Consider the following 57671-nt stretch of genomic DNA (forward strand, 5'->3'; position numbering starts at 1 on the left):
TGAATTGTTGTCCAAATACGAATTCCCAGGCGACGACCTGCCTATCATTCAAGGTTCCGCCAAGTTGGCCCTCGAAGGCGACCAAGGTCCATTGGGCGAAGAAGCCATCATGAAACTGGCTGACGCTTTGGATACCTACATCCCAACACCAGAACGTGCTGTTGACGGCGCCTTCCTGTTGCCAGTAGAAGACGTATTCTCCATCTCCGGTCGCGGTACAGTTGTTACTGGCCGTATCGAACGCGGTATCGTCAAAGTAGGCGAAGAGATCGAAATCGTTGGTATCAAAGACACAGTCAAAACAACCTGCACCGGCGTTGAAATGTTCCGCAAACTGCTCGACCAAGGTCAGGCAGGCGACAACGTCGGCGTATTGCTGCGTGGTACCAAGCGTGAAGACATCCAGCGTGGTCAAGTGTTGGCAAAACCAGGCTCCATCAAGCCTCACGCCCACTTCACAGGCGAGATCTATGTATTGTCCAAAGATGAAGGTGGCCGTCATACACCATTCTTCAACAACTACCGTCCACAGTTCTACTTCCGTACAACGGACGTTACTGGTTCGATCGAGTTGCCGAAAGACAAAGAAATGGTCATGCCAGGTGATAACGTCTCTATCACAGTCAAACTGATCAACCCGATCGCGATGGAAGAAGGCTTGCGCTTCGCTATCCGTGAAGGCGGTCGTACTGTCGGTGCTGGCGTTGTTGCTAAAATCATCGAGTAATTCAGTAGTCAACTGAGTGAAAAACGGCGACCTGCTTTAAGGTCGCCGTAGTAGTTCAGGTAGTTTAAAGATGTAGGGGTGTAGCTCAATTGGCAGAGCGACGGTCTCCAAAACCGTAGGCTGGGGGTTCGATTCCCTCCGCCCCTGCCACCATCAAGGCCATAGGCACCGAAAGTAAATAAAGTATGTCTAATCATCCCGTTCAAACTGTTAGTACATCCAATGACAAGTACAAAGTCATCTTGGCGGTAGTAGCTGCAGTTGCCGGTGTTGCTGCTTTTTATATTCTCGCTGGACAAGCGACGTGGATACGCGCCGCCGCTTTGGTTTTGGGGTTGGTCATTGCAGCAGGTTTTGTTGCAACTTCAGAAATGGGTCGCGATTTCTTTGATTTTGCCAAGGAATCAGTTCGCGAAACCAAAAAAGTAGTTTGGCCAACAAGAAAAGAAGCCGGTCAGATCACTGCCGTGGTATTTGGCTTTGTGTTAGTGATGGCGCTTTTCCTGTGGGGCACTGATCAGTTGATCGGATTTTTGTTGTATGACGTAATCCTCGGATGGAAAAAATAATGAGCGATAACATTCAGGAAAACGAAGAAGGTACAGCACCAACGGTGTCTGTACCTAAAAGCGCTAAAAGATGGTACGCCGTGCATGCTTATTCCGGTATGGAAAAGAGCGTGCATCGTGCATTGGTTGAGCGCATAGAACGCGCAGAGATGCAGGACAAATTCGGTCAGATCCTGGTTCCTACCGAAGAAGTCATCGAAGTAAAAAACGGCAAGAAGGCAGTGACTGAACGTCGCCTGTTCCCTAGCTATGTATTCGTCGAGATGGAAATGACTGACGATACCTGGCATCTGGTAAAAAACACCAGCAAGGTAACTGGCTTTATCGGTGGCAAATCGAACAAGCCTTCACCGATACCGCAGCATGAAGTAGACAAGATTTTGCAGCAGATGCAGGACGGCGTAGAAAAACCAAGGCCAAAAGTCTTGTACGAAGTCGGCGAAGTAGTACGTATCAAGGATGGTCCTTTCACTGACTTTAACGGTAACGTCGAAGAAGTGAATTACGAAAAATCCAAAGTACGTGTCACTGTCACCATTTTCGGTCGTGCCACTCCAGTTGAACTGGAATTTGGTCAAGTCGAAAAAGTATAAAGAATTCACGTTGATCAGTACGTAACACAGCAATGTGTTGAAACTGATCAGGAAAATCCTTGTGGAATAGTAAGGGTTTTCCAGCAGGCAGAGGAGCCTGTTGGTGTGACTTAACATTAACAGGCGCTACTACTCATTTATCGAAGGAGCCAACATGGCAAAGAAAATCATTGGTTTTATCAAGCTGCAAGTGCCAGCTGGTAAAGCAAACCCATCCCCACCTATCGGTCCAGCTCTGGGTCAACGTGGTCTGAACATCATGGAATTCTGCAAAGCGTTCAACGCACAGACCCAAGGTTTCGAACCAGGTATGCCTATTCCTGTCGTGATCACAGCATTTGCTGACAAGTCTTTCACTTTCGTGATGAAGACTCCTCCAGCAACTTACCTGATCAAAAAGGCAGCTGCGATCACTAAAGGTTCTTCCAAACCGCATACTGACAAAGTGGGTAAAATCACTCGTCAGCAAGCTGAAGAAATCGCGACCGTTAAACGCGCTGATTTGACAGCCGCCGATATGGACGCAGCAGTGCGTACTATCGCTGGTTCTGCTCGTTCCATGGGCATCACGGTGGAGGGTCTGTAATGGCTAAGTTATCTAAAAAAGCAAAATTGCTGGCAACGAAAGTTGACCGTCTGAAAGTGTATCCATTTGACAATGCTATCGCTTTGATCAAAGAATGCGCTACGGCAAAATTCAACGAATCCATCGACGTATCCGTACAACTGGGCGTTGATCCTAAAAAATCTGACCAGGTTGTTCGTGGCGCCGTGGTATTGCCAGCTGGTACAGGCAAGACAGTACGCGTAGCCGTATTTGCACAAGGTGCAAAAGCGGAAGAAGCGAAAGCTGCCGGTGCTGATATCGTTGGTATGGAAGATTTGGCTGAACGCGTTAAAGCTGGCGACATGCCATTTGACGTTGTTATCGCTTCTCCAGACACTATGCGTATCGTCGGTACTCTGGGTCAGATCCTGGGCCCACGTGGCCTGATGCCTAATCCTAAAGTCGGTACAGTGACGCCTGACGTAGCCAATGCAGTTAAAAATGCAAAAGCGGGTCAAGTTCAGTATCGTACAGACAAAGCCGGTATCATCCACACAACAATCGGCCGCAAGTCGTTTGCTGATGGCGATCTGAAATCCAACCTGGTTGCGCTGATCGATGCTTTGAACAAAGCAAAACCAGCATCCAGCAAAGGTGTGTATCTGCGTAAAGTATCCATCTCATCCACTATGGGTGCAGGTGTACGTGTAGATCACGCCAATCTGGCAGGCTAAGCAAGAATTAAGTCCCTGCATCGATGATGCAGGGCGCATCTTTGGGCTGGATGTTTTGAACAAATATCCAGAGTGTCAAAGACCGTTGGGCCGAGTGTGTAAGAGTGGTAAAAAAACATGAGGTTAATATCTGAAGAGCAATCGACAGGTCCCAACGCAGATGGTGTACCCGAACAAGTTTTGTAGTGATTACTGGTCCCCCAGTGAAGCTCCTAACTTCGGACGCCGTGTTCGAAACGATATGAGGGAAGTGCATCATTCCGGTGTATGGACTGAGTATCATTAATGGAGGTTGACCGTGAGTCTCAATCTGAATGACAAAAAAGCCGTCGTCGCTGAAGTCTCTGCAAAAGTAGCAACTGCACAGACTATCGTCGTGGCTGAATATCGTGGCATCCAGGTCGGTCATTTGACGCAATTGCGTGCTAGCGCACGTGCTCAGGGCGTATACATGCGTGTGTTGAAAAACACATTGGCACGTCGCGCTGTTGAGGGAACTGCATTTGCCAGCCTCGCTTCTGAAATGACAGGTCCGTTGATTTATGCAATCTCGGACGATGCTGTTGCCGCTGCTAAAGTCGTTCAAGACTTTGCAAAAAGCAATGACAAACTGGTCGTTAAAGCAGGTAACTATGCAGGCAAATCGCTGGATAAAGCTGGCGTTGTCGCATTGGCAAGCATTCCTAGCCGTGAAGTTCTGTTGGCGCAAGTAGTTGGCATGATGCAGGCTCCTGTATCTGCTTTCGCACGCGCTCTGGCAGCCGTCGCAGCACAGAAAGAAGCAGGTTCTCCTGCAGCACCAGTAGCTGAAGAAGCTGCTGAAGCTGCCGCAGAATAAGTTTTTTTCCGTCAAATACCGTATCAATGTAATTAATTAATTGGAGTTTCAAATGGCACTTAGCAAAGACGATATCCTGGAAGCCGTAGGCGCGATGTCCGTAATGGACCTGAACGACCTGGTAAAAGCTTTCGAAGAAAAATTCGGCGTATCCGCAGCAGCAGTAGCAGGCCCAGCAGCAGCCGGTCCAGCAGCAGCAGTTGAAGAACAAACAGAATTCAACGTAATTCTGTCCGAAGTTGGCGCAAACAAAGTTGGCGTTATTAAAGCAGTTCGCGAAATCACTGGTCTGGGCTTGAAAGAAGCTAAAGATCTGGTTGATGGCGCACCAAAACCAGTTAAAGAAGCAGTTTCCAAAGCTGATGCTGATGCAGCTAAGAAAAAACTGGAAGATGCTGGCGCGAAAGCCGACATCAAGTAATTCAGGTACCATGGCAAGTCTTCGGATTTGCCCAAGTCAAAGACAGGAATCCTCTCGGAAGAGAGGGTTCCTCTTTGGCTTCTTTGTCGTTCAGGGTTGTTTAGCTGTTTATTAAGACCTAGGGTTGAGACTTGAGGTTGTTTTGTCACAGAGTTGCTGTGTTTTATTTTTGTGACAAGAATCCTGAATTCTCTATCCTTCCTTGCCGCTCACGGAGTGTCCATGCACTACTCATTTACTGAGAAGAAGCGTATTCGTAAATCTTTTGCGAAGCGCGCCAACGTCCACAACGTTCCGTTCTTACTGGCGACTCAAATCGAGTCATACCAGAGCTTTTTACAAGAAGACAGAACACCGTCAACTCGCAAAAATGAAGGCTTGCAGTCCGCCTTCACGTCGATTTTCCCTATTGTTTCGCACAATGGCTTTGCACGTCTGGAGTTCCTGTCCTACGTTTTAGGCGATCCTGCATTTGACGTCAAGGAATGTCAGTTGCGCGGTCTGACTTATGCATCACCTTTGCGTGCAAAAGTCCGCCTGGTTATCCTGGACAAGGAATCACCAACCAAACCGGTCGTCAAAGAAATGAAAGAACAGGAAGTCTACATGGGCGAATTGCCTTTGATGACAACTACTGGTTCTTTTGTCATCAACGGTACCGAGCGTGTCATTGTTTCCCAGTTGCATCGTTCCCCGGGCGTATTCTTTGAGCATGACCGCGGCAAGACACATTCTTCCGGTAAATTGCTGTTCTCGGCAAGGATCATTCCTTACCGTGGTTCCTGGCTCGATTTTGAATTCGATCCTAAAGATATCCTGTTCTTCCGTATTGACCGCCGTCGCAAGATGCCAGTCACGATCTTGTTGCGCGCCATAGGCATGAGCAATGAACAGATTCTGGCCAATTTCTTTGTCTTTGATAATTTCAATCTGCACAATGATGGCGCAGAAATGGAATTCGTCGCAGAACGTCTGCGTGGCGAAGTTGCCCGTTTTGACATCAGCGATAAAGATGGCAAAGTCATCGTCGCCAAAGACAAGCGTGTCAACGCAAAACACGTACGTGAAATCGAAGCCGGTGGCATCAAGCACATTTCCGTGCCTGAAGACTACCTGCTGGGCCGCGTACTGGCAAAAAACATCATTGATGCAGACACGGGTGAAGTGATCGCCAATGCCAATGATGAACTGACAGAAGAATTGCTGGGTCGCCTGCGCGATGCCAAAGTCACTGATATCCAGACCTTGTACACCAATGACCTGGATCAGGGTGCCTACATCTCGCAAACACTGCGTGCTGATGACACAGCGGACCAGATGGCCGCCCGCGTTGCCATCTACCGCATGATGCGTCCTGGCGAACCGCCAACAGAAGATTCTGTTGAAGCCCTGTTCAATGGCCTGTTCTACAGTGAAGAGCGTTACGATTTGTCCGCAGTCGGTCGCATGAAGTTCAACCGCCGTATCGGCCGTGATGAACTGACAGGTGCCATGACTTTGTCGAACGAAGACGTATTGGCCGTGATCAAGATTTTGGTTGAGCTGCGCAATGGCCGTGGCGAAGTCGATGATATCGATCACTTGGGTAATCGTCGCGTACGTTGCGTTGGTGAATTGGCTGAGAATCAGTTCCGTGCTGGCCTGGTACGTGTTGAACGTGCTGTCAAAGAGCGTCTGGGTCAGGCTGAAGCCGACAACCTGATGCCGCATGACCTGATCAACTCCAAACCTATCTCTGCTGCGATTCGTGAGTTCTTCGGTTCTTCCCAATTGTCCCAGTTTATGGATCAGACCAACCCATTGTCAGAAATTACGCACAAACGTCGTATTTCCGCCCTGGGACCTGGTGGTTTGACACGTGAACGCGCCGGCTTTGAAGTCCGCGACGTTCATCCAACCCACTATGGCCGCGTCTGCCCGATTGAAACACCAGAGGGACCAAACATTGGTCTGATCAACTCGCTGGCTTTGTATGCACGTCTGAACGAATACGGTTTCCTGGAAACCCCATACCGTAAAGTCGTAGACAGCAAAATCACCAGCCAGATCGATTACCTGTCTGCCATTGAAGAAGGTCGTTACATCATCGCTCAGGCGAATGCGACGATCGACGGCGAAGGCAAACTGATAGATGAACTGGTCTCAGCCCGTGAAGCTGGCGAAACGATCCTGGTATCCCCGGAACGTATCCAGTACATGGACGTGGCAACTGGCCAGGTGGTTTCTGTGGCGGCATCCCTGATCCCGTTCCTGGAACACGATGATGCGAACCGCGCGCTGATGGGTGCCAACATGCAACGTCAGGCTGTTCCTTGCTTGCGTCCAGAGAAAGCATTCGTTGGTACAGGTATTGAACGTACCGTGGCAGTTGACTCCGGTACCACAGTACAGGCACTGCGTGGCGGTAAGGTTGATTACATCGATGCGGGTCGTATCGTTATTCGCGTGAATGATGCTGAAGCACAGGCTGGTGAAGTCGGTGTGGATATCTACAACCTCATCAAGTACACCCGTTCCAACCAGAACACCAATATCAACCAGCGTCCTATCGTCAAGGTCGGCGACCTGGTTGCCAAGGATGACGTGCTGGCTGACGGCGCATCGACCGATCTGGGCGAATTGGCCCTGGGTCAGAACATGCTGGTCGCCTTCATGCCATGGAATGGTTATAACTTCGAAGATTCGATCCTGATCTCTGAAAAAGTTGTGGCTGATGACCGCTACACCTCGATTCATATCGAAGAATTGTCGGTTGTTGCCCGTGACACCAAGTTGGGTGCGGAAGAAATCACCCGCGATATCTCCAACCTGGCAGAAAACCAACTGGCTCGTCTGGATGAATCCGGTATCGTCTACATCGGCGCTGAAGTCACTGCTGGTGATACCCTGGTCGGTAAAGTGACACCAAAAGGTGAAACCCAACTGACACCAGAAGAAAAACTGCTGCGCGCCATCTTCGGTGAAAAAGCATCTGACGTGAAAGATACGTCCCTGCGCGTGCCTTCCGGCATGGTAGGTACCGTCATTGACGTACAAGTGTTCACCCGTGAAGGCATACAACGCGACAAACGTGCACAACAGATTATCGATGATGAATTGAAGCGTTATCGCCTCGATCTGAACGATCAGTTGCGTATCGTTGAAGGCGATGCGTTTGAACGTCTGGAACGTATGCTGGATGGCAAGATCGCTGATGGTGGTCCGGCTAAACTGGCTAAAGGTACCAAGATCACCAAGGAATACCTGGCCAGCGTGGATAAATACCACTGGTTCGATATTCGCCTGGCATCGGATGATGCAGCGAATGCGCTGGTAGCGATGAAAGATTCCATCGCGGAAAAACGTCATCAGTTCGATCTGGCTTTTGAAGAAAAACGTACCAAGCTGACGCAAGGCGATGAATTGCCGCCAGGCGTGCAAAAAATGGTCAAGGTCTACCTGGCTGTCAAACGTCGCCTGCAACCTGGCGACAAGATGGCGGGTCGTCACGGTAACAAGGGTGTGGTTTCCCGTATCGTGCCTATCGAAGACATGCCTTACATGGCTGACGGTACCCCGGCAGACATCGTGTTGAACCCATTGGGTGTTCCATCACGTATGAACGTCGGTCAGGTTCTGGAAGTGCATCTGGGTTGGGCAGCCAAAGGTCTGGGCTTGCGTATCGGCGAAATGCTGAAAGCCAAAGCCAAGATAGAAGAATTGCGTGATTTCCTGAAGAAGATTTATAACGAATCTGGCAAGAAGGAAGACATCGACGGCTTGTCCGACGCTGAGATCCTGGAATTGACCAACAACCTGAAACACGGTGTGCCATTTGCAACGCCAGTGTTTGACGGTGCACATGAAGATGAAATCCGTCGCATGCTGGATCTGGCCTTCCCTGACCATATCGCAGCACAACTGGGCATGACACCATCGAAGAACCAGGTCACCCTGTTCGATGGCCGTACCGGTGAAGCGTTTGAGCGTAAAGTCACACTGGGCTACATGCACGTTCTGAAATTGCATCATCTGGTTGATGACAAGATGCATGCACGTTCGACCGGTCCTTACTCTCTGGTCACGCAGCAACCACTGGGCGGTAAAGCACAGTTCGGTGGTCAGCGTTTCGGTGAGATGGAAGTCTGGGCACTGGAAGCCTACGGCGCGTCCTACGTCTTGCAAGAGATGTTGACAGTCAAGTCGGATGACGTGAATGGCCGTACCAAAGTGTATGAAAACCTGGTCAAAGGTGACCACGTGATCGACGCCGGCATGCCAGAGTCCTTCAACGTTCTGGTCAAGGAAATTCGCTCTTTGGGTATCGACATCGATCTCGAACGCAATTGATTGAAGTAAAGTTGTCGTAATTAGTAGTAAAACCATCGCCTGGATACCCTCCGGGCGGTGGTGTTATAAGAAGCTAGCTAGTAAGCAGTCTGGAAGCAGATAGTCGTTCCCGGTATCAGCGGAACCTGTGTCGCCAAGCGACCTGGCTCTCCCGCCGATGCGAACAGGGTCAGACGTCCTAAGTGCTTCCCTTGCAGCACCATTCAGCCACCAAGCGTTTTGCGCGCTTCACTGGAGTGATACACATGAAAGCCCTGCTCGATCTATTCAAGCAAGTCCAACCCAACGAACAATTCGACGCGATCAAAATTGGTCTGGCGTCTCCAGAAAAGATTCGTTCCTGGTCCTACGGCGAAGTTAAAAAGCCGGAAACCATCAACTATCGTACCTTCAAGCCTGAGCGCGATGGTCTGTTTTGCGCCAAGATTTTTGGCCCAATCAAAGATTATGAATGCCTGTGCGGCAAGTACAAACGCCTGAAACACCGTGGCGTGATCTGCGAAAAATGCGGCGTTGAAGTGACCCTGGCCAAAGTGCGTCGTGAACGCATGGGCCATATCGAGCTGGCTTCTCCAACTGCGCACATCTGGTTCCTGAAATCCCTGCCATCCCGTCTGGGTATGGTGCTGGACATGACTTTGCGCGATATCGAACGCGTGTTGTATTTTGAAGCATATGTGGTCACCGATCCTGGCATGACCCCGCTGAAAAAATGCCAGATCATGTCGGAAGACGACTACGCTGCCAAATACGAAGAACATGGCGATGAATTCACTGCATACATGGGTGCCGAAGGTATCCGTGAATTGCTGCGTTCCATCGACATCGACCGTGATGCAGAAACCCTGCGTACCGAGTTGAAAGAATCCAAATCTGAAGCCAAGATCAAGAAATACGCAAAACGCCTGAAAGTACTGGAAGCATTCCAGCGCTCCGGCATCAAGCCAGACTGGATGATCATGGAAGTGCTGCCGGTCCTGCCACCAGAACTGCGTCCATTGGTCCCGCTGGATGGTGGTCGTTTTGCGACTTCCGATCTGAACGATCTGTATCGCCGCGTCATCAACCGTAACAACCGTCTGAAGCGCCTGATGGAATTGCGCGCTCCTGAAATCATCACACGCAATGAAAAGCGTATGTTGCAGGAAGCCGTCGATTCCCTGCTGGATAACGGTCGTCGCGGCAAGGCCATGACCGGTGCCAACAAGCGTCCTCTGAAATCCCTGGCAGAAATGATCAAGGGTAAGGGCGGTCGTTTCCGTCAAAACTTGCTGGGTAAGCGCGTCGATTACTCTGGCCGTTCCGTTATCGTGGTGGGTCCACAACTGAAATTGCATCAGTGCGGCTTGCCAAAACTGATGGCGCTGGAACTGTTCAAGCCTTTCATTTTCAATAAACTGGAATTGATGGGTCTGGCAACTACCATCAAGGCAGCGAAAAAACTGGTGGAAATTCAAGAACCAGTGGTCTGGGATATCCTGGAAGAAGTCATTCGCGAACATCCGGTCATGCTGAATCGCGCACCGACCTTGCATCGTCTGGGTATCCAGGCGTTTGAGCCAGTCCTGATCGAAGGTAAAGCGATCCAGTTGCATCCACTCGTCTGCGCGGCCTTCAATGCCGACTTTGACGGTGACCAAATGGCGGTTCACGTTCCTCTGTCTATCGAAGCACAGATGGAAGCTCGTACATTGATGCTGGCATCCAACAATATTCTGTTCCCATCGAATGGTGAACCGTCTATCGTTCCTTCCCAGGATATCGTGTTGGGTCTGTACTACGCTTCCCGTGAAAAAATCAACGGCAAGGGCGAAGGCATGATGTTCCCTGACGTTTCAGAAGCGATCCGCGCCTGGGACAACAAGGAAGTCGAACTGGCTACCCGCGTGACAGTCCGTATTACCGAATATCCAAAAGATCCGGCAACTGGCGAATTCGTCAAAACCATCAAGCGTTATGAAACGACGGTTGGCCGTGCGATTTTGTCTGAAATCCTGCCTAAGGGTCTGCCATTTACGGTATTGAACCGTCCGCTGAAGAAAAAAGAAATTTCCAAGCTGATCGATACGTCTTTCCGTAAGTGCGGCCTGCGCGCAACCGTTGTGTTTGCTGATCAATTGATGCAATCCGGTTTCCGCCTGGCGACACGTGCCGGTATCTCCATCTGTATCGATGACATGCTGGTACCGCCGCAAAAAGTAACGCTGGTAGCGAATGCCGAGCACGAAGTCAAACAGATCGAACAGCAATATGCGTCCGGTCTGGTGACTGCCGGCGAGCGTTACAACAAAGTGGTCGATATCTGGGGCAAGACCGGTGATGAAGTCGGCAAGGCCATGATGGAACAACTGAAAGTTGAACCAGTCACCCGCCGCGACGGCTCTGTCGGTACACAAGAATCTTTCAACGCCATTTACATGATGGCCGACTCCGGTGCGCGTGGTTCTGCAGCCCAGATTCGTCAGTTGGCAGGTATGCGTGGTCTGATGGCGAAACCGGATGGTTCCATTATTGAAACACCGATCACCGCGAACTTCCGCGAAGGTCTGAACGTTTTACAGTACTTCATTTCCACGCATGGTGCGCGTAAAGGTCTGGCCGATACCGCGTTGAAGACAGCGAACTCCGGTTACCTGACACGTCGTCTGGTGGACGTTACCCAGGATCTGGTCGTGGTGGAAGATGACTGCGGCACCTCCAATGGTTCATCCATGAAGGCCATCGTTGAAGGCGGTGAAGTTAACGTGCCTTTGCGTGACCTGATTTTGGGCCGTGTTTGCGCCAACGACATCGTCAATCCTGAAACGCAGGAGACCCTGTACGAAGCCGGTTCCCTGCTCGACGAAACCATGGTAGAACGCATCGAAGCCCTGGGCATCGATGAAGTCAAAGTACGTACACCACTGACTTGCGATACACGCTACGGTCTGTGCGCGATGTGCTATGGCCGTGACCTGGGTCGCGGTAATCTGGTCAATTCTGGTGAAGCTGTCGGCGTTATCGCTGCGCAGTCCATCGGTGAACCAGGTACACAGTTGACGATGCGTACCTTCCACATCGGTGGTGCGGCATCCCGTGCAGCGGTGGCTTCTTCTGTTGAAGCCAAGTCCAACGGTACCATCCGTTTCACAGCGACCATGCGTTACGTCACCAATGGTAAAGGCGACCAGATCGTTATTTCCCGTTCTGGCGAAGTGCTGATCACTGATGACCACGGTCGTGAACGTGAACGTCATAAAGTACCGTACGGCGCGACCCTGATCGTCAAAGACGGCCTGGTGATCAAGGCTGGTACAGCACTGGCAACATGGGACCCGTTGACCCGTCCTATCATTACCGAATACACCGGTACGGTGAAATTCGAAAACGTCGAAGAAGGCGTGACAGTTGCCAAACAGGTCGATGATGTGACAGGTTTGTCCACTCTGGTGGCGATCGATGCGAAACGTCGTGGTAGCGCAGCGGGCAAGACACTGCGTCCACAGGTCAAACTGTTGAATGAACAGGGCGAAGAAGTCAAAATCGCCGGTACAGAACACGCAGTGACCATCGGCTTCCAGGTGGGCGCGCTGATTACCGTCAAAGACGGCCAGCAAGTTCACGTTGGTGAAGTACTGGCGCGTATCCCGACTGAATCACAAAAAACCCGTGATATTACCGGTGGTCTGCCACGCGTTGCCGAACTGTTCGAAGCCCGTTCACCAAAAGATGCCGGTATGCTGGCAGAAGTGACAGGTACGGTTGCGTTTGGTAAAGAAACCAAAGGCAAGCAACGTCTGGAAATCACAGACATGGATGGCGAGAAGCACGAATTCCTGATCACCAAAGACAAACAAGTCCTGGTGCATGACGGCCAGGTTGTGAACAAGGGTGAGATGATTGTTGACGGCCCGGCCGATCCACAAGACATCCTGCGTTTGCTGGGTATCGAAGCGCTGGCACGTTACATCGTTGACGAAGTGCAGGACGTGTACCGTTTGCAAGGCGTTAAGATCAATGACAAGCACATTGAAGTGATCGTGCGTCAGATGCTGCGTCGCGTTGTCGTGGTCAATCCGGGCGATGCCAACTACATCGTTGGTGAACAGGTTGAACGTTCCGAATTGCTGGATGAAAACGATCGCGTAGCCGCTGCGAATGGTATCTCTGCAACCTATGAAAATATTTTGCTGGGTATCACCAAGGCATCTCTGTCTACTGATTCCTTCATCTCTGCGGCGTCCTTCCAGGAAACCACACGTGTTCTGACCGAAGCTGCGATCATGGGCAAAAAAGACGGTCTGCGTGGTCTGAAAGAAAACGTCATCGTTGGTCGTCTGATACCAGCTGGTACCGGTCTGGCCTTCCATCGTGCCCGCAAGTTGAAAGAAACCTGGGAAGCCGATGAACGTACAGCCTTGCTGGAAGCAGAAAAAGCAGCATTTGCACCGTTGCCAGAAGTGGCCGCAACTGATGCGGTAGATGGCGAAGCGTAAGATTGAAATAAACGCTGAAACAAGCATTGAAATAAGCAGGAAATAAAAAACGGCACCGCTTTTGGGTGCCGTTTTTTTTAATACCTCAGCAATGTAAGCAGCCGCCAACATAGGGCAGGCAATCCAGAATTGAACATGCAAGCAAATACCTTATCGAATCAGAACTTACAACTGAATGCCGCAGAAATTGAAATGCGCTGCGATGGGCCGGCACGCCAGGTCGATATCGAAGTGATCGCCGAAACCGGTTCCACCAATGCCGACCTGATGGCCAGGCTGGCGCAATTGCAGCGCCCAGTCTTGCGCATTGCCGTGCACCAGACAGCGGGGCGTGGCCGCGCCGGACGCCCGTGGCTGAGCGTACCCGGCGGCATGCTGACTTTTTCGCTGGCCTGGCACCTGCCGCAGGCACCGCAGCATTTGCTGGGCTTGCCACTGGCAATTGGCGTCGCCCTGGCCGAAACCCTGAATACCCTGGGCCTGAGCGTACAACTCAAATGGCCGAATGACATTTTGCGCGATGGCAAAAAATTGGCCGGCATCTTGCTGGAATCGGCAGCCGCACAACATGGCGGTACCTGGATCGTCGCTGGCATAGGTCTGAATCTGCAGGTTTCCGACGCGCTGGAAGCCGAACTGGGGCGGGCCATCGCCGATGCCCCCTGGCTGGCCAGGATGGATAGAAATGCCCTGGTCGCCAGTTTGCTGAATGCATTGGCAATGACGCTGGAACAATTTGGCAATCAGGGATTTTCCGGTTTTTTACCGCGCTGGAACGCCTTGCATGCCCACGCCGGACAAACCGTCAACATACTCGATCACGGACAGACCCTGCATACAGGTGTTGCGCTGGGGGTAGACCTGCATGGCTGCCTGGTCTTGCAGACCGCACAGGGACAAGTTAATGTCATGGCGGGCGATGTGTCGCTGCGCCCTGCAGTGACATAAGCGACATGAACAACGTAGGCAACGTAGGTGACACAGGCGACCTGAACGACGTAGGCTGCATAGGTTGGATGACCATGCCGGGCAGCAGCATAACAAGGAAAGCAGATGCAATTATTGATTGATGCCGGCAATACCCGTATTAAATGGGCCGTGCCAGTCGCTGAGTTAGCGCTTGCCGGGCAGCCACCAGTGTGGCTGCACAGTGGCTCGGTCAGTCATGCCGAACTGGCCAGCTTTGACCAGGCCTGGCAGCACATACCGGTCAGCACAGTACTGATCTCGAATGTGGCAGGTGCCACGATCAAGGCTGAATTGACGGCCATCTTGCAGAAGCTGCAGCCTGCTGCGCTGGTAAGCTGGTTTGCCTCGCAAGAGCAGGTCGCCGGTATCCACAATACCTATCGCAACCCGGCACAACTGGGTTGTGACCGCTTGGCTTCCATGGTCGCCGCGCACTACCTGTTCCCGCAGCAGGATGTGGTGGTCGCCACCTGTGGAACTGCCACCACAGTCGATGCCGTAACCGCGCAAGGCCAATTTCAGGGCGGCATGATATTACCAGGCCTGAAACTGATGGCAGAATCCCTGGCACGCAATACTGCGCAATTGCCGCAAGTGGCTGAATCCATCCATCTTGCTGGTATTTTTGCCGACAATACCGACCAGGCCATCGTCAGCGGCTGCATCAGTGCCCAGGTCGGTGCCATTCGCCGTGCCGTCAGTGCGCTGGAAGAACAGCAAAAACAGGCAGTCACCTGCGTGATTTCTGGCGGTGCGGCCCCTTATTTGATCGCACATTTGGGTCTGCGCCACCAACATGTCGACAATCTGGTCTTGACGGGGCTGTTTGTCGTGGCACAATCAAGCCCGGACTGATTACTACTCAAATTACCATGCTGCGATTCTTCTTCTGGAGCCTGTTGTTATTAAATGCCTTCCTGCTGGCGTTTAATCTGGGCTATTTGGGACACTGGTCACTCGATACCCATGAGCCAGAACGTTTGAAGGCGCAATACCATGCCGATCAGCTTAAACCCCTGTCCGCGACCGAAGCCCTGACCCCCAGCGATGCCACCACAGATAAAACCTCGGACGTGATAGCCTGCCTGGAAGTTGGCAATTTCGTCCAGACTGACATCGACAAGATGGAAGAAAAACTGAAGACCCTGGGCTTGGGCGAAAGACAATCGCGCATCAACGTGGTGGATGTCGCTACGCATATGGTCTTTATTCCGTCACAGGGCAGTAAAGAAGGTGCTGATAAAAAAGCCAGTGAACTGCGGCGCCTGGGCATCAGCGATTTCTATATCGTGCAAGACCAAAGCAATATGCGCTGGGGTCTCTCGCTCGGCGTATTCAAAACCGAAGAAGCGGCAAAACTGCACCTGACTAATCTTACCAACAAAGGCGTGCGCTCAGCCCGCGTTGGCCCACGCACGGTCAGTACAAATAAATTCGCTTTCCAGTTAAGAGCCTTGACCGCAGAAGAAAAAACCAAATACGACACCATCAAGGCAGGTTTCCCGGCACAGGAAAACCGCAATTGCCAGACGACGGACGATAGCAAGATCTAAAACAGCAGGTAGGAAATTTTGCATGTTGTTCTCGTCATTCGGGAATTTATGCTTGATGTTTCCCGTCACAGTGCTAGCATGAAAGCTCCAGATTTTCATGTTTGCCCTTGCCCATGGCTTTCCCCCGCAAAACTGAATTACCCCAAAGCGAACGCGTCTTGCAGGTGCTGGCTTGCGTCGCCCGCCAGGGCCAGCCCTTGTCGGCGCGTGAATTGGTAGAGCAAACCGGTTTGCCATTAAGTACCCTGTATCGCCAACTGGCACCATTAAAAAAATGGGGGCTGGTACAGGAACATGCACAGACCGGCCTGTATGAGCCGGGCCCGCTGGCGGTACAACTGGCCCGTGGATTTGACCAGCATTCGTGGCTGATGTCTGCCGCACGTGAAGAAATGATCGAGCTGGTACATAAATCCGGTGAAAGTGTGGGCTTGCTTGCCTACGTGAATGGCCAGGTCATTTGCCTCGACATGCAGGAAACTCAGCAAGCCTTGCGCTGTTCCTTTGCCAAAGGGCGCGCCAGTTCCACGGTGCGCGGCGCATCGGCCAAGGCCCTGCTGGCGTTTTTGCCGCAGGCGGTACAAGACAGTTTGCTGGACCAGAACTTTCTGGAAAATCCGGATCATGCGCAGCAGCGACACGAGGATTTGCTGGCCCAACTGCAAGCCATCCGCAGCCAGCGCTATGCCACCAGCGAAAATGAAATCGACCTCGGCATCTGGGGTGTCAGCGCCCCCGTGTTTTCTGGCAAGGACAGGCTGGAAGCCAGTCTGTCCCTGATGGCACCGGTGCAGCGCATACAAAACCGCAAGGAAGAGCTTGTCAACATGACTCTGACGGCAGCTGACCGGCTCAGCCGCAAATTACAGTATCCCTGAAGCAGAACAAAGAACAGAGGACACAGGAAACATCATGACCGCGTATCATTTTCAACAGGGCAGCGTGCCCTTACTGATTTCCATGCCGCATGTCGGTACCAGCATACCGGACGACATCGCCGTACAAATGCTGCCAGTCGCGCATGAGAAAGCCGATACCGACTGGCATTTGCACCAGCTCTACCACATGGCGGCAGAGCTGGGTGCATCCACCCTCGCCGCTGAATATTCGCGCTATGTGATAGACCTGAACCGCTCGTCCGACAATGCCAACCTGTATCCTGGGCAAGACACGACAGGTTTGTGCCCGGTCGATACCTTTGCCAAGCAGCCTTTGTATGCAGTAGAAAAGCTGCCGACAGAAGCAGAAGTACAACGCCGTATCGCGACATACTGGCAGCCATATCATCAGCAATTGCAGCAAGAGCTGCAGCGCTTGTTGAACCTGCATGGCAGAGTCGTATTATGGGATGCGCATTCCATTGCTTCGACGGTGCCACGCTTTTTCGAAGGCAAATTACCTGACCTGAACTTTGGTACTGCCGATCAACATTCCTGTGACCCCGGCATGCAAACGGCCATCGCCAATTGTCTGCAACAATCCGTTCATGCGAAAGTCTATTCGCATATATTCAATGGTCGTTTCAAAGGCGGTTTTATCACCCGCAATTATGGCAAGCCTGCGCACAACATCCATGCAGTGCAACTGGAAATGAGCCAGTGCATCTACATGAACGAAGCCGCCCCCTATGCATACCGACCCGACCTGGCTGCGCAGGTACAGCCCTTGCTGCAGCAGTTGCTGCAAGCCTGCCTGGACTGGAATACGAGACAAGGTGGCATAGCATGACAAGTCTGTATGCCCATCATGCCTTGTTACCGCAGGGCTGGACCAGCAATGTCCGTTTGCACTGGGACGAGAATGGTGATCTGAGCCAGATTGAGCTTGACGCTGCTTTGCAGGCACATGAGCATGAATATGAGCAGCAAGCCCAATGGGTGCTGCCCGGCATGAGCAATCTGCATTCGCATGCCTTCCAGCGCGCCATGGCAGGCATGACAGAAATGGCAAGTGAAGGTAAATACAACGGCAAAGACAGTTTCTGGACCTGGCGTGATCTCATGTATCGCTATGCGCTGCATATCACGCCGGAACAAATCCAGGCCATCGCTGCGCAGTTGTATGCAGAATGCCTGCGCCATGGCTATACGTCAGTTTGCGAATTCCATTACCTGCACCGCAATCAGGACGGCGATTTTTATGCACGCCCGGCCGAGATGGCAGAGCGCGTGATAGCCGCCGCAGCCCAGACCGGCATGGGTATCAGCATGCTGCCCGTTTTGTACAGCTACGCCGATTTTGGTGAGCTGGCTTTGCGTCATGATCAACGTCGCTTTTCCAGCAATGTGGCAGAGATCATGCAGCTGATAGAAGCGCTGGAAGGCAAGCGCAGTGCCCAGGTTGAAGTCGGCGTCGCCCCACATTCCCTGCGGGCCGCCAGTATCAGTCAGATACGTGAACTGGTGGCGGCGCTTCCTGCTGAACGTCCCATCCATATTCATATCGCCGAACAGCAAAAAGAAGTCGATGCCTGTATCGCTTACGCTGGCAAACGCCCGGTAGAACTCTTACTGGACAGCGGCCTGGTGGATCAACGCTGGTGCCTGGTACACGCCACCCATTTGAACAAGGTCGAAGTGCAGGGCATCGCCGCCAGTGGTGCGGTGGCGGGCATTTGCACGACTACGGAAGGCAATCTCGGCGATGGTTTTTTTGACTTGCCTGATTACATCGCTGCCGGTGGCCGCTTTGGTATCGGCAGTGACAGCCATGTGTCACAAAGCCCGGTAGAAGAATTGCGCTGGCTCGAATATGGCCAGCGCCTGCGCCTGCAAGGCCGCAATATCGCCAGCCTGCCAGCGCAGCGCAAGGTTGGTGATTTCTTATATCAGGCTGCCCTGCAGGGCGGAGCCCAGGCCAGTGGCCGCAAGCTGGGGCAACTGACGGTCGGCTATCGTGCCGACATGGTGGTGCTCGATGAAGATCATCCAAACCTGGCAGGCATTCATAGCGCAGATGTACTCAATACCTGGATATTTGCAGGCAATGATAATCTGGTGCGGGATGTGTATGTGGGGGGGCGGCAGGTGGTGGCTAATGGCAGACATGGTCAGCAGACCGAAATTCAGGCGGCATACAAAAACTGCATGGAAAAATTGCGCTCACTGTAAGCAGGTATTCTGATGCATCAAGTTCATGACCGTCGCATCAGATAGGGCAATTACATTACGCAGCAGGTCGGAAACGACCGATACCCTGATTGTCGATGAGTTGGGTCAGACTACGTTTTGCAGCGCCGATGTTTTTTAATCTCCAGGACCATTTGGTTTGTGCTTTTTGCTCTTTCAGTTTATCCCGGACAAATCTTAGATAATGTAATTCGTCTTCGTTACGGGCAAGTTCAGTGTCAGATATCAAGATATCCAACACTTTCTCGTTATGCTCAAAAAACTCTGGTTTTTTGTTGAGCCATATATTTTGAAAAAGTGCTTCAATCAAGAGTCTTTTGCCAGCGTTCGGATCGTCACTCTGGTTTCCTGGGTAATTTTCCAGGCAGGATTGGGCGCGGAGAAAAAGTTTGTTTTCCTTCTTTCTTTGCCAAAAAAAGATGCAAATGGCGACAACGATCATTGTCGCGGTAAATATCGCGACACCTAAGAATATGAAGGCGCCAAGAAGGACTAATACAATCCCGATTAATTTGAATTTGGCAAAGTAAATTCTTGGTTGGTAACCGAGCTTATCCGCTACCGTGCCTGTGAGCAGGAACAGAGCGGCCAAACTTGCATATTTTCCCGGAAACTCCATGTTTGGCCAAACCATGGTGATCAGAAAATAAATACCACCGACGATCGCTCCGGCGATCATGCCTTCAATATTGATAATCAAGATAAGTTACTATTTGGTATTAGTTTCGCAATCTCGCCGCCGCATCCCGCAACATTTTCTCCGTCGTTCCCCAATCCACGCAGGCATCGGTGACTGAGCAGCCGTATTTGAGCTGTGACAAATCAGCCGGGATAGGCTGGTTGCCAGCGACGATGTTGGATTCAATCATGACGCCGACGATATCCTTGTTGCCGTTGGCAATCTGATTGATGACATCGGCCATGACCAGGGGTTGCAGTTCCGGTTTTTTGTAGCTGTTGGCATGTGAGCAATCGACCACGATATTCGGTGGCAGCTTGGCCTTGGCCAGCGCTTGCTGGGCCATCGCGACAGATACCGTGTCATAGTTGGGGCGGTCACCGCCGCCGCGCAACACCACGTGGCCATATTGATTGCCGCTGGTGCGCACGATAGACACGCGGCCCTGGCCATTCAAGCCCAGGAAGGAATGTGGATGCGATGCCGACAAAATTGCATTGATGGCGATGCTGATGTCGCCATCCGTGCCGTTTTTAAAGCCCACCGGTGTCGACAAGCCAGACGACATTTCACGGTGGGTTTGTGATTCCGTGGTACGGGCACCGATGGCAGTCCAGGCGATCAGGTCACCCAGGTATTGTGGCGAAATCGGGTCCAGCGCTTCGGTGCCGGTCGGCAGGCCGAGTTCACAGACATCCAGCAAGAACTGGCGGGCTTTTTCCATGCCTTCATCGACGCGGAAAGAATCATCCATGTACGGGTCATTGATATAGCCTTTCCAGCCTGTGGTGGTACGTGGTTTTTCAAAATAGACACGCATCACCAGCAACATCACGTCCTTGACTTCTTCCTGCAGGGCTTTCAGGCGGCGTGCATAATCCAAACCTGCGACCGGGTCATGGATGGAGCAGGGGCCTACCACGACAAACAGACGCTTGTCTTTGCGTTCCAGAATATTACGCAGGCTTTCGCGGCTTTGTTCCACCACATCGCCAGCCAGGTCGCTGAGTGGCAGGCGGGCATGTAATTCTTCCGGGGTGGGCATGTTCTCGAAAGAACTGACGTTGATGTTTTCCAGTATGGTATGTGTCATGTTAGGCAAGAGGTTGTAACGTTAATTTTGGCCTACATTATGACCTAATCCGGGGCATTGATTGCTATTGCCTAATCACAAATGCGCTTAATTACTACGCATCTGTTCTGTTTCAGTAGGGGATAAATCCCTTAAAATCAGGAATGCATCACGCTTTTTGCTCACCGATATGACAGAACGACCATGTTAAGCTCCGCGCAACGACAAGAATTTGATACCCAGGGTTTTCTGGTTTTACGACAACAGGCCGCCGCCAGCCTATGTGAAGACATCATCGTCATTGCTGAACAGCAACTGGCTGACGATGTGCAACCCATAGAATACGAGGCCGATACCCGTTACCCTGGCGCACCGGCGTCGCGTGATGCCGAAGGTGGCGGCACTGCCAGGCGGTTGTTGCAGGCATATGCACGCGACCAGCGTATAGCACAATGGGCAAACAGCCAGGCACTGGGTAAGCCATTACTGCAATTGCTGGGCCAGGGCGCGCTGATGTCGCAAGCCCACCATAACTGCATCATGACCAAGCAGCCGCAGTATTCGACGGCAACCGGCTGGCACCGCGACAGCCGTTACTGGAACTTTCAGCGGGCAGAACTGGTGTCTGCCTGGCTTGCCTTGCGCAATGAAACCCTGGACAATGGTTGCCTGCTGGTCATCCCCGGCTCACACAAACTGGAGATTGATGCCAGTCAGCTGGATGCCAAGCAATTTTTGCTGACGGACTTGCCGCAAAACCAGGGCTTGCTGGCACGCGCTCAGCCAGTCCCACTGCAGCAGGGCGATGTATTGCTTTTCCACAGCAATTTATTCCACGCCGCTGGCAAAAACCAGACTACCGCCACCAAGTTTGCCCTGGTCTTTACCTATCGCGCTGCTGATAATCCACCGCTTCCCGCTACCAGGTCTGCAGCTTTTCCAGAGATTGCCATCTAAAATTTGCGCTATGATGAAATAAAGCGGCATGCAGGGCAATTGTGTAAGGAATTTGCCAATGCACCGACCAATGGTGATACGGCGGTGTTCCCGCCATTCCGATTACGCTACATCGTGGAGAACAATATGTCCAAGCTCACCAAATTCCTTGCCGCCGCTCTGTTGATGGCTTTGCCATTTATTGGCTCGCTCAGTCAGGCTGCCAGCAAGGAAGAATTTCCTGCCAAGCCCATGCTGACCGGTACCATGCTCAACGGTAAGCCATTCAAGCTCAATACCGGCAAGGGCGACGTGGTGCTGGTGACATTCTGGGCAACCTGGTGCCCGACTTGCCGTGCAGAAATGCCGACCTTCCGCAAATTTTATGAAGCCAATAAAAAAGCCGGCTTTGAACTGGTGACAGTCAGTATTGACGACGCCATGTCGGATATTGATGACTATTCAAAACTCTCGACCTGGATAAGCAAATCCAGCCAGAACTTCCCTTCGTTGTGGCGTAATGCCCCCAACTACAAAGACAATTTCGGCAAAGTCTTTGCTACCCCGACAGCCTTTCTGATCGGTCGGGATGGCAAGATCATAGAATCATTCAAAGGCGCCATCAAGCCTGACCAATGGGCGCATATCAAATCCCTTATTGACGCGGGTGCGCCTGCCAAAGGCTGAAAACTCTCCTGCCTCCTTCGTTCTGCAGGCAATATAAAAATGACGCGACCCCGCGTCATTTTTTTGCTCAATTTACCACCATGTTGTCATCAGGCTTGCCACTTGTTGCTATTAAAGTTAACATGGGGAAATAGGGTATTGCCCGGATGAAATGTTCGGGCCTGCCTTTTGCTTGTTTATCTGCTGTTCTTCTTCGGTTATTTAAAAATTGTCACCGCGCATGTGTGCGCTTGCATCAGTGACGCCCGAAGTTTGCGGTGTTAATGGTAGGTAATGGTGAGCTCAATGAGAGTGTTACAGACATGGTTGTGAAGAGTCTGAAGTGGCTGAAATGTGTACAAGTGGTCTGCCTACTCATACTGTGCATGGGCGCATCACTGCACCATGCATGTGCTAAAGACGGGGGCAAAGAGGTGGTCGTTCTGACCATCGATCCAGTGGACAGCAGTGGTCAGCCGGTGCCCATGAAAAAGTTGACCACGCTTTTCGAATTTATCGAGCGCGACCAGGGCATCAAAATACAGCATGTGCGCTATCCCTGGCCGCGTGCTCTGATCGCCGCAGAAAATGGCGAGGGGGTGTTATTTGGCGTCAGCAAAACCAGGGAAAGAGAGCGGCTGTTCCATTTCTCACTGCCTGTGCATTCCAAATACATCTTCCTGGTGACCAGAAGCGATGCCACGTTCAAGTTTAATTCCCTGGTTGACCTGAAAGGCAAGACCATAGGCATGCCGCGCGGCATCAGCCTTGGTGATGATTTTGATGCTCTCAAGGACAATTTTTTTACCGTCGAGCCTGACAATAATGCACCCGTTTCACGCGTCTACAAATTGCTCTTTCGCCGCATGGATGTCGCGGTTTTCAGTTCATTGAGTAAAAACCCCCGTGAGCTGGGAGCACGCCTGCAAAAAATACGGGATGCACATGACGGCGGCATGCCCCCCATGGACAAAGTGCAGCTCAGCGTCTTGCCCAAACCGCTAATGATAGACACCATGCATTTTGCCGTAAGGTCGGACAAGGATGACGGCATCATCAATAAATTAAATGTCGCCATCCAGAAAGCGAGAAAGAAGGGTTTGCTGGAAGAGTTGCGCTAGTTCAGGCTTACGTCATATTCAGATGTTTTCCAGCGCGATCAATTCCTGCACTGTCTGGCGACGGCGTATCTGCCTGATCTGTTCACCGTCGACCAATACTTCCGGTATCAAAGGACGCGAATTGTAGTTGGATGACATGCTGGCCCCGTAGGCACCGGCATCGTGGAAGACGAACAGGTCGCCAATTTCACAGGCTGGCAAATCCTGGGTCGTGACCACGCCACCATCTTCCTGCGTGAAGACATCGCCAGATTCGCACAAAGGCCCGGCCACCACTGTCGGGCGCAGAACGCCGGTGCGTGGCGTGCCGTCTGCTGCGTGAGTGCTGATGCGATGAAAGCTGCCATACATGGAAGGGCGCACCAGGTCATTGAAGCCGGCATCGACCAGAGCGAAGAAATTGTTGCCCACCTGTTTTTGCGCCCGCAGTTCAGAGATCAGGATGCCGGATTGTGCCACCAGAAAACGTCCAGGTTCAATTTCCATGCTGATCTTGTGTCCCAGCAGGGCTTCGATTTCTTTTCTGGCCTTGTCCCAGATATCAAAATAATGCGCTGTATCCACCGCTGGTTCATCACCGCGATAAGGGATGGACAAACCGCCGCCGATGGAAATCGCCTGCAAATCGCGTTGGCAGATTTTTACTTGCGCAATCATGGCATCGCAAACGCTTTGCAAATGGTCGTAATCAACGCCAGAGCCGATATGCATGTGCAGGCCCACCAGTGTCAGACGATATTGATCAATGATGGCCAGCGCATGCTGCAATTCTTCATGCCAGATGCCGTGTTTGCTTTGCTCGCCGCCGGTATTGGTCTTGCGGCTGTGGCCATGGCCAAAGCCGGGGTTGATACGCAGCCAGACGGCATGGCCGGGGTGCGCCTGTCCCAGCTGTTCCAGCATTTGCGGCGAACCGCAATTCACCGGGATATTCAATTCCACTACACGCTTCAAGGTGGCGCGGTCCAGCAGATCCGCCGTAAACACGATAGGCGCATGGCCGCCCGCTGCCGCCTGACTGGCATAGCCTGCTGCCAGTGCACGTTCCACTTCACCCATGGATACTGAATCCACCATCACGCCTTCTTCACGCATCAGGCGCAGCAGGTGGATATTGCTGGATGCCTTTTGGGCAAAGCGAATCACATCAAATTGTCGCAGGCGGGCAATTTGTGCTCTTATAACTGTGGCATCATAGGCCCAGCAAGGTGTCTGGAATTCATTCGCAATGCGGGCAAGCTGATCGGCGCTGATAGTAGTCATGGCAGTTTTCTGGGACTTGATGAGTATTAGTGAGGACTTTCGCAAAATTGTCCCAGCAAGGCTATCGCTTTTAGGAAACCTCCCTTGCAAGGGAGGTTTGTTTCGTCGGCAGGCAACATGTTGCCTGAAACCCCGACTACACCGTCAGCGACGAAGACAGTACTTTAGTACCGAATCTTGCTAAATGCGGAGCTGCAACGCAGCTGGGGCGGTTTTGCGTAAGTCCCATTAGTGTAAGCTCTACTTTAACAAGTACAATTCAGAGTATGAATGGGATTCCATAAGGATTTTGTTCGCAATCCGTGGATTTGATTCGAAAAGAACGCGAAATACCTATGAACTCAAAAATCGATCAGTTTGATCAAAAAATCCTGCAATTATTGCAACAGGATGCCCGTATCTCCCATGCTGAAATCGGTCGCCAGATTCATCTCAGCCAGCCTGCCGTGTCCGAGCGCATCAAACGGCTGGAAGCGGCACAGGTTATCCGTGCCTATCGGGCGGATATTAATCCCAAGGCGCTGGGCTATCAAATTACTGCCATGATCAGGCTGTCCACACGGCAGGGCAGGCCGTATGCCCAGTATGTTGCCAATTGCCCGGAAATTATCGATTGTTATACTGTCACCGGTGAAGATGGTGCTGTCATGCGTGTACTTGCCAGCGATGTGGAACATCTGCAACGCATCATCAATGAACTGAATGTATTTGGCTCCACCTCAACCGCCATCGTGTTGACGACCCATGTTGCCGGCAAACCCATCACGGTGCCGGCCATAGATTAAAAAACAGAACCTGCTTCAGGCAGTCCATATTGCTACCCCTTATTTTGGAAGGATATCTCATGCAAAAACACACTAACTTTTCTCTTGCGCTGCTGGCGGCACTGGTTTTGCAGGCGGCCTTTACCTGTACAACGGCCTATGCCGACGATACCGCAACGGCTGACAATGGCATTACCCCGTATCGTCCGTCTGTCTCCAATTCCGCCCAGTTACCGGTGGAAGGGCAACTGGAACTGGAAATGGGTATTCTGTCTGCACGGTCCGACGCTGCCCGTAACCAGAGCCTGCCCTATCTGTTCAAGCTGGCTTTTTCCAAGGAATGGGGCGTTTTGCTGGGTGGTTCTGCCCGCGTCGTCAACGATGACGGTGCTGGCCAGCGCGACCAGGGTTTTGGCGATACCTCATTGATCATCAAGCGCGCTTTCATCATCAATGACGAAACCGCTCTGGGTCTTGAGTTCGGCAATAAATTCCCGACCGCCGGCCAACCCCTGGGTTCCGGCAAATCCGACTGGACCATCAATGGCATCGTCAGCCAGGACCTGGGCAAGATCCATGTTGACGTGAACCTGAATGCAACCCACCTGGGCGCCGCCGATGCCGGTACGTCACACTGGCAAAATGGCCTGTCAAGCGCATTCTCTACCGCACTGGCCGATAAATGGAACCTGACTGCCGAATGGGCTGGCTGGCGGCAGGCCGGCACCAAAAACCAGGGCCAGGCATTGTTCGCCCTTACCTATAGTCCTAACAAACGCATGACGCTGGACGCTGGACTGATCAAAGGCTTGACCAGTGCATCTCCGGATCGGTCCTGGTTTGCCGGGATCGTCATTCCCGTCTCCAAACTGTGGTAATGCTTGCTTTTGTTTGATACGGAGTAAACTGCGGCGATATAAACCTGCTTTGTACAGAAGCCTTATAATCAGGGCCTACGTAAAATTGTCGCAGTCTGTTCGTCTTTAGCTTGGAAGTCATATGCTGGCACCTTCTTCACCTCGCAAATTTGCCCTGTTTTCTGTCATCGCCGTTGTGGCATTGGCAGTCCTGGGCTACCTGTTTTATCAGTCGCTGGGCAGCAAGCAGGCCATGCCGGATGTCAGTTTCACCAACCTCAAAGGTGAAAAAATCTCGGCGCAAAGCCTGCGTGGCAAGGTGGTCATGGTGAATTTCTGGGCGACCTCTTGCAGCACTTGCGTGGCAGAAATGCCAAAAATGATAGAGACCTACAACAAATACAATAAGCAGGGGCTGGAATTCGTGGCCGTGGCGATGAGCTATGACCGACCCGATTACGTCCTCAACTATAGCGAAACCAGGAAACTGCCTTTCCACGTAGCGCTGGACTCGCAGGGCAAGCTGGCGCAGTCATTTGGTGATGTCAAGTTGACACCCACCACCTATGTCATCGACAAGCAAGGCAATATCCTGAAACGCTATGTCGGCGAACCTTCATTTGCCGAATTGCACACCCTGCTGGAAAAAGCCCTGGCTGCCTGATTAACCCTGGCCTGGCGCTGTCTGATTTAACTGCCGCAGCCAGCCGTCGCGCGCTGTAGCCAATGCAGCCTGTAACTGGGCCGCAATAACTGGGTGGGCGACGATTCCATCTTCATCCAGTCCGCCACCTATCACCGCTACTGTCACTGATGCCGCCTCTATAATTTGGGCCGACATCACCGTCAGTATTTCTCTCAATGCCGCGTCGGCATGTGTTGCCCTGGGGGATGCATTCAAGACCATCACCGGTTTATTGACAAATACATCGCTGCTGACGGTCCAGTCCAGCGCATTTTTCATGACGCCGGTGATACCGTGCGCATATTCCGGGCTGGCGATCAGTACCACGTCAGCACTGGCAATCTGCTGCTTAAAATCGGCCACGCTGGCAGGTGGGCAGGCATCCAGATCAGGGTTAAACATGGGCAAGCCTGCCATACCGGCAAATTCTTGTATCACCATGTCTGCTGTTGCCAGGCGCTGGATGGCGCGTATCAGCATGGCGTTGAGTGAGGCGGCGCGCAGGCTGCCGCAAATGGCCAATAGCTTCATTCAGGATTCTTCAGCGAAAGCCGGGTTTGCAAAACCGTATTATGGGTTAATTTGCCCATTGCCGTTTTGACTCCATGTTTGGTCAACACGCCCTCACGCGTAAGTCCTGTTGAAATAAGCCAAAAAGCAACTTCTTGTAAAAATTCAATGCTGATCTTCATTTTGCAGCTATTCTTTGATTGACCCGCCAGCACAGGCAGTTTATTTTTTAGCCGGATAATAAAAAGGGTGGATAGATGTCGGCGTCTTATAGCAATGATGAAATAGAAGACAAGTTTTTTTTACTCGGGCAAAGGGAAATCCTGGGTGCCATGAACGATCTGGCACACCGGCGCGAGCCCGTGACCGTTTATTTTAATGATGGCAAGCAATTTATTGTCACCATGATCCTGTCTGCCAGATCGGATGGCCTGGTGTTTGATATTGGCGGGGACGCCCGTTCGAATAAATTGCTGGAACAGGCCAAGACCTGTGTTTTCCTGGCTTTGCCGGAAGGCATACGTGTACAGTTTTCTGGTATTGATCCGCAACGCTTCGAATGGGGTGATCAGGATGCCTTCTGGGTGCCTATTCCCAAACGCATCATTCGCATGCAAAGGCGTGAATATTTCCGCAATCAGCTTCCCATTATTGACCCGCTGATGGTCAAGCTGTATGACGAGAAGGGACAGATGACCGCTGAATGGCCGATTTATGACCTCAGCGTCGGTGGCCTGAGCGTGCAGTTAAACAGCCCGCCAGAATTCAAACTGCAACACCGCATCGCCAAAATGCTGATCGTGCTGGGTGCCAAAAATGTGGTCCATTGTGAAGGCGTGGTGCGCCATATCACGCCTATGGACAGGGTCAAATTCGGTAAGCACCGCGTTGGTATCAGTTTCCAGAAACTGCCCCATCATATGGATGTGGCGATTCAAAAGCATATCAACCAACTCGAATATGAACGGCACAAGCTCGAAGTCAAGTAGGCAGGACTGGTTGGCTGCCTGGACCCTCATCCAACCTGTATCCAACCCGCAGCCTTCACCGCAGCGATGATGCTGATGCAAAGCAGCGCGGTACCGGCACTCAGACATAATTGCATGAATGGCAGGCTGCCAAAGTAAAACAATTGCGTGAGTGCCGGCACGAACAAACCCAGCGACAAAATCAGCAGGGCAGACGCTACTACCCACCATAATACCGGGTTGGGCAAGCGCAGATTGCGTAGCAAGCTGGTCGACAGACTGCGGTTAATCAAGATCAGGCCCAGATTGCCCAGCACCATCGTGGTAAATGCCATGGCGCGTGCCTGATTGGTATCCATGCCCTCGCTGCGCGCAAGGTAGAACATGCCAACCACCGCCGCCAGCAGAGCCAATCCTTGCAGCAGGCCTTTCCATAAAACCTGGCGGTTGAAGATGCTCGCATTCTGCTTGCGTGGTGGTCGCCGCATCACATCTTTTTCTTCCTGTTCTGCTTCAAAAACCAGCGAGCAAGTAGGGTCGATAATCAATTGCAGCACCAGGATATGCACTGGCATCAGCACTACTGGCCACCCCATCAAGACCGGGATAAACGACATCCCTATCACCGGGATATGCACGGCCACGATAAAGGCGATAGTTTTTCTCAGGTTATCAAAAATCCGGCGCCCCAGGCGTATCGCTGCCACGATGGCGGCGAAGTCATCATCCAGCAACACCATGGCAGCCGATTCGCGCGCGACATCGGTGCCGCGTTTGCCCATGGCGATGCCGATATGGGCCGCCTTCAGCGCTGGTGCATCGTTGACGCCGTCACCCGTCATCGCTACGATTTCACCTGATGTCTTCAAGGCATTCACCAGCCGTAATTTCTGTTCGGGGGCGACACGACAAAAGATAGCCACATCGCGTATGCCTTGCTGCAACTGTGCCTCATCCATGGCAAGCAATTCGCTGCCCGTGATGACCCCGCCAGGTGATACCAGGCCGCATTGCGCGGCTATATTTTTTGCCGTGGCCGGGTAGTCACCGGTAATCATGACCACCCTGATACCGGCCGTCTGACATTCGCGGATAGCTTCTGGCACACCTGCACGTATCGGGTCTGCCAGGGCAATCAGGCCCAGTAGCTGGAATTCAAAATCATGTTGTATCGGCGGCAGATTTTCTGGCAAATTTTCGGCTGACGCGGCAGTCACCGCAATCGGTATTTGCGCTGGACGAAAGGTCGCTCTCGCCACACCCAGCACGCGCAAGCCCTGTTCCGCCATCAGGTTCACCTGGAGCATCAGTTCTTGCACTTGCTCTTTGGGTAAATGGCATAAATCGGCGATGGCTTCGGGTGCGCCCTTGGCGGCAATAATGTATTGCTCTTTGTCTTCAGACGCCCACACGCGTGACATTGCCAGCAGCTCTTTGGACAAGGGATATTCATCAATCAAACCCCAGCTACCGTGCAAGTGTTCAGTCTGGCCCAGCTTGCTTAGTCCGGCAGTTTGTATGGCGACCTCCATGGGGTCAAAGGGTTCACGGTGGCTGGCCAGAATTGCATATTCAAGCACCTCGTGGCAATCTTCAGGCAAGTCTGTCTGAGCATGACCGCAGTCAAACACTTTACCCGCAGCGAACAAACGTGCCACTGCCATTTTGTTCTGTGTCAGCGTGCCGGTTTTGTCTACGCATAAAACCGTTGTTGCTCCCAAAGTCTCTATCACGGGTATGCGGCGTGTCAGTACCCGCTGTTTGGCAATGCGCCAGGCACCAATGCCCAGGAACAGCGTCAATACCACAGGCAACTCTTCCGGGATCAGCGCCATCGCAAAGGTCAGGCCGACCAGTGCGCCGGCTAGCCAGTCGCTACGGCTAAAACCAAACCAAAGTGCCAGCAAAATCGCCAGCGCCAGGCTGCCCAGGGCAACATATTTCACCACTCTGGCGGTTTCCGCTTGCACGCGCGTAGGCGTCACATCGACCGATTGCAATGCCTTCCCTATGCTGCCTATGGCCGTGCTGCTACCCGTCGCCAGCACAATAGCCGTACCCTTGCCCTGTACCACCATGCTACCGGCAAAGACAAATGGCGTGTCAGTGCCACCGGCGCTTACCATCGCCATGGGCAGCGTAGCGGCAGCAGCTTTACTGACAGGTAGCGATTCACCGGTCAGCAAAGATTCATCCACCGTCATGTTCAGGCAAGACAGCAGCACGGCATCGGCAGGCACGCGGTCACCTTCGGCCAGCAACACGACATCGCCTGGCACCACTGCACGCCCCGGCACCGATTGCAACTGACCGTTGCGCAGTACCTGTGCCCGCGGGCTGGACATATCGCGTAGCGCTTCCAATGCTCTTTCAGTCTTGTGTCCCTGAAAAAAAGTGATACCGATAATGACAAACACAAATGCCAGCAAAACCAGCGCTTCGCTGATATCACCCAGAAACAGATAAATCCCGCCGCAGCCTATCAGCAGCAGCAACATGGGTTCGCCCAGTACCTTGCCGGCGATGTGCCAGTTATTCGCCGGTTTGGAAGTGGGTAATTCATTCGCACCAACGGTAAGCAGACGTTGTGCCGCTTCCTGTTCAGTCAGACCATCGGCTACTGTCGTTGTCATGTTCGCTTCACCTTTTGATAAACCGGATGGGAAAGGTTTATTAGTAAAGTAATTTATAACAAATACTGTTGTAGAAGTGGCTAACTCCTGCTGCCCTGATATACATCATCATGTTGCTCTCTGGAATGCAGATAAAAATGCTGCTAAAGTAAGCACAATATGCCCCAGGAGACTGAAGCGATGATGACAATAGAGCAAATACGCGAACAAGTAGAAAAAACCTTTCGCGACGAGGCCGATTTTGATGACACCATGGAATTGCTGGAGGCGCATATGGCAGCCAATCCTGGTGACGCGGAATTGTTGCGCATGCGAATCGCCTTGTTTGACGCCGCCTATGACCATGTCGCCGCCTGGAAAGACAGAAAAACCCTGTTGGCATTGCAGCCCGAAGACCTGGATAACCAGTTAGCCATGCTGTCACGCCAGCACCGCTCTGCACACTGGATCGCCGACGATGCCTTTGCCGAAAGAATGCAGGCCTTGTCTCCGGATGATGATAGTGACGACAGTGACGATGACGGCGATAGTGACGAAGACGAAGAGGTCGAACCCGCTGATCCGGAACTTGAAGCCGCTCTGACCGCCTTGCAAGACGAGGCCGATGCTTACGCCGATGTGCTGCAAAATGAAGCCATCAATGGCTTCCTGCAAATGATGGCGGTTCACGCCCCAGATGCCGGCAGCGCAAGCAAAATACTGGCTGCGTGGGCAGACACCAGCATCTGGAACCCGTGGCAACATTACACACTGATTCTGCAAGCACTGGCAGCCCATCCGCATGAAGTCGCTTTCAAAAAAGAAAAAGCCAGACTGCTGATTTCACTGTGTGATACAACTGAAGAAGACAGCGTTAAAACACCCATCGGTTATTTTGAACACATGATAGCCGGGCGTTACCATGCCACCTCCGTCTACCACGCCATTGCCGCCATCGATGAAGTGGATGGCCTGGACAAAGACCCCGTGCTACTGACAAGTAAGGCACAACTGTTAAAAACCCTGGATGATTATCCTGCCGCTGCAAGCTGTCTCAGACAGGCTGGCATCGCCTATGCAGCGGCTTTGCAAAGTGCCGACCAGGAACAGCGTGAAGACTTGCAGTCCAATTTGTCCGAGGTGTTGCGTGATGCAGCCGCCTGTGAAGGTGGGCGCCAAGCCGTGCATGCCGCGCATTTCGCCGAACTGGATTCATCCATGGCGCGCCTGAATGATTTACCAGACATGCTCATGGGCAAGGGCAAGGACGATGCCGTCAACAATATGGCAGGCCCCCTGGCCGAGTTGAAATCCAGCCTGACAGAATGGCAGGTCGCCAGCAATAATCAGCCAGTCGGACCAAGCGAAGAAGAAATGCTGAAACTAAAAAACATCGCCACCAAAATAGCCAATTCCAGCATGAGCCTGGTTAGCTGGGATCAAATCGATATCCTGCCTATGGAAATAGCAGACTTTGCAGAAGAAATACCCCCTTGGTTTGACGAGATGGTGGCGGTATTAAACAAGACCAGCTTACAGTTTTTATCCTGGTTTCAAAACATGTCCAATGTGGCCGCACTGAAACGCGAAGCACCTGGCCAGTGCTGGCTGTCACCCTCGCATGACTTTGCATTGACGATCGAAGCCACTGGCAGGGTACGCCTGAAACGTTGCCTGAGCATGTTCAGTGATGGCAGCCTGATGTTGACCTCAGATGGTCGTGGAAGTACTTACTATGTCAGCGGTCCGCATGTGCACAGCTTTGGTGTTTTCAAATCCACCCCTCTGAACGACATGCTGGCCTTGCACCATGCGCGCGTGCAGGAGTATCTGGCAGGCAGGCCCGGCATCAGCATCCAACCCATGGATAGCCTGAACAGTGTAGAAGAATTTGAAAACCGTCTGCGCAGCCACAGCCGCGAATTCCGTCTTGCAAACGGTATGACCGATCCTGAAATACGTGGCATGAATGTCAAGTTCAATGACTTTTTTGCGATAGAGCTGAAGCGGGAAGTGGCTGATCGCATCGCCGCATTGACGCATTGACGGCGGCTGCCCATCCATAAAATTCATGCAGCAAAGATATAGAAAAATATTTCTAGACAAAAGTTTCTAGAACATTTATTCTGCTTACATTCTCACATCAGGATGTCAGGCATGTCGTCTCCCGGTCAAAAATCCATCATTCCCAAGCCCACCGCTTCCGAGCTGAATTTGCTCAAGGTCTTGTGGCAGCAAGGCCCCCTGAATGCCAAGCAGGTGCATGAGGCCGTGCAGGCCGAGCGCCCCGATCTGGCCTATGCCACCGTGCTGCGGCATTTGCAGATCATGCATGGCAAAGGCATCTTGACGCGCGACGAAAGTCAGCGCTCACATATCTATGCACCTTCGCAAGAGCAGGATTCGCTACAGACCAACCTGCTCAAGGACATGATACAAAAAGTCTTTGCCGGCTCTGGCAAAGACCTGGTGCTGGCAGCCCTGCGCGGCCATGTCAGCGCACAAGAGCGCGACGAGATAGAACAAATTCTTCAGGATGAGAAAAAATCATGATGTCTGCGCATACCCTTGCTGAACTGCTGGGCTGGCCATTGCTGCACTTTATCTGGCAAGGCGCACTGATCGCCAGTGTCAGCGCCATTTTGCTGGCGCTATGCCGTAATGCGCGGCCACAACTGCGTTACCTGATTGCCTGTCTTGCCATGTTGCTGTGCCTGTTGTGGCCAGCGCTGGGCGTGTTCCAGCAATGGCAGTCACCGCAAGCCATGAGTTTGGAAGCAGCCCTGCAACTGGCCGCAAATAGCGCGTTGCCGCTGGATCTGGTCTGGGTACGTGAAAGCGCACTGGCTGCCCATATAGAAAATTATCTGCCACTGATTGTTGCCATCTGGAGCGCCGGTGTTGCCCTGATGCTGGCACGTCTGGGCCTGGGCCTGTTATGGGTGTACCGGCTGGGCAAACATCAGCCACAGCCGCAACAGGATTGCTTGTTGCAGGCTCGCCAGTGGCAGGCACGCACCAGCCAGATGGCACAGCAATTTGCCATCGGCCGCCGGGTACAGTTACAGTTCCAGCAGCAACTGGTCAGCCCCATCACCTATGGCTGTTTCAGGCCAGTGATATTGATGCCAGCCTCTTTGCTGAGCGGCATGCCTTACGACATGATAGAAGCGCTGCTGGCGCATGAACTGGGGCATATCAAACGCTGGGATTATCTGGTGAACCTGTTGCAAAACCTGGTGCTGGCGATGCTGTTCTATCACCCGGCGGTATGGTGGTTGTCGAAACGCATCAATGCCGAAAGAGAATTGATTGCCGATGACCTGGCCATCAGCGCCGTTGGCCAGTCGCGCCCCCTGGCCCGTGCTTTGCAATGGCTGGACAAATTGCAGATCGCTGCGCTGCCTGTGCCTGCCATGGCAGCCCACGGCGGCGACCTGCTGTCGCGCATCAAACGCCTGATACGCCCCGATGCCCAACCCTGGCACTGGAAGATGGCCGTACCCGTATTGGGCATAGGCATGGCCCTGGTCTTGCTGTTGCAAACCCAATTGATATCCCGTGCCGAAGCCCTGCCGCAGACGGCAGGCAACGACCAGCCAGCAACGCAGATGGCAACACAGGTGACAACACCAGCAGCGCAAGCTGCTAGCCCGCACAGGACAGCGTATGTACAAACCCAGTCAGAACATGTACTGGTCATGGATGAACAAAGCGGCAAAATCCTGTTGTCTAAAAATGCAGACAGCATGGTGCCCATCGCATCGCTATCCAAATTGATGACAGCCATGCTCACGCTGGATGCCGGGCTGGACACGAATGAAGCCATCACCATCAGCAAAGAAGACATGCTGGTGGTTCAAAACAGCCAGGTGAAGTTAGCACCGGGCATGGTCTTGTCGCGCCAAAACCTGCTTGAACTGGCGCTGATCCCATCCAGCAATACCGCCGCCAAAGCCCTGGCCAGAACTTACCCTGGTGGCGAAGCCGCATTTGCCACCGCCTTGCAACAAAAAATCGCCAGCCTCAAGCTACAACAAACCCACCTGGAAGAAGCCACTGGCACCTCATCCAAAAACCGCGCCAGTGCCAGCGACTTGGCACGCATCGTCAAAGAAGCTGCGGGCTACCCGGAATTGCGCAGGCTCACCAGCAGCAGTCAAGGGGCCATCACCATCGCCGGCAAAACCCAGGAATACCAAAGCACCAATCCCCTCACATCCAACAAGGACTGGGGCATCTCGCTGTCTAAAACCGGTTATTCCAAGGCGGCAGGCCGTTGCCTGGTGATGCGCACCAGTGTTGCCGGCAAGCCCGTCATCATGGTTTTGCTGAATGCAAAAAATGTGGATATCCGCAATGACGATGTCCACCACATCCGGGCGATGCTAGACCCGGCGCCATCTAGCTAAGAAACTCTTTCCCCTCATTTTTTGACAGTGAAACTTTGCGCCACACCAGGCGCAAGGGGCTGTCATTCCCTGAACAAACATCCACACACATTGATGAAAGCACACAGCATGTTGTTGAGATTAACCAGATTCCCCTTGTCGCGCATTGCACTGGCAGCGCTATCCCTGTTCGTTGGTAGGCAGGCGCTGGCCCAGGCACCTGCCATCAATGGCAATGGCCAGCAAGTCGACATCACTGCCAAACCCCAGCAGGTGCGTGAACGCCAGGACGACGTCGGCCTGCGCAGCACCTATGGCCGTGAAGACATAGAAAAATATGGCGACAGCAACCTCAGCGACGTCCTGAAACGCCTGCCCGGCATCAGCGTTACCGAAAGCAAAGGCAAGGGCGCAGAAATCCGCATGCGGGGCCTGGGCAATGGCTATACCCAAATCTTGCTGAACGGCCAGGCCATACCCAATGGCTTTACCATCGACAGCATTGCCCCCGATCTGATAGAAAAAATCGAAGTCATGCGCGTGGCCGGTGCCGACGTCAGTGCCCAAAGCATAGCCGGTACCATCAACATCGTACTCAAGAAAAAAAGCAGTAATCAATCGTCAGAAATAAAATCCAGCGCAGGCCTGCAGGCCGGGCGCGTGTCTGGCAATGCATCCTGGAGTATCGCCGACCATCTGCCTGCCGCCATTGCAGACCTGGCAGACATCAACTATGTATTTGCAGGCAGCATCGACAGCACGACGAACGATGTCAATGACGTACTGCGCGAAGGCCAGTACAGCCTGTCTGCTAGCAAGCAGTGGCAAGCACTGGCCGACAGGCAACTGCAGCAAACACAGCAAAACCGCCGCGACGCCATCAGCCTGACACCACGCCTGAACTGGAAAATCGATGCCCAAAACAGCCTCAACTGGCAGGTCTATGTCAACTATGCGCGACTGGAAACTGTCAAGTCTGAAAAAGAAACAAGCCTGCTGGGCGCTACTACAGAATTCCCTGACAACCGCGCCCTTTGGGCTGCCCATATCTTCACCAGCCGTAACGACATCAACTGGGAACGCCGCCTGGCAGACAGCGCCAGGTTAAACCTTAACTGGGGCTGGAACCATTTTGACCGCGATGCCAAATTCCAGTTCTGGGGCAATGACAGCCAGGGCAGACAGACCGAACATCGCTATGTGACCGGTGACGCCAATGAAAACGAATATCGCTTCAGTGGCAAATACCTGGCACCATATTCAGAAAACCATGTACTCAGCCTGGGGTGGGACAGCAGCCGTAGCGCACGCACCGAAGGCCGGGACGAAACCGACGTCGACATCGCTACCGGCAACATCACGCCAGACAATCATCATTATCAGGCTGGCCTGGCCAAACTGGCCGTCTATCTGCAAGATGAATGGACCATCAATGCCGCCTGGTCTGCCTATCTGGGTTTGCGCTGGGAACGCATCACCACCAATAGCCGCGAGGCAGGTGAATTTGATGTTGAGAACCGCTCCACCATGCTCAGCCCCATACTGCAAAGTGTGTGGAAGCTGGATGCAAAAAGGCAATGGCGCTTTGCCCTGAACCGCAGCTTCAAACTGCCTACCGTCGCCAACCTGGTGCCACGCCGCTTTCGCGTCGACAACAACAATACCCCGCTGAACGCCGACTTTCAGGGCAACCCCCGCTTGCGTCCCGAACGTGCCTCGGGCCTGGACGTCGCCTATGAACATTACCTGACTGAATCCAGCCTTGTCAGTATCAATACCTACTGGCGCCGCATACAAGACGTGATGCTGGAACAACCAGCGCAAAACGGCAGTACCTGGCTCTCGATGGTTAACAATAGCGGGCACGCCAAAGTCATCGGGCTGGAAGTTGAAATCAAAACCAAGCTGCAAGAATTGTCCCCCGGTTTGCCGCCGCTGGAACTGCGCGCCAACGCCAACCGCAACTGGTCAACCGTGGACCAGGTAACGGGGCCAAACAACCGCCTGGCGCATCAGACTGGCCTGCTGATCAGTACCGGGGCCGACTACCAAATCAACCCTGCCTGGCGCACAGGGGCAGACTTCAGCTTCCAGGCAGCGGACCAGATACACGAATCCACCTACATCAATACCCACACCGGCCCCAAACGCAACCTGGATATCTATCTAAGCTGGAAACAAAGCAAACAAAGCCAGTGGCGCTTTTCAGTCACCAATGTCTTGCAGCAAGACCGGCTGGTCAGTGGCGACTACACCAACGACACCGCACGCTGGACCGATGCCGGGCGCGAACAATCGGCACGGACCTGGCGCGTGGTGTGGGAATGGCGCATGTGATGCAAGCCTGTAGAGCAAGTACATCAAATTACTACAATTTTTAAATGCCGTTTTTACGAAATTTTAGGAAAATAAAATGAAATCATCAGCACTACAAATTTTAAGAATCAGTATCCTTGCCATTGGCACCATGCTTACAATGACAGCCATGAGCGCCGAATTAGTTACGAAAGCCGACGCTGTCAAGCGCGTCGCAGATGAAGCCATACTTCCGATCATGAAAGCACATGCCATCCCCGGCATGACCGTCGGCATTGTTGCCAATGGCAGGCAATACGTCTTTAACTATGGCCTGGCATCCAAATCAGAAGGCACGCCGGTCACCGATGCAACCCTGTTTGAGATAGGTTCAATCAGCAAAACCTTTGTTGCAACCATGGCAACGCTGGCACAGGGCCGGGGAAAATTGGCACTGACCGACACAGTCGCTGACCACATTCCCAGCCTGAAAGGCAGCAGCTTTGGAGAAACCACCTTGCTGAGCCTGGGCACCCACACCACCGGTGGCCTGCCTCAACAGGTTCCGGATGAAGTGTCAAGTAATGAACAACTAATTACCTATTTAAAAAATTGGAAACCGGACCATCCGCAGGGCCAGTACCGCACATATAGCAATGTCAGCATAGGTTTGCTCGGCGTCATTGCCGCGCAGAGTCTGCAACAGCCTACAGCGGCCATCATGCAAGAGCAAATTTTCCCCGCCTTCAGTATGAAAAATAGCTTTATCGTCGTACCAGACAGCAGACGGGTAGACTATGCGCAAGGCTATAAACAAGACGACACCCCAGTCCGCCTGAAGGACAATGTGCTGTCCGCAGAAGCTTATGGAGTCAAAACCACCGCCAGCGACCTGGTGCAATTCATCAAAGCAAATATCGGCGAGATGAATCTGACACCAGAATTCGCACTCGCTTTGAAAAACACTCACACCGGCTATTTCAAAGCCGGCGGCATGACCCAAAGCCTGGTCTGGGAGCTATACCCATACCCGACAGATGTCGCTGCCGTCATCGAGGGTTCTACCGACCACATGGCCCGTGACGCCACACCCGTTAAAAAAATCACGCCACCAATGATTCCAGACGCAAATGTATTCATCCACAAAACAGGCGCTACCAATGGATTCGGCGCATACATCGCCTTTGTACCTGAAAAGAAAATGGGGATCGTCATCCTGGCTAACAAGAATTATCCAAGTGCGGTACGCATCAAAATAGCTCAGCAAATTCTTGGGCAGATGGGTTTGTAAATCACCTACAGGATTCAATGAATCGATTTCAAAGCGCTGTTTTTTTTGCGACAATGTAAGATTGCCCCCCTAGAATAAAGAGAATATATAACGCTCGCCGCAAGATCGGCAGGTCCGTTGGGCGAGTGTGGGAAATGAAGATGGTCTACTGCACCAACAATCCATGTTGCTTCAATCCATACAGTAAAGATATAGTGCTATAAAGTTGAAACTTGATAGTCAGTTTTATGATTGCTTCCTTCTTGGCCATCATCAGTACCAGCTCTTTACTTAAAAATAATTCTAAGGATGAAAAATGTATAGGATTTTGACCGCAATGCCATTGATTTTTGTATCGGTAAATTTAATGGCATCGACCGAAGATATTGGATTCAAATGTGAAATGATCAAAGATAAGCCAGTGCGTAATCTTTGTATTAAGGACCGGACCTCAAAAGAGCAGAGTAATGCAGAGGCCGCTACATTGAAAATTGCGGCAGATGAAGAAAAAGAAAAAGCCACGGCTGAACAAAAACGACTTGCTGAATTTGTGAAAAAAGCCGAGGATATTTTAACAAAAGATTTTAAGGACCCTTTGGGAGCTCAATTCACAGACTTGAAAATTGTTGAATCGCCTTTTCAAGTGTTATGTGGTCAGGTAAATGGAAAAAATTCCTATGGGGCTTATGTCGGGTCCAAGTCATTTTACGTTCAATTTATGGGCTCAACTGTAGATTCGCGAATTGTTGAACTTCCAAAAAAGGCGGCAGACAAGGGAGTATATGAAGCAGAAATGAATTTGCTAAACGCAATTTGCAAGGGCGGCAAAGCGTATCCATAAATGGTTGATGTCCCATGGCGTGCTCAGCAATAATGTGGAACACATGAAATTGCCTGACCTGACCAGATAAAGCCTATGTGAATTGGCATCAATGATTTAAGCATGAAGACAAGATTTCATCGAACAATCTGTTGCCGTCATTCGCCAAGGGCGGCCGATAATGCAGGCAGCTTACTGCCATTGATATGGATATCCGTGCATGAGCAATCTACTTGATAACATTGTCTGGCATACCCTGCAGGGGCCGCATGCCAGGTATGCGGAAGGGCTGGGTGCGGTGCGGCGTTATGCTGCGGGCTTTCCGCCGTTTGCTGCTTTTGCGGATACTGGCAACCCTGATCTTGCTACGCTGGCGCAGTATGTGGCAGCCGGCGAGCAGATCTATTGCGATGGCTGGGCGGCACCTGCACCGGCAGGCTGGCATATAGAATCAGAATCCGAATTGCAGAAAATGGTCTGGAATACGGCCACCCCCACCGCTGATACAACGCTGGAAACCATTTTGCTGGGGCCGCAACATCAGTCCGCCATATTGGATTTGGCCGCGCTGACCAGCCCTGGTCCTTTTACTGTGGGCAGCATGGCGCTGGGTGATTATCTGGGGGTGTTCGATGGGCCGCGCCTGCTGGCCATGGGTGGTGGGCGTCTGTGTGCAGGTGGCTACAGGGAAATCAGCGGCGTTTGCACGCACCCGGCGTATCAGGGGCAGGGCATGGCAAAAAAGCTGGTGTCTGCATTGCTGCACCGGCACGCTCAACATCACGAGAAAAGCTTTTTGCGTGTCATGCGTGCGAATGAAGCGGCGTTCCGGCTATACGTGAATATGGGTTTCCAGCACTATGGCACGTCGGTCGCCAGAGTCATTTCTTACTATTGAAGATTGCGCTTCATTTGTATAAGAAGAAAGGTATAGTGATAAGAATTTATTTTTCTTTTTTTTACCATAGCCTATGCGCCCAACGATTCTAGGTTTTTCGATATTTCTCCTGGTATTTGTCCAAATACCCAAGGCCTATGCTGAAGAGGATAGTAAGAAACAGTGGATACAGGGTTCTTGGGTCAATGTCAGAAGTACTGAGGTTGCAAATAGTCCGGTAGTCGATCATCTGGCAGCAAACACGGCGGTGATCTTGTTAACCCAGAAAAATAGCAGTTGTGAAATTTCATGGGGCAATGGTCGAAAGGGTTTTGTTGCCTGTCAATTTTTAGGACCCAAAGCATTGGATTTTGTGGAGATGGCCAGTTTTAGCCTACAAGGAAAGGACAATCCTAAATATTCGCCTGCACGTGCTTTCTGGATCGCACCTTCCATGGCTGGCTTGTTCAATGCGGGTGTTTATTTCCAGCAAAAATTGCTGAATCCGCAGCAACTGCAATTGGAACAAGGTTATGGTGAAGGGCGCGAAAACCCCCAAATTGCCCCCCGTCTGGTACGCTATCCTGTTCCCGAATTTGATGCGATGAAAGCCGTGCTTGCGCAAGGCGTTGTCGCCCCTGTTGCTGCAGATCCCCCGCTGTTGAGCTGTAAACAAATGCAGGAAGCGAGAGAAAAGCAGCTAGGTAAAACTACTGCCGAAACCAGCAGCAGATATGGAGATTGGCAATATCCAGAGGCGAATAAATTCCCCTATTCCTATGTGCGGGTTCACGATTGCCGTGCACCTGAATTGCCGGGTTTGTCGCTCCCAACAGTACGTCCTTCATTCTTTAAAGATAAAAAGATGTTGTTACCGGGAAGTGCCGCTATAGAACAAATAAGCGCTCATTTTGGTATCGTGGAAAAAGGACGGGCTTCCGGTACGCCGAAATGGACCCTGGATTATGACCAGTGGCGGTACACAGGCGCATGGGATATAGGGCGATATGACCTATCTTTGGAAATGCCAGTATATGAACACGTTATAGGGCGCACCGGTTTAGTATCTGCCTATCGGTGGACGCCATCTTTGCAAATCGTACCAAACGGTGCATCTGCTTCATGTGAGGAAGGCTTGTCAAACCGGCGGCGCGGCAAAGAACTGGTGGCTGATTACCCGAAAGTAAAAGACGAGTTAATGTGGTTTCAATCACCTGTTCCTCTCCCCATAAAAACTTCGAAAATTGTTACACGGATACTGCAGGTTCCTGCTCCAAAAGATGGCAATAAATCTTTTGATATTAAAAAAATTGTTAGTTACGAAGTTGATCTTAATAACGATGGCGTTCCAGATTTTATTCAATGGGACATCTGGGCTGGGCCTGAAATTAATGGCCCGTCGTCACTATTGGCTTTGCGCCAGGTTTTCGTTAACATTAATGGTGAATGGTATCCGTTTGAACAAGATTCTTATGGCGAATGTACATGACCATTATTCTTTCGTGGCAGGCTAAGTAACAATCCAGTGAACAGGGCTTCTGCAATGACGAGAAATGCTGCTTTATAAGGCAAGAGATCTATCGGCTTTTGCAGAAAGCGCAGATACAAGGCAAACAAACCGATACTTATGGCACCCCAGAGCAAGCTACGTTGATATGACTGATTCAGATTGCGATGCAATAGCAGGCCAGTCACGCTGCCGAAAATAGCTACCAGCAGCATTGGTAATTCTGTCACCCATGTGTGCGAACAAAGGCTAAGCCATTCCAGGCAGTGATATTTCCAATGTTCATGCAGCATGAATTGTTCATCAAATGACATGCCCATCATCGCAATACAAAGCCAGATACAAAGATACCTGGGTAACGCTTTATCTTGCCAAAGCCGTAAGCAAAGAATGGCCATGGCCCATAGTTGAGCACTCGACAGCCACGCTACTGGTGAATCATCGGTACGAAAGGCAATTTCGGGTGCTGGCCAATACAAAAGGGCAGAAACGATAATGAATAAAATTGCCCCCACAAGGCAAAATGCCACTGGCAAAAATGCATGCTTGTTGAAGTGGTGTTTGCCGTGCTCATTATTCAGCATGGAAAGAGCTTTCTATGATTAGGAGTGTTGTCTAAAAAAATAATACTGGGCTTTACATTGATTGAATCCGTCATCTGTTTTGTTATTTCAGTACCGAATAAATCTATTTATACGTTTGAAACGCTTGGGCAGACTTCGAACATAATATGATCGAATCAGGCCTCATAGCCATGAGGGGCATTTTCTTAAGGGTGACATATGATGGATTGTTGTCAGACCCCATATTGATACACTGCAATATCGCAAAATAATTTCCTCTTTTAACGTCTATGTAAAAATGTGGGGAATTGCCTTTGTATCAGCGAGTGCCAACTTTCCGGTCTTGAACCTTGCATTTTAGTTGTATTTTGAAAATTCTTGTTAAAGCAGCATGGTTCGACAGATAAACTAATTGCGCCGAGCACATGAAACCAGTGGACGGGGAGCAATCCCTTCAGTATTCTTGCATTATTCCTATGGACAGGTCAGTCTGTCCTCTGGGGGATGTGCCGTTTCATTTTGCCGGCACGTCTGGCACGCTAAGGATGAAACCATGCTGATCACCAATTTGACATCGCAAACCGACGTGCCGGAGGATGGCTTGTTGGCAGAACGCGCGGTTCCTGATGCAACGCTCACCGCTGTGCGGCGGGTGCTTGAGCTTGAAACGGAAGTGAAGCGCTTGCGCGATACGTTTGCTGCCATGCCTGCCGATGCCAGGCAAGATCCTGCGTGGAAAGATAAAGTTGCTCACCTGCTAAGCAGAGTCGTTTTGTTCCGGCTTGCTGCTTCTGCTGAACACGGGCGTGCTCATGCTGAGCCGTCGTCAGCGCGGTCAGTTGATCGTGCTATGGAATGAAGCCGTAAGCCGGTGCTTGTTGCAGGTGATTTGAAAAATTGTTGTGTAAAAAATAGGAGTTGGCCATGGCCTCGGAAGAAACTAATGTGGTGTACGGAACGGAAGACTTGTTGACCAGTTTGTGTAACTCGGTGCTACGGGTGTTGAACGCCGCTACGCAAAGCAAGGTGCATTATTCGGCCATGGTGCAGCGTATTACCAAGATAGGTTTGAAGCCGGATATCGGCTGCTTTGTGCTGTTTGATGGTGGTTTTTCTGGTTTGGTGGTGTTGAACTTTGATGGCGATACCGCGCTGGAAATCTATGAAAAATACATGCTCAACATGGGCATGCCCAAGTCCGAGCTGGCCACGTCTTTCACGTCAGATGAAGTCGCCAATATTTTGGGGGAACTGATGAACCAGATCGTCGGTGATTTCACTGGCAAGGTACGCCGGGAACTACAAACCAATATCACCCAAAACCAGCCGAAGATGCTGGTGCTGACCAAGCAGGTCATGCTGAGTGTGGATACGCCGCTGGACAGGCCAGAACTGCGCCGCGTGTCCTTCTTTACCGAAAAGAATAATATCTTTTATCTGGAACTGGCCATCGACCGGACAGAGTTCATCAAACTGCATGACTTTGATGCGCATGAAGTACCTGATCCGGATGCCTTGCTCGATATGCAGCAAGCCAGTCAACAAGCGGAAGCAGCACCACCTGCGGCGGCAGACGATGACAATGCTGAACTGTTGAAGTCTTTGGGGATGTAAGTCACCATGCATCAATATTAATAGGACTTACGCAAAACAGCAGCGCTGCGCATTGAACCTACGTAGGTACGATTAGCGCAGCGTAATCGCACGCATGCCCATCACGGCTTGTTTTCTTCAACTGCTGATTTGCTGATGAAAATACAAAACAGTGAATTTCCTCTTGTCGGATGGAAGACAAGAAAATTTGAAACGTCTTGGTCATTGCCAGGCACAACATGCGTACGATTACACTGCGCTAATCGTACCTACGTTCTGTTGAAATCTTTGGGGATGTAAATCACCATGCATCAATATTGATGCAGCTTAGGTATTGATGCAGCTAAGCAAAAGGCCGCGTTAACTTTAGTTAAGCGGCCTTTTGCTTTGTGCGGATAGCTAGGTTCAGTTTTCTTATTTCGGTTTTCTTATTTTATTTTTCGTATTTCAGTTTTTACTGCAGCTTTTTCACCACCACGCAGCCTATGGAATAGCCGGCACCAAATGAGCAGATCACGCCTATGGTGCCGGGTGTCAGGTCTTCCTGGTATTTGTGGAAGGCGATGATGGAACCAGCCGAAGAGGTATTGGCGTAGGTGTCAAGGATGGTAGGTGATTCTTCTTGTGTGGCATCACGACCCAAAATCATGCGGGCGATCAACAAATTCATGTTGAGGTTGGCCTGGTGCAGCCAGAAGCGTTTTACATCAGGGATGCTGATGCCGGCTGCCTGTACCGTTGAGGTGATGACGGCAGCGGCCATGGGGCAGACATCCTTGAACACTTTACGGCCTTGCTGGCGGAAGAGTTTGTCGGGTTTGCCGATGCCGCTTTCATCAGCGCGATTCAAGAAGCCAAAGTTGTTGCGGATATTGTTAGAGAATTGGGTTTTCAGTTTCAGGCCAACAATTTCAAACTGGTGTTTGGATGTCGCCAGGTCGGCGCGTTCTATGATGATGGCGGTGCAGGCATCACCAAAAATGAAGTGGCTGTCACGGTCACGCCAGTTCAGGTGGCCGCTGGTAATTTCAGGGTTGACCACCAGTACGGCACGGGCTTGCCCGCTTTCTATGGCAGTGACGGCGGCCTGTATGCCAAACGTGGCAGATGAACAGGCAACATTGATGTCATACCCATAGCCGTCTATACCCAGTGCTGCCTGAATTTCAACTGCCATGGCAGGGTAGCCGCGCTGCATATTGCTGGCGGCACAGATTACGGCGTCGATATCGGCAGCGCTGCGGCCCGCACGTTCCAGCGCCTGGGTGGCGGCTGCCACGGCCATTTCACACATGATGGATGGTTCGTCGTCGCTGCGTTCCGGGATGCGTGGCGTCATGCGGTTGATATCCAGCACGCCATCTTTATTCATCACATAACGTGCTTTGATGCCGGATGCTTTTTCTATGAAGGCAACGCTGGATTCTTCCAGTGCCACCACGTCACCGCTGGCTATGGCCGCCGCGTTTTGTGCATTGTGTTGCTGGACATAACCATTGAAGCTGGCGATCAGTTCTTCATTGGAAATGGACTGGGATGGCGTGTACAGGCCGGTGCCGCTGATGACTACTTTACTCATCTCTTGCTTTCTTGTTATGTCGTTCCGAATAATGCGCAAAAAATGCGCGACGATGTCGCTCGATTTTACACAAGATTAATGACAATCTAGCGAGAAACGCACAGAAATAGAGTGCTTGTTCCAGTTTGGTGCATCTTGAAACTGGAACAGGCAGGTATGACAGAACTGGCAGCTTTTACGGCTCTTAAGCAGTCAATTGCTGTTTATGATGCAGCAAATGTTCTTCAACAAAGCTGTTGATGAAGTAATAGCCGTGGTCATAGCCGGCGTGGTAACGCAGGTTCAATGGCTGTTGCACTTGCTGGCATGCAGCGGCAAACTGGTCGGGGTGTAATTGCGCTTCCAGAAATTTATCGTCCAGCCCCTGGTCGATCAGGATGCCTTTGGGGAAGGGGGGCTGACGCAGATTCAGCATCAACTGGGTGGCGTCATAGGCGCGCCAGCTTGTTGAGTCTGTCCCCAGATAGCCGCTGAAAGCCTTGTTACCCCACGGGCATTGCATGGGGGCGGCAATCGGGGCGAAGGCTGATACGCTGTGAAAAAACTCTGGATGACGCAAGGCCAGTACCAGTGCCCCATGGCCGCCCATGGAATGCCCCATGATGCCTACCCTTTGCCTGTCCATGGGTAAGTTATCGAGCAGGATGTTTCTCAGTTCATGCACGATATAGCTGTGCATGCGGTAATGCTGGCTCCATGGTGTTTCAGTGGCGTCCAGGTAAAAACCGGCGGCGACACCAAAATCCCAGCTGTCGCTGTCGCCAGGGATGTTGGCATTGCGCGGGCTGGTGTCTGGCGTGATGAGGATGATGCCTTCGCGGGCGGCAATGGCTTGTGCACCACCCTTGATCATGAAGGTTTCTTCGGTGCAGGTCAGCCCCGCCAGATAGAATACCGCCGGGCAAGTTGCGCCAGCCAGTGCCTGCGGTGGCAGGTAGACAGAAAACCGCATAGGCAAGCCAATCTCTCTGGATGCATGCTGATAAAACCGCTGCACGCCTGCGTGGCAGGCATGCTGGCTTAACAGCTCAATATCATCCGGCAAGGGCAAGAGCTGCTTCATCAGTACAACACGACAGAACGGATGGATTCGCCGCTTTTCATGAGGTCAAAGCCTTCATTGATGCGTTCCAGCGGCAGCCTGTGGGTGATCAGGTCATCGATATTCAGCTTGCCTTCCATGTACCAGTCGACGATTTTGGGCACGTCGGTACGGCCACGGGCGCCGCCAAAGGCAGAACCTTTCCATTCGCGGCCAGTCACCAGTTGGAAGGGACGGGTGCTGATTTCTGCACCGGCTTCGGCCACCCCGATGATGATGGATTTACCCCAGCCCTTGTGACAGCATTCCAGTGCCTGACGCATGACCTTGGTATTGCCTATGCATTCAAATGAATAGTCGGCACCGCCATCGGTCAACTGGATGATATGGTCAACCACGTTTTCTACCTGCGATGGATTGATGAAGTGGGTCATGCCAAACTGGCGCGCCATGCTTTCACGCGCCGGGTTCAGGTCGACACCGATGATTTTGTCGGCACCCACCATTTTGGCTGCCTGTATCACGTTCAAGCCTATGCCGCCCAGGCCAAATACCACCACATTCGCGCCAGCTTCCACCTTGGCGGTGAAAACCACGGCGCCGACGCCTGTGGTGACGCCACAGCCGATATAGCAAATCTTGTCGAAGGGAGCATCTTCACGCACTTTGGCAACGGCAATTTCTGGCACCACGATGTAGTTGGAAAAAGTCGAGGTACCCATGTAATGGAATAGCGGTTTGCCATCCAGCGAGAAGCGCGATGTCGCATCCGGCATCAGCCCGCGTCCCTGGGTGGAACGGATTGCCTGGCACAGATTGGTTTTGCGTGACAGGCAGAATTTGCATTGACGGCATTCGGGCGTGTACAGCGGGATCACATGGTCTCCCTTGCGCAGGCTGCTGACACCCGGGCCGGTATCGACCACGACGCCAGCACCTTCATGTCCCAGGATGGCAGGGAACAAGCCTTCCGGGTCGGCACCAGACAGGGTGTAATAATCGGTATGGCAAATGCCGGTGGCTTTGACTTCGATCAGCACTTCACCAGCTTGCGGGCCTTGCAGATCGACTTCTTCTATCGTCAAGGGCGCACCTGCTTTCCAGGCGATGGCGGCTTTGGTTTTCATGCTGATCCTTTATGGAATGTTAAGGTTTGCTGATTGTCTTAGAAAGCCGGTGTATTGCGGGTGTTTTTTAGCGGTCTGGCTGATTCTGAATGAAGAATGGCTTAAAAAGACGGGGTGATGGCTTCTGGACTATCATCATGCTTTTGTTGATGCACAGGGTAAAGTCGTGAATTTGAACAAGCGCACAGACAAACACGTAGACAAACGCGCAGACAAGCGCGGCTTTCCACGCCGGCTTGATATTATCGTGTATCCCGGTTTCAAGGCGCTCGAGGCGATAGGGCCGATGTCGGTATTTGAATATGCGAATATCCATTTGCAGCGCCAGGGCAAGCCCGCCGCCTATGATGTCAAAATCGCCGCTGCCCAGATTGGGCCAGTGCGCTCAGACACGCTGATGTGCCTGGAAGCGACCAAGGCCATCAACCCGCTGGCCTTACCAGACGATGCGATTATTGTCGGCTCGCGCCATATCCGCGATGCGCTGGAAGAAAATGGCGCAATTATCGATTGGGTGGCGCATGTCGCCCCCAAAATCCAGCGCCTGGCGGCCTTGTGTTCGGGCGCTTTCTTCCTGGCGAAGACAGGGCTACTGGATGGCAAGCATGCCACCACGCACTGGAGCGTGGCGCGCCAGTTGCAGGATGATTTCCCGGCTGTGCAGGTGGATGCGGATGCCATCTTTATACGCAGTGGCAACCTGTGGACATCGGCTGGTGTGACGGCGGGTATAGACCTGGCGCTGGCTTTTGTCGAAGATGATTGCGGCCATGAACTGGCGCTGGAAGTTGCCAGTGACATGGTGGTGTACCTGAAGCGTCCTGGTGGGCAATCGCAGTTCAGTACCCATTTGCTGAGCCAGAAAACGGCGCAGACCAATATCCGCGAATTGCAACAGTGGATATTATCCAACCTGCATCAACGTCTGCCGGTATCGCAACTGGCCGATATGGCTGGCATGAGCCTGCGCAATTTCACCCGCCTGTTCCAGCGTGAAGTGGGTGTCAGCACCTCGGAATTTATCGAAATTGCGCGCCTTGAAACTGCCCAGCGCTTATTGGCTGACGTGTCGGAACAGGGCATGCCGGTTAAAACCATTGCCGCCCGTTGTGGTTTTGCCAGTGATGATCATTTGCGCCGGGTTTGTCAAAAACGCTTGCACGTATCACCGACGCAATACCGCGACAGTTTTACATCGCCACATAGCGGTCAGGGCGGTGGTTCAGGCTGATTGCCAGGTTCAGGGCAAAGGCACCAATGATGGACGCCAGCAGCGCCGTCTGGTGATCCAAGTGAGCGACGCACAACAACGCCAGGCGAGGTTTCAGACCCATTCCCTCCATAGCGCGCTGCACTGCGTTGTACGTCTTGTCAGCCTGCGGTATGGGGCCCCCGCCCAGGGGAATGCTTTGCCTAAAAGATAGGTCAACACGCCCTAGCCAGGAACCTCAGCCGGATTTGAACCAGTCTTGTGACAAACGCCATTGCTCGCTGTCAGCTCTTCAGGGTCTTCAACTGCGCTTCTGCATCTTCACGCAATTTTTTGCTGAGAGGTGGTTTGTAAGACAGGGCTTTTTCAAAATTTGAAATTGCCTTGGGTTTGTCGTTCAGCGCTTGCTGGCATTGTCCCAGGCGGTAATGGCTGGCCGCGCTGGCATCGATGCTCAGGGATTTTTCAAACCAGTTGATGGCATCCTTGTGCTTACCCTGTTCCTGCAAGGCGCGTCCCATGCCATACGAACCCTGGTATTTGTCAGGGTAACGCTGCTGCAGGTCGCTGAAAACCCGTTCGGCGTCAGCATATTTCTTTTCTTGCACATAGGTGGCACCCACGGTGAACAGCACATTGCGCTGCAGCTTGGCCAGGGCTTCAACATTGCCGGGGATGGCAGACAGGGCATTGGTTTCTGCGCGGCTGGCATTTTTGTCAGACAGGTCTATCGTTGCCTGCATCAGATTGCTGGCGGCGGTGCTGACCTTGGCGGTTTCCAGCACCAGGTTTTGTGCCTTGCTTTTACCACCGCCGGCAATGGCCGGGGCTTGCAGGTAATATTGCAACAGGGAATTACGGGCATTGAAATTTTTCGGGTCCAGCTCCACCGCCTTGATGAAGGCATCGTGGATTTTGCCAGCGTAGGACATGGCGGCAAATATGCTGCCTGAGGTGGCTTTTGTACCCAGCACATTGCCCAGCATTTCGTGGCATTCAGACATCTGTGGATGGGCGCTGATGCATTGCTCTGCATACTTGGCGGCATCATCCAGTTTATCCAGCTTGCCTTCTGCCAGTATCAGTTCGGCCTTCGCCAGCAGGGCATCGGCATTGTTTGGATCGGCACTTAATTTGGCTGTGGCCGCTTTATCGGCTTCGGCATATTTCTTTGCCTTCATCAGCGCTTCATATTCATGGGCGCTGGCGGCTGGTGCCGCCATCATCGCAATTGAAGTGATCGACGTTACAATCATGGTCTGCAACAATTTCATACTATTCTCGATCAGGATGACGATTCAAGCTTAACGGGGCGCTGCCAGTTTTGGTTGACCTGCGCCCGGTTTTTTACCCGATTCTTACCGGCCGTGGTCTACTTACCTGGCGCATCCTGTTCGGCAACGGGTTCTTCCTGAACTGCCGGTGGCAGGAAAAAGTCACGCGGGCCTTGCCAGAAGCGGGTCCACAGCAAGACCGTCAGCAAGCCACCCTGACCAAAACTGACACGTCGTGAACGCAGGGCAACCAGCATCGCCAAGCTGAAGCTGACGCCCAGGTTCACCATGCCTATCGTCATGATGCCAAACAGCGAATAGGCGGCCACCTGCCAGCTCATATGGTTGTCCAGTCCCACCAGGGCAAAGGCAAAATTGGCACTGGCAAAGGTGATATGACGGATGTCAATTGGCAAGCCAAAGAAGCTGCCGAGCTGGCCGATGGTACCCAGCATGACCCCAAAGAAAAAATTCCCGGCCAGCGCCCCCAGGTTATTGCCGATATAGGTCGTCACCCGCAGCAATTTTGCCTCACCCAGGATTTTCTTCAGCCAGCCCAGTTGTCGCAAGCGATCCGGGATATAGGCATAGCTGGCCTTGTTATCGTAATAGCCGGAAATCAAGCCCGACAAAAACAGGCAAACACCGGCAATCGCCGCATGCGGCAGGGCCAAGCTGGTGAAGGGGTCTATGTCGTGCAGCAAGTGTCCGGCTTTTTCTGGTGACACCAGGTGCTTGCCTGTGATCATGACCCAAGCCCAGGCGATGGCATAGGCGGTGGGCATGGCCAGGCCTACATTGCCGATAATGGCAATGAACTGGGAGCGCAATACGCGCACGATCAACTCTACCAGTTCATCCAGTTTTTGCTTGCCTTCGTCTATCGCACGCGCAATCAGCGCGGCCGTCATGGCTGGCTGTTTGGTGGCGATGGTGAAATGCAGCACATGCACTAATATGAAGCCGGAAGAATAATTCAGGCTGTACAACAGGGCATAACCAAACGGTGCCATGGCCATATAGCCAAACAGGATCTTGATCAGTGCCATGAAACCGACAATAAAACCTGCCCCCAGGGCCGAGCGCAGCATGCTCATCCATTCGGCGCGATTGTTGGTGACATAATGTTCGCCGCTGCGACCTGCTCTTTCGGTGACTTGCAGTGACAGCAGCTCGGTACTGGTCTGTATCAAATTGCGCAAGCTGTGGCGCTCGTTGTCTGCCTTGACCAGTTCTTTCAGCAGTTGCACACCCAGTTGACTGGTGGTGGTGCCGGTGCGGCTATCCAGCACGTCCAGCAACTGTCGCAGGCGGGCAATGCTTTGCGTCAGTTGCAGCAGCAAACGGGTCAGGCTGACTGAGACACCCTGGAAAGAAGCAGTGCGGCGTATGCGGTTGCTGATGTCTTCGCACTGTGTCAGCAAGACTTCGATGTGCTTGCTGTCTTCACGCAACTGGCTTTTATCGATCAGCCACTGGCTGTAAATCAGCACATAGTCATTGATGGCATCGTTCTGTCGCAGGAAAGGGGATTCAAACTTTTCTATATCCGGGTGATTGCGTACCAGTTCTGCTTCCAGCCCAATATTCGTGATGCGATATGACAGCACCTGTACCGCACTCAGGATTTCACTGGTCAGCGCGGCATGTGTCAGACGCGCTGTGCGCGAGCGAAAACCGATAGCGCTGATCAAATCCACCCAGGCCTGGTCTTCGATGGCATTCACCCAGATATGATCTGTCTCTTCGTGAAATAATTGCCCAAACACATCCTTGATATAGTCGTCATTGACCAGTGGCGGCAAGATCTTGTTGAGCAGGCGTTGCCGGGCCGCTGTCCAGAACCCGACGTTCTGGGTAATGCCGGTATCGGTAAACAAATGCACCAGCTTGCGTGTGGTTAAGACCTGCAACAGGTAGTGGCGCAACGCGCTACGCCATGCAGGGCGTTGCCGCAGGACAAAGCAAAGGGCTCGCAGGTTGTCGGTGGCACGGTCGATATCATGGGGGCGCGGCGGTCTTATTTCTGCGACCAGATTGCGCAGGTGCTGGATATCGTTCAGCGCTGGGCGTTCGGTCAGGCGGAGTTGAATCTCGGCTAAAACGTTGTCTATGCTCAAACGTTTCTCCTTAAAATGCTATAGAGCGTAAGTTGTAACGCACTTTGCTTCATTTGTCATGTGAACAAGTCATACTGTTTGTAATTAAATGTCCTTGCTCCTTATAAAAGGGGGATTTGTAAGGCTTATTCCAGACCATTTGCATGCAAGTAAAGGCAATTTAGTCTAAAGTGTCGGCTTGTACATAACAAAGGTTAGACGTTGGAAAATTTATTGCTGGTGCTTGCTGCCCTGTTACTGGTCTTGTTAAACGGCTTTTTCGTCGCAGCGGAGTTTGGTCTGGTGAAGTTGCGTCAGACCAGGGTACGCAGTATTGCGAAGACGTCGGGTTTGCGGGGTCGTTTGTTATTCACGGTCCATCAGCATCTGGATACCTATCTGTCTGCCTGCCAGCTGGGCATTACGCTGGCTTCACTGGGTCTGGGCTGGATAGGTGAACCGGCCTTTGCCAGTTTGTTGCACCCCCTGTTTATCCTCGTTGGTGTCCATTCAGAAGAATTGATACACGGCATTTCTTTCTTCTTCGCCTTCTTTGTCATTTCTTTCCTGCACATCGTGGTGGGTGAACTGGCACCCAAATCCATGGCCATCCGCATGCCTGAGCGTGTATCCCTGTGGACTGCACCGGCCTTGTATGCGTTTTACTGGGCCATGTACCCTGCCATCTGGACCCTGAACTGGAGTTCCAACAAGGTCTTGAAATGGATAGGCCTGAGCGCCGAACACGGCGGTGATACCCATTATTCGCCGGAAGAACTGAAACTGATCCTGCGCGGCAGCCATGGCGGCAAGAAAGAAACCCGCGATGAGTGGAGCATCATGGCCCAGGTGCTGGATTTTGGTGGCCTGGAAATTTCCGACCTGATGCGCCCCATCAATGAAGTGGTGGCCATGTACAAAAGTGTTTCGCTGGAAGAAAACATGGAAACCGCTGCCCGTAACCGTTTCAGCCGGTATCCCTATTTTGATGACGATGATGAAACCGTACTCGGCATGCTGCATCTGAAAGACCTGTTCCTGGCGCAGCAGGCCGGTAAGCCGCTGGATGACCTGAGCAAGCATGTGCGCCAGGTTGAATTTGTGCCGCCTACCATGCCAGCGCTGGAATTATTTCGCCGTTTCCGCAAGGGGGCACCGCATTTTGCCATCGTCGGTACCCGTGGCAGCAAGCCGGTCGGCTTCCTGACGCTGGACAACCTGCTCAGCGCCCTGGTCGGCCAGATACGCGATGAATTCCGTCAAAATGAAAATGACTGGACCCTGCTGGACGACGGCACCCTGATAGGCAAGGGCAGCCTGCCCCTGTTTACCCTGGGCAGTGCGCTGGGTTTTGATGTCGACAGTGACGAAGTCGAATCGATAGGCGGCCTGATCATGCATAAGCTGGGTGATTTACCGGTGGAAGGCCAAAAAGTCGAATTCGAACGCTTTGATGCCGTAGTCAAGAAAATGAATGGCCCGCGTATCATACTGGTTCGCATACATCCCAAATCTGATACCTGAATGATACCTGCACGTCATTGTGGACCAGACAAAAACTGCCTTGCGTTGTGTGGCGCAAGCAAGGTTCAAATAAGCATTTGAGGTCCTGCCTGAGTCCGTTACACTATAGCCAAGTGCAAGATTGCATCAGGAGAAACATGCCAAGGAACAAGAATCCTTTCTTGTTCTGAGGCAGTTTTTGTTGCCCGAGTCTGGAAAGCCTTTTTTCGATGACTTCTCACAACAGTTTATCCAGTTATTCCCGCAGCTTTTGGCTGACTTTGGCTGTGTTCGCCCTTTTTACGCTGGTTTTTGTCTGGTATGTGCATTCAGAAAAATCCATAGACCGGGTGAATGACCTCCGCTTTGAATCCCATGTTCTGTCGACGGAATTACAACAAACCTCGGAAGACCTGACCCGCATGGTGCGCAGCTATGTCGCCACCGGCAATCCCGACTATAAACGTTACTACCAGCACATTCTCGATGTGCGCAATGGCAAGGCCGCACGTCCTGCTCTGGGGAAAAACCTGTTCTGGGATCTGGTCCCTGCCGTTAATAACCAGCGCAGCAATGAAGATGTCAGCGTAGCAGGACCAGGGCCAGGACGTGGCGTCCCCTTGCTGGACTTGCTGGGTAACGCGGGCCTCAGTAAAGAAGAGTTTGCCAGACTGGAGCTGGCCAAAGCCAATTCTGATGCCCTGACCAAGATAGAGTGGGCTGCCATGCATCTGATAGAAGACCCGGCAGCAGACCCTGCGCTGGCCAGACAGCGGGCGATGGGCATGTTGTATGACGACCAGTACCGGCAAGCCAAACTGGCTATCTTGCGTCCGATAACAGAAGCCCACGAAATGATAGAAAGGCGCAATCTGGCGCTGCTACTGGGGGCCGAACAATTTGCCTTGCGTCTGCGTTTGCTGTTCATTGTGGTGGGGGTGTTGCTGGTTGGTTTGCTGTGGCATTCTTACCGCGCACTGAACCTGACACTGGGCGGTTCGATTACCGAGGTGTATGCCGGTCTGGTAAACCTGGGTAAAGGAAATTTTACTGACCCTGTCAGCGCCAGGCCAGGTGCGGAAGAAAGCATCATGGGCTGGCTTGCCATTGCCCGCCAAAGGCTGGCGGCAATTGAAGAAGAAAGACAATTGGCAAACCAGAAAAGTGCACGTTTAAGCCAGCTCTATGGCGCGCTGGCACAGTGCAATCAATCCATTTTGCGTATCGATAATAAAGCCGAATTGATGCCACGCATCTGCGAAGACGCGGTCAGTATAGGTGGTCTTAAAATGGCCTGGATAGGTTTGGTCAATGAGGATGAACAGGTACTGAAACCGATGGCCTGGTTTGGTAGTGGCGTTGCGTGTCTGCGTGATTTGTCTATTTCGCTGAAGGCTGATGAGCCGACTGCCCAGGGCCCCAGTGTTCACGCATATCTGCAAAAACAGCCTTACTGGTGCCAACATTTTTTGCGTGATCCCGTTACCGCGCCCTGGCATGCACGTGCTGCAGAATACGGCTGGCAGGCGTCAGTGGCGCTGCCTTTGTTCAACAATGGCAAGGTGGTGGGTACCTTCAACCTGTATTCCGATCAGGAAAATGCTTTTGATGAGGCGGTGCAGGAATTGTTGATCGAATTTGCCGTCGATGTCAGTCACGCACTGAACCGCTTTGAACTGGAAGCCGAACGCCGGCATGCCTTGCAGATGGAAGAATTGCGCAGCTTCATGCTGGAGCGAATTACTGGCACCTTGACGCAGAAAGAATTGTTTCATGAAGTCGTTCTGAAGGTGGAATCGCTGCTGCCGGATTGTCTGTGTTCCATCATGTTGCTGGATAAAGATGGCCAGCGTTTGCGTACCGGGGCAGCACCCAGCTTGCCCGACTTTTATGTTCAAGCCATAGAAGGTGTGGTGATAGGCCCTGGGGTAGGCTCATGCGGGAATGCCATGTTTACCGGTGAGCGAACCATTGCCCACGATTTGTCTACGCATCCTTACTGGATAGATTATTGGGCGGTGGCAGAACAGGCGAATCTGCTTTCTTGCTGGTCGGAGCCGATTTTTTCGGCTGAACGCAAGATCATTGGTGCCTTTGCGATTTATCACCACCAGCCATTAAGCCCGGATATATTTTCCCTGCAGATGCTGGAAATGGCCGCCAACCTGATCGCCATCGGCATAGAGCGTAAACAGACAGAAGAAACCTTGCGCAAGCTGTCGCAGGCGCTGGAACAAAGCTCGAATGCCATCGTGATTACCGACACGCTGGTGAATATCGAATATGCAAATGATGCCTACCTGAAGAATGCCGGCAAGCGCCTGGATGAAGTGGTGGGACGCCAACCCAGCATCATGCGTTCTGGCCGCACCGCCCCGGAGGTGTATGCCGATATGTGGCAGCAGCTTGAACGCGGCGAAAGCTGGAAAGGCGAGCTCATCAACCGCTATGCCGATGGTCTGGATCATACCGATCTGGCGCATATTTCACCGATACGCAACAGCGAAGGGGTAGTGACGCATTTCCTGTCGATACAGGAAGACATCACCGACAAGAAACGCACGGAAGAACGCATCAAATACCTTGCTCACTACGATGCATTGACCGGTTTGCCCAACCGTACCCTGCTGGATGAACTGGCGCGTTATGCGATCAGCCTGGCAGAAAGAAATAGCGATGCACTGGCAGTGATCTTCTTTGATCTTGATCACTTCAAGGATATCAACGATACCCTGGGCCATAGCCTGGGCGATGTCATGCTGGTGGAACTGGCCAAGCGCATGGTGGCCTCCATGCGTGAAAACGATACGATATCGCGGCTGGGCGGTGACGAATTTATTTTATTATTGACTGGTGTGGATGAGCACAAGGCAGAACAGGTCGTGCAAAAACTCATGCAGGTTGTGAATGCGCCATTCCGTATCGGTGACTATGACCTGAACGTCACCGCATCCATGGGCATTGCCATTTACCCCAATGATGGCAAAGACCTGGAGACCCTGTCGCGCAATGCCGATGCCGCCATGTACCGGGCCAAGCGTGAAGGGCGCAATGCCTTCCGTTTCTTTACCCAGGAAATGCAGGAACGTTCAACCCGCCACCTGGAACTGGTGAATGCCTTGCGTCAGGCAGTGGAAAAGCAACAGTTTCAATTGCATTATCAACCGCAAATTGCCATGCATAGCGGCGCCGTGCTGGGGGCAGAAGCCTTGCTGCGCTGGCAGCACCCGGTGCTGGGTGCCGTGTCGCCGGTAGAGTTTATCCCGGTGGTAGAAGAAAGCGGCCTGATTTTATCCATCGGTGAATGGGTATTGCGCACGGCAGTGCAGCAATGGAAACAGTGGCAGACAAATGGTCTGCCGGATTTGCTGATTGCCGTCAATCTGTCGGCGGTGCAGTTCCGCCATCATGATTTACCTGCACTGGTGACGCGCATATTGCGCGAAGCCGATATGCCGCCAGAATGCCTGGAACTGGAACTGACCGAAGGCGTGGCCATGCATGA

The 57671-nt window shown here is 52.2% G+C and carries 48 protein-coding genes and 1 tRNA gene (1 of these 49 running past the window's edge); 36 read left to right on the plus strand and 13 right to left on the minus strand.

Annotated elements, in window-relative coordinates; all coding sequences use genetic code 11:
• From ACO0K9_RS19610 to ACO0K9_RS19685, 16 genes are all read left to right on the plus strand, one after another.
• Positions 1–727 (plus strand): EF-Tu/IF-2/RF-3 family GTPase (locus ACO0K9_RS19610; protein WP_422987774.1); only part of this gene is annotated, 727 nt, incomplete at its 5' end.
• A 74-nt stretch (positions 728–801) separates the two neighbouring features.
• A tRNA-Trp gene (locus tag ACO0K9_RS19615) sits at positions 802–877 on the plus strand.
• 35 nt (positions 878–912) lie between these two features.
• Positions 913–1296, plus strand: a complete 384-nt coding sequence (gene secE / locus ACO0K9_RS19620) for a preprotein translocase subunit SecE (protein WP_422987775.1) — start codon at positions 913–915, stop codon at positions 1294–1296.
• Positions 1296–1889 (plus strand): transcription termination/antitermination protein NusG, encoded by a 594-nt coding sequence (gene nusG / locus ACO0K9_RS19625; RefSeq protein ID WP_422987776.1) that lies wholly within the window; start codon positions 1296–1298, stop codon positions 1887–1889. The genes secE and nusG overlap by 1 nt, the downstream gene beginning before the upstream one ends.
• A 154-nt stretch (positions 1890–2043) precedes the next feature.
• Positions 2044–2475, plus strand: a complete 432-nt coding sequence (rplK, locus tag ACO0K9_RS19630) for a 50S ribosomal protein L11 (RefSeq protein ID WP_422987777.1) — start codon at positions 2044–2046, stop codon at positions 2473–2475.
• The gene (gene rplA, locus ACO0K9_RS19635; RefSeq protein ID WP_110258377.1) at positions 2475–3170 is read left to right on the plus strand and encodes a 50S ribosomal protein L1; all 696 of its coding nucleotides are present in this window, start codon (positions 2475–2477) and stop codon (positions 3168–3170) included. The genes rplK and rplA overlap by 1 nt, the downstream gene beginning before the upstream one ends.
• Positions 3171–3468: 298 nt before the next feature.
• Positions 3469–4008: a 50S ribosomal protein L10 gene (gene rplJ / locus ACO0K9_RS19640; RefSeq protein ID WP_422987778.1), complete on the plus strand. Its 540-nt coding sequence runs from the start codon at positions 3469–3471 to the stop codon at positions 4006–4008.
• Between the two features lie 52 nt (positions 4009–4060).
• Positions 4061–4429 (plus strand): 50S ribosomal protein L7/L12, encoded by a 369-nt coding sequence (gene rplL, locus ACO0K9_RS19645; RefSeq protein WP_422987779.1) that lies wholly within the window; start codon positions 4061–4063, stop codon positions 4427–4429.
• Positions 4430–4651: 222 nt separating this feature from the next.
• Complete coding sequence (gene rpoB / locus ACO0K9_RS19650) at positions 4652–8758, plus strand: DNA-directed RNA polymerase subunit beta (RefSeq protein WP_422987780.1); 4107 nt, start codon at positions 4652–4654, stop codon at positions 8756–8758.
• 245 nt (positions 8759–9003) lie between these two features.
• Positions 9004–13233, plus strand: coding sequence for a DNA-directed RNA polymerase subunit beta' (rpoC, locus tag ACO0K9_RS19655; protein ID WP_422987781.1), 4230 nt, complete (start codon positions 9004–9006; stop codon positions 13231–13233).
• Positions 13234–13368: 135 nt separating this feature from the next.
• The gene (locus tag ACO0K9_RS19660; protein WP_422987782.1) at positions 13369–14181 is read left to right on the plus strand and encodes a biotin--[acetyl-CoA-carboxylase] ligase; all 813 of its coding nucleotides are present in this window, start codon (positions 13369–13371) and stop codon (positions 14179–14181) included.
• 105 nt (positions 14182–14286) lie between these two features.
• Positions 14287–15057 carry a type III pantothenate kinase gene (locus tag ACO0K9_RS19665; protein WP_422987783.1) on the plus strand — a complete coding sequence of 257 codons (771 nt, stop codon included), beginning with the start codon at positions 14287–14289 and terminating at the stop codon, positions 15055–15057.
• 17 nt (positions 15058–15074) lie between these two features.
• Positions 15075–15755 carry an SPOR domain-containing protein gene (locus ACO0K9_RS19670; RefSeq protein ID WP_422987784.1) on the plus strand — a complete coding sequence of 227 codons (681 nt, stop codon included), beginning with the start codon at positions 15075–15077 and terminating at the stop codon, positions 15753–15755.
• A 113-nt stretch (positions 15756–15868) separates the two neighbouring features.
• The gene (locus ACO0K9_RS19675; RefSeq protein ID WP_422987785.1) at positions 15869–16633 is read left to right on the plus strand and encodes an IclR family transcriptional regulator; all 765 of its coding nucleotides are present in this window, start codon (positions 15869–15871) and stop codon (positions 16631–16633) included.
• 34 nt (positions 16634–16667) lie between these two features.
• Positions 16668–17483, plus strand: coding sequence for an N-formylglutamate deformylase (gene hutG, locus ACO0K9_RS19680; RefSeq protein ID WP_422987786.1), 816 nt, complete (start codon positions 16668–16670; stop codon positions 17481–17483).
• Entirely contained in the window at positions 17480–18865 is a 1386-nt protein-coding gene (locus ACO0K9_RS19685; protein ID WP_422987787.1) for a formimidoylglutamate deiminase, read from the plus strand. Before hutG ends, ACO0K9_RS19685 begins: the two co-directional genes overlap by 4 nt.
• Before the next feature lie 55 nt (positions 18866–18920).
• Here the strand turns inward: ACO0K9_RS19685 and ACO0K9_RS19690 are convergent, their stop codons facing one another.
• Both ACO0K9_RS19690 and ACO0K9_RS19695 read right to left on the minus strand, forming a co-directional pair.
• Complete coding sequence (locus ACO0K9_RS19690) at positions 18921–19583, minus strand: hypothetical protein (RefSeq protein WP_422987788.1); 663 nt, start codon at positions 19581–19583, stop codon at positions 18921–18923.
• Positions 19584–19602: 19 nt separating this feature from the next.
• Positions 19603–20655, minus strand: coding sequence for a 3-deoxy-7-phosphoheptulonate synthase (locus ACO0K9_RS19695; RefSeq protein ID WP_422987789.1), 1053 nt, complete (start codon positions 20653–20655; stop codon positions 19603–19605).
• Positions 20656–20838: 183 nt separating this feature from the next.
• Here ACO0K9_RS19695 and ACO0K9_RS19700 point away from each other — a divergent pair, with 183 nt between their 5' ends.
• From ACO0K9_RS19700 to ACO0K9_RS19710, 3 genes are all read left to right on the plus strand, one after another.
• Positions 20839–21591, plus strand: coding sequence for a phytanoyl-CoA dioxygenase family protein (locus ACO0K9_RS19700; RefSeq protein ID WP_422987790.1), 753 nt, complete (start codon positions 20839–20841; stop codon positions 21589–21591).
• A gap of 126 nt (positions 21592–21717) precedes the next feature.
• Positions 21718–22257: a TlpA family protein disulfide reductase gene (locus ACO0K9_RS19705; RefSeq protein WP_422987791.1), complete on the plus strand. Its 540-nt coding sequence runs from the start codon at positions 21718–21720 to the stop codon at positions 22255–22257.
• 464 nt (positions 22258–22721) lie between these two features.
• A complete protein-coding gene (locus ACO0K9_RS19710; RefSeq protein ID WP_422987792.1) occupies positions 22722–23357 on the plus strand; it encodes a substrate-binding periplasmic protein in 636 nt (211 codons plus the stop codon).
• Positions 23358–23375: 18 nt separating this feature from the next.
• Here the strand turns inward: ACO0K9_RS19710 and lysA are convergent, their stop codons facing one another.
• The gene (lysA, locus tag ACO0K9_RS19715) at positions 23376–24641 is read right to left on the minus strand and encodes a diaminopimelate decarboxylase (protein WP_422987886.1); all 1266 of its coding nucleotides are present in this window, start codon (positions 24639–24641) and stop codon (positions 23376–23378) included.
• 314 nt (positions 24642–24955) lie between these two features.
• On the opposite strand from lysA, the gene ACO0K9_RS19720 reads away from it, so the two are divergent.
• The 3 genes from ACO0K9_RS19720 to ACO0K9_RS19730 all read left to right on the plus strand — a co-directional run bounded on the left by ACO0K9_RS19720 (position 24956) and on the right by ACO0K9_RS19730 (position 26905).
• Positions 24956–25405, plus strand: a complete 450-nt coding sequence (locus tag ACO0K9_RS19720; RefSeq protein WP_186949989.1) for an Lrp/AsnC family transcriptional regulator — start codon at positions 24956–24958, stop codon at positions 25403–25405.
• A gap of 59 nt (positions 25406–25464) precedes the next feature.
• Entirely contained in the window at positions 25465–26262 is a 798-nt protein-coding gene (locus tag ACO0K9_RS19725; protein WP_422987793.1) for a transporter, read from the plus strand.
• Between the two features lie 121 nt (positions 26263–26383).
• Positions 26384–26905, plus strand: a complete 522-nt coding sequence (locus ACO0K9_RS19730; protein ID WP_422987794.1) for a TlpA family protein disulfide reductase — start codon at positions 26384–26386, stop codon at positions 26903–26905.
• Here the strand turns inward: ACO0K9_RS19730 and ACO0K9_RS19735 are convergent, their stop codons facing one another.
• The gene (locus tag ACO0K9_RS19735; RefSeq protein ID WP_422987795.1) at positions 26906–27457 is read right to left on the minus strand and encodes an NADPH-dependent FMN reductase; all 552 of its coding nucleotides are present in this window, start codon (positions 27455–27457) and stop codon (positions 26906–26908) included.
• The gene (locus tag ACO0K9_RS19740) at positions 27454–27618 is read right to left on the minus strand and encodes a hypothetical protein (RefSeq protein WP_422987796.1); all 165 of its coding nucleotides are present in this window, start codon (positions 27616–27618) and stop codon (positions 27454–27456) included. The genes ACO0K9_RS19735 and ACO0K9_RS19740 overlap by 4 nt, the downstream gene beginning before the upstream one ends.
• A 75-nt stretch (positions 27619–27693) precedes the next feature.
• Between ACO0K9_RS19740 and ACO0K9_RS19745 the strand changes: the two genes are divergently transcribed.
• Entirely contained in the window at positions 27694–28425 is a 732-nt protein-coding gene (locus ACO0K9_RS19745; protein ID WP_422987797.1) for a flagellar brake protein, read from the plus strand.
• 26 nt (positions 28426–28451) lie between these two features.
• On the opposite strand, the gene ACO0K9_RS19750 is transcribed toward ACO0K9_RS19745, so the two are convergent.
• Positions 28452–31037, minus strand: coding sequence for a cation-translocating P-type ATPase (locus ACO0K9_RS19750; protein ID WP_422987798.1), 2586 nt, complete (start codon positions 31035–31037; stop codon positions 28452–28454).
• A gap of 159 nt (positions 31038–31196) precedes the next feature.
• Between ACO0K9_RS19750 and ACO0K9_RS19755 the strand changes: the two genes are divergently transcribed.
• The 8 genes from ACO0K9_RS19755 to ACO0K9_RS19790 all read left to right on the plus strand — a co-directional run bounded on the left by ACO0K9_RS19755 (position 31197) and on the right by ACO0K9_RS19790 (position 42158).
• Positions 31197–33062 (plus strand): hypothetical protein, encoded by a 1866-nt coding sequence (locus ACO0K9_RS19755; RefSeq protein ID WP_422987799.1) that lies wholly within the window; start codon positions 31197–31199, stop codon positions 33060–33062.
• Positions 33063–33173: 111 nt separating this feature from the next.
• Positions 33174–33569 carry a BlaI/MecI/CopY family transcriptional regulator gene (locus ACO0K9_RS19760; protein WP_422987800.1) on the plus strand — a complete coding sequence of 132 codons (396 nt, stop codon included), beginning with the start codon at positions 33174–33176 and terminating at the stop codon, positions 33567–33569.
• Positions 33569–35428, plus strand: a complete 1860-nt coding sequence (locus ACO0K9_RS19765; protein WP_422987801.1) for a M56 family metallopeptidase — start codon at positions 33569–33571, stop codon at positions 35426–35428. The genes ACO0K9_RS19760 and ACO0K9_RS19765 overlap by 1 nt, the downstream gene beginning before the upstream one ends.
• A gap of 108 nt (positions 35429–35536) precedes the next feature.
• Positions 35537–37744, plus strand: a complete 2208-nt coding sequence (locus tag ACO0K9_RS19770) for a TonB-dependent receptor plug domain-containing protein (protein WP_422987802.1) — start codon at positions 35537–35539, stop codon at positions 37742–37744.
• Positions 37745–37892: 148 nt separating this feature from the next.
• Complete coding sequence (ampC, locus tag ACO0K9_RS19775) at positions 37893–38993, plus strand: class C beta-lactamase (RefSeq protein WP_422987803.1); 1101 nt, start codon at positions 37893–37895, stop codon at positions 38991–38993.
• 295 nt (positions 38994–39288) lie between these two features.
• Positions 39289–39813 carry a hypothetical protein gene (locus ACO0K9_RS19780; RefSeq protein ID WP_422987804.1) on the plus strand — a complete coding sequence of 175 codons (525 nt, stop codon included), beginning with the start codon at positions 39289–39291 and terminating at the stop codon, positions 39811–39813.
• A gap of 199 nt (positions 39814–40012) precedes the next feature.
• On the plus strand, positions 40013–40690 hold the full coding sequence (locus ACO0K9_RS19785; protein ID WP_422987805.1) for a GNAT family N-acetyltransferase: 678 nt from the start codon (positions 40013–40015) through the stop codon (positions 40688–40690).
• Between the two features lie 73 nt (positions 40691–40763).
• Positions 40764–42158, plus strand: coding sequence for a hypothetical protein (locus tag ACO0K9_RS19790; RefSeq protein WP_422987806.1), 1395 nt, complete (start codon positions 40764–40766; stop codon positions 42156–42158).
• Here ACO0K9_RS19790 and ACO0K9_RS19795 read toward each other — a convergent pair.
• The gene (locus ACO0K9_RS19795; protein WP_422987807.1) at positions 42140–42760 is read right to left on the minus strand and encodes a hypothetical protein; all 621 of its coding nucleotides are present in this window, start codon (positions 42758–42760) and stop codon (positions 42140–42142) included. The genes ACO0K9_RS19790 and ACO0K9_RS19795 overlap by 19 nt on opposite strands.
• A 532-nt stretch (positions 42761–43292) precedes the next feature.
• Here ACO0K9_RS19795 and ACO0K9_RS19800 point away from each other — a divergent pair.
• Entirely contained in the window at positions 43293–43598 is a 306-nt protein-coding gene (locus tag ACO0K9_RS19800) for a hypothetical protein (RefSeq protein ID WP_422987808.1), read from the plus strand.
• A 65-nt stretch (positions 43599–43663) separates the two neighbouring features.
• Positions 43664–44353 (plus strand): DUF3334 family protein, encoded by a 690-nt coding sequence (locus tag ACO0K9_RS19805; RefSeq protein WP_422987809.1) that lies wholly within the window; start codon positions 43664–43666, stop codon positions 44351–44353.
• A gap of 433 nt (positions 44354–44786) precedes the next feature.
• On the opposite strand, the gene ACO0K9_RS19810 is transcribed toward ACO0K9_RS19805, so the two are convergent.
• From ACO0K9_RS19810 to ACO0K9_RS19820, 3 genes are all read right to left on the minus strand, one after another.
• Complete coding sequence (locus ACO0K9_RS19810; protein WP_422987810.1) at positions 44787–45911, minus strand: beta-ketoacyl-ACP synthase III; 1125 nt, start codon at positions 45909–45911, stop codon at positions 44787–44789.
• 184 nt (positions 45912–46095) lie between these two features.
• On the minus strand, positions 46096–46974 hold the full coding sequence (gene fghA, locus ACO0K9_RS19815) for an S-formylglutathione hydrolase (RefSeq protein WP_422987811.1): 879 nt from the start codon (positions 46972–46974) through the stop codon (positions 46096–46098).
• Positions 46974–48080 carry an S-(hydroxymethyl)glutathione dehydrogenase/class III alcohol dehydrogenase gene (locus tag ACO0K9_RS19820; RefSeq protein WP_422987812.1) on the minus strand — a complete coding sequence of 369 codons (1107 nt, stop codon included), beginning with the start codon at positions 48078–48080 and terminating at the stop codon, positions 46974–46976. Before ACO0K9_RS19820 ends, fghA begins: the two co-directional genes overlap by 1 nt.
• A gap of 241 nt (positions 48081–48321) precedes the next feature.
• Here ACO0K9_RS19820 and ACO0K9_RS19825 point away from each other — a divergent pair, with 241 nt between their 5' ends.
• Positions 48322–49311 carry a GlxA family transcriptional regulator gene (locus ACO0K9_RS19825; RefSeq protein ID WP_422987887.1) on the plus strand — a complete coding sequence of 330 codons (990 nt, stop codon included), beginning with the start codon at positions 48322–48324 and terminating at the stop codon, positions 49309–49311.
• Here the strand turns inward: ACO0K9_RS19825 and ACO0K9_RS19830 are convergent.
• The 3 genes from ACO0K9_RS19830 to ACO0K9_RS19840 all read right to left on the minus strand — a co-directional run bounded on the left by ACO0K9_RS19830 (position 49271) and on the right by ACO0K9_RS19840 (position 52684).
• A complete protein-coding gene (locus ACO0K9_RS19830) occupies positions 49271–49414 on the minus strand; it encodes a hypothetical protein (RefSeq protein WP_422987813.1) in 144 nt (47 codons plus the stop codon). The genes ACO0K9_RS19825 and ACO0K9_RS19830 overlap by 41 nt on opposite strands.
• Positions 49415–49574: 160 nt before the next feature.
• The gene (locus ACO0K9_RS19835) at positions 49575–50564 is read right to left on the minus strand and encodes a tetratricopeptide repeat protein (protein WP_422987814.1); all 990 of its coding nucleotides are present in this window, start codon (positions 50562–50564) and stop codon (positions 49575–49577) included.
• Positions 50565–50662: 98 nt separating this feature from the next.
• On the minus strand, positions 50663–52684 hold the full coding sequence (locus tag ACO0K9_RS19840) for a site-specific recombinase (RefSeq protein ID WP_422987815.1): 2022 nt from the start codon (positions 52682–52684) through the stop codon (positions 50663–50665).
• 201 nt (positions 52685–52885) lie between these two features.
• Between ACO0K9_RS19840 and ACO0K9_RS19845 the strand changes: the two genes are divergently transcribed.
• Positions 52886–54187: a hemolysin family protein gene (locus ACO0K9_RS19845; RefSeq protein WP_422987816.1), complete on the plus strand. Its 1302-nt coding sequence runs from the start codon at positions 52886–52888 to the stop codon at positions 54185–54187.
• 209 nt (positions 54188–54396) lie between these two features.
• Positions 54397–57671, plus strand: the 5' portion of a protein-coding gene (locus tag ACO0K9_RS19850; RefSeq protein ID WP_422987817.1) for a bifunctional diguanylate cyclase/phosphodiesterase. The gene runs 364 nt beyond the window's last position; only the first 3275 of its 3639 coding nucleotides appear in the window; it begins with the start codon at positions 54397–54399; the stop codon falls past the right edge of the window.

The sequence above is a fragment of the Undibacterium sp. Ji50W genome (assembly GCF_049340445.1).
Lineage (GTDB): Bacteria > Pseudomonadota > Gammaproteobacteria > Burkholderiales > Burkholderiaceae_D > Undibacterium.

Excerpts from the sequence above, each read along its gene's own strand:
- ACO0K9_RS19770 (WP_422987802.1), top strand. The coding sequence starts at position 35,537 with ATGTTGTTGAGATTAACCAGATTCCCCTTGTCGCGCATTGCACTGGCA.
- ACO0K9_RS19795 (WP_422987807.1), bottom strand. The coding sequence starts at position 42,760 with ATGCTGAATAATGAGCACGGCAAACACCACTTCAACAAGCATGCATTT.
- ACO0K9_RS19745 (WP_422987797.1), top strand. The coding sequence starts at position 27,694 with ATGTCGGCGTCTTATAGCAATGATGAAATAGAAGACAAGTTTTTTTTA.
- ACO0K9_RS19810 (WP_422987810.1), bottom strand. The coding sequence starts at position 45,911 with ATGAGTAAAGTAGTCATCAGCGGCACCGGCCTGTACACGCCATCCCAG.
- ampC (WP_422987803.1), top strand. The coding sequence starts at position 37,893 with ATGAGCGCCGAATTAGTTACGAAAGCCGACGCTGTCAAGCGCGTCGCA.
- rpoB (WP_422987780.1), top strand. The coding sequence starts at position 4,652 with ATGCACTACTCATTTACTGAGAAGAAGCGTATTCGTAAATCTTTTGCG.
- ACO0K9_RS19665 (WP_422987783.1), top strand. The coding sequence starts at position 14,287 with ATGCAATTATTGATTGATGCCGGCAATACCCGTATTAAATGGGCCGTG.
- fghA (WP_422987811.1), bottom strand. The coding sequence starts at position 46,974 with ATGAAGCAGCTCTTGCCCTTGCCGGATGATATTGAGCTGTTAAGCCAG.
- ACO0K9_RS19750 (WP_422987798.1), bottom strand. The coding sequence starts at position 31,037 with ATGACAACGACAGTAGCCGATGGTCTGACTGAACAGGAAGCGGCACAA.
- ACO0K9_RS19780 (WP_422987804.1), top strand. The coding sequence starts at position 39,289 with ATGTATAGGATTTTGACCGCAATGCCATTGATTTTTGTATCGGTAAAT.
- rplL (WP_422987779.1), top strand. The coding sequence starts at position 4,061 with ATGGCACTTAGCAAAGACGATATCCTGGAAGCCGTAGGCGCGATGTCC.
- ACO0K9_RS19835 (WP_422987814.1), bottom strand. The coding sequence starts at position 50,564 with ATGAAATTGTTGCAGACCATGATTGTAACGTCGATCACTTCAATTGCG.
- ACO0K9_RS19735 (WP_422987795.1), bottom strand. The coding sequence starts at position 27,457 with ATGAAGCTATTGGCCATTTGCGGCAGCCTGCGCGCCGCCTCACTCAAC.
- ACO0K9_RS19820 (WP_422987812.1), bottom strand. The coding sequence starts at position 48,080 with ATGAAAACCAAAGCCGCCATCGCCTGGAAAGCAGGTGCGCCCTTGACG.
- ACO0K9_RS19800 (WP_422987808.1), top strand. The coding sequence starts at position 43,293 with ATGCTGATCACCAATTTGACATCGCAAACCGACGTGCCGGAGGATGGC.
- secE (WP_422987775.1), top strand. The coding sequence starts at position 913 with ATGTCTAATCATCCCGTTCAAACTGTTAGTACATCCAATGACAAGTAC.
- ACO0K9_RS19755 (WP_422987799.1), top strand. The coding sequence starts at position 31,197 with ATGCCCCAGGAGACTGAAGCGATGATGACAATAGAGCAAATACGCGAA.
- ACO0K9_RS19720 (WP_186949989.1), top strand. The coding sequence starts at position 24,956 with ATGAACTCAAAAATCGATCAGTTTGATCAAAAAATCCTGCAATTATTG.
- ACO0K9_RS19695 (WP_422987789.1), bottom strand. The coding sequence starts at position 20,655 with ATGACACATACCATACTGGAAAACATCAACGTCAGTTCTTTCGAGAAC.
- ACO0K9_RS19765 (WP_422987801.1), top strand. The coding sequence starts at position 33,569 with ATGTCTGCGCATACCCTTGCTGAACTGCTGGGCTGGCCATTGCTGCAC.
- ACO0K9_RS19790 (WP_422987806.1), top strand. The coding sequence starts at position 40,764 with ATGCGCCCAACGATTCTAGGTTTTTCGATATTTCTCCTGGTATTTGTC.
- hutG (WP_422987786.1), top strand. The coding sequence starts at position 16,668 with ATGACCGCGTATCATTTTCAACAGGGCAGCGTGCCCTTACTGATTTCC.
- ACO0K9_RS19700 (WP_422987790.1), top strand. The coding sequence starts at position 20,839 with ATGTTAAGCTCCGCGCAACGACAAGAATTTGATACCCAGGGTTTTCTG.
- nusG (WP_422987776.1), top strand. The coding sequence starts at position 1,296 with ATGAGCGATAACATTCAGGAAAACGAAGAAGGTACAGCACCAACGGTG.
- ACO0K9_RS19760 (WP_422987800.1), top strand. The coding sequence starts at position 33,174 with ATGTCGTCTCCCGGTCAAAAATCCATCATTCCCAAGCCCACCGCTTCC.
- ACO0K9_RS19710 (WP_422987792.1), top strand. The coding sequence starts at position 22,722 with ATGAAAAAGTTGACCACGCTTTTCGAATTTATCGAGCGCGACCAGGGC.
- ACO0K9_RS19785 (WP_422987805.1), top strand. The coding sequence starts at position 40,013 with ATGAGCAATCTACTTGATAACATTGTCTGGCATACCCTGCAGGGGCCG.
- rpoC (WP_422987781.1), top strand. The coding sequence starts at position 9,004 with ATGAAAGCCCTGCTCGATCTATTCAAGCAAGTCCAACCCAACGAACAA.
- ACO0K9_RS19830 (WP_422987813.1), bottom strand. The coding sequence starts at position 49,414 with ATGGGTCTGAAACCTCGCCTGGCGTTGTTGTGCGTCGCTCACTTGGAT.
- ACO0K9_RS19660 (WP_422987782.1), top strand. The coding sequence starts at position 13,369 with ATGCAAGCAAATACCTTATCGAATCAGAACTTACAACTGAATGCCGCA.
- ACO0K9_RS19705 (WP_422987791.1), top strand. The coding sequence starts at position 21,718 with ATGTCCAAGCTCACCAAATTCCTTGCCGCCGCTCTGTTGATGGCTTTG.
- ACO0K9_RS19685 (WP_422987787.1), top strand. The coding sequence starts at position 17,480 with ATGACAAGTCTGTATGCCCATCATGCCTTGTTACCGCAGGGCTGGACC.
- ACO0K9_RS19730 (WP_422987794.1), top strand. The coding sequence starts at position 26,384 with ATGCTGGCACCTTCTTCACCTCGCAAATTTGCCCTGTTTTCTGTCATC.
- ACO0K9_RS19740 (WP_422987796.1), bottom strand. The coding sequence starts at position 27,618 with ATGAAGATCAGCATTGAATTTTTACAAGAAGTTGCTTTTTGGCTTATT.
- ACO0K9_RS19675 (WP_422987785.1), top strand. The coding sequence starts at position 15,869 with ATGGCTTTCCCCCGCAAAACTGAATTACCCCAAAGCGAACGCGTCTTG.
- ACO0K9_RS19805 (WP_422987809.1), top strand. The coding sequence starts at position 43,664 with ATGGCCTCGGAAGAAACTAATGTGGTGTACGGAACGGAAGACTTGTTG.
- ACO0K9_RS19725 (WP_422987793.1), top strand. The coding sequence starts at position 25,465 with ATGCAAAAACACACTAACTTTTCTCTTGCGCTGCTGGCGGCACTGGTT.
- ACO0K9_RS19670 (WP_422987784.1), top strand. The coding sequence starts at position 15,075 with ATGCTGCGATTCTTCTTCTGGAGCCTGTTGTTATTAAATGCCTTCCTG.
- rplK (WP_422987777.1), top strand. The coding sequence starts at position 2,044 with ATGGCAAAGAAAATCATTGGTTTTATCAAGCTGCAAGTGCCAGCTGGT.
- rplA (WP_110258377.1), top strand. The coding sequence starts at position 2,475 with ATGGCTAAGTTATCTAAAAAAGCAAAATTGCTGGCAACGAAAGTTGAC.